Raw genomic sequence first — 57,671 nt, forward strand, 5'->3', positions numbered from 1 at the left:
AGTTCGGCCAGCGTGCGCTCCAGTCCGTCCCCGGGCGCGGCGAACGGCGCGGCCCCGGGCCGCTCCTGCGCCGGCTCGGGCAGCGCGGAGTGGTCCACCTTGCCGCTCGGGGTGAGCGGCAGGGCGTCCAGCACCGCGAACGCGGCGGGCACCATGTAGCCGGGCAGCCGCTCCCGCAGATGGGCGGCCAGCTCGGCGGGCCCGGGCGCCCCGGTGTCCGCGTCCACGGTCAGATGGGCGACCAGCCGTACGTCCCCGGACCGGTGCTCGCGGGCCGTCACCACCGCCTCGCGCACCGCGGGGTGCGCGGTCAGCACGGCCTCGATCTCGCCCAGCTCGATCCGCAGGCCGCGCAGCTTCACCTGGTGGTCCAGCCGGCCCAGGAACTCCAGCGCGCCGTCCTCGCGGAACCGCGCCAGGTCCCCGGTCCGGTACAGCCGCGCCGCCGGGTCCGGGTCGAACGGGTCCGGTACGAAACGCTCGGCGGTCAGCTCGGGCCGGTTGAGGTAGCCGCGGGCCAGGCCCCGGCCGCCGATGTGCAGCTCCCCGGGCACCCCGACCGGCAGCGGGCGCATCGCCCCGTCCAGCACGTGGATCCGGGTGTTGGCGATCGGCCGGCCGATCGGCACCGGGCGGTGCGGGTCCGGGTCCGGGCGGCAGGTCCAGTGGGTGACGTCGACGGCCGCCTCGGTCGGGCCGTACAGGTTGTACAGCCGGGCCCGGGAACGGGCCAGGAAGCGGTCCTGGAGGTCGCGCGGCAGCGCCTCGCCGCTGCACACCACCCGGCGCAGCGCGGTGCACTCCTCCACCGGCTCCCGCAGGAAGGCCTGCAGCATGGACGGCACGAAGTGCGCCGTCGTCACCCGCTCCGACCGGATCGTGCGGACCAGGTAGCCCGGGTCCCGGTGGCCCTCGGGGCGGGCCAGCACGAGCGTGGCGCCGGCGGCCAGCGGCCAGAAGAACTCCCACACCGACACGTCGAAGGAGAACGGCGTCTTCTGCAGCACCCGGTCGGTGGCGTCCAGCCGGTAGGCGTCCTGCATCCACAGCAGCCGGTTGCGGATCGCCGCGTGCACGTTCATGACGCCCTTGGGCAGGCCGGTGGAGCCGGAGGTGTAGATGACGTAGGCGAGGTCCTCGCCGCCGATCTCGACGTCCGGGGCTGTGTCGGGCTCACCGCCCGGCGCCGCCTCGAACTCCTCCACGCACAGCACCTCGGCCTCGACCGCCGGCAGCCGCCCCAGCACCCGGCGCTGGGTGAGCAGCACCGGCACCCGGGCGTCGCGCACCATGTGCTCCAGCCGGGCGGCCGGCAGCTCCGGGTCCAGCGGCAGGTAGGCGCCGCCCGCCTTGAGCACCGCCAGCAGCGCCACCACCAGCTCCGGCGAGCGCTCCATCCCGACGCCCACCACCACGTCCCGGCCCACGCCGAGCCCGCACAGCCGGTGCGCCAGCCGGTTGGCCCGGCGGTCCAGCTCCCGGTAGCCGACCGAGCGCCCCTCGAAGCGCAGCGCCTCGGCCTCCGGATCGAGCCGGGCCTGCTCCTCGAAGGCCCGGTGGATCCAGCCCGCGTCGGCCGGCCACTCCTGCTCGGTGGCGTTGAACTCCTCCACCACCCGGCGGCGTTCGCCCTCCGTCAGCAGCTCCAGCAGCTCCACCGGGCGCTCCGGGTCCGCGACCGCCTGCTCGGCCAGCCGGCGGAAGTGCGCGGCCAGCCGCTCGACGGTGGACTCGTCGAACAGGTCGCGGTCGTACTCGAACCAGCCGCTCAGCCCGCCGTCCCGGTCGAAGGCCTGCAGCTCCAGGTCGAAGCGCGCGCCGCCGCTGCGCACCAGCACCTGCTCCAGCCGCGCGCCGCCCAGGGTGAGGTCCGGCACCGCCTCGCGGCCGTAGGCGAAGCTCACCTGGTACACCGGCGGGCGGCTGAGGTCACGGGCCGTGCCCAGCTCCCCGACCACCAGCTCGAACGGCACCTCCTGGTGCTCGTAGGCGCCCAGGCAGGCCGCGCGCACCCGCTCCAGCACCTCGGTGAACGACGGGTCGCCGCCCAGCTCGGTGCGGATCGGCAGGGTGTTGACGAAGTAGCCGATCAGCGGCTCCAGTTCGGGCCGGTCGCGGACCGCCGTGGGCACGCCCACCACCACGTCCCGCTGCCGGCTGTACCGGGCGAGCAGCACGGTGAAGACAGCCAGCAGCGCCATGTAGGTGGTCGCGCCGCGCCGGTGGGCGAGCGCGGCCAGCTCCCGCACCAGCGGCTCGGGCAGCTCGAACGGCAGCGCGCCGCCGCGGAAGCCCTGCACGGCGGGCCGCGGCCGGTCCGTCGGCAGCTCCAGCGCGGCCGGCGCCTCGGCCAGCCGCTCCCGCCAGTACGCCAACTGCCCGGCCCACCGGCCCTTGTCCTGCTGCTCGCGCTGCCAGACCGCGAAGTCGGCGTACTGCACCGGCAGCTCCGGCAGCGGCGAGGGCCGGCCGTCGGCGAACGCCGCGTACAGCGCGGCGAGTTCGGACAGCAGCACCCAGAACGACCAGCGGTCCGAGACCAGGTGGTGCAGCGCCAGGACGAGCACCGACTCGTTCTCGCCGGTGCGCAGCAGCGTCAGCCGCACCGGCGGCCCGGTCTCCAGGTCGAACGGCTCGCCGATCGCCGCCGCCGTGATCCGCTCCTCCAGCCCGGCCGCCGTCAGCCCGGCGTCGCGCAGGTCGACCACCGGCAGCTCCGGCGCCGGCAGCGGCCGCACCACCTGGACCGGCCGGCCCTCGCGCAGTCCGAAGGCGGTGCGCAGCGCCTCGTGCCGGCGGACCACCTCGGTGAACGCCGTGCGCAGCACCCCGGCGTCCACCGGGCCGCGCACCCGTACCGCGCCCGGCACCACGTACGCCGGGTTGTCGGGGCGGACCTGCTCCAGGAACCACATGCCCTGCTGGAACACCGAGAGCGGGAAGACGTCCTCGGCCGGGCCGTCCGCGGCCCGCCGCTTCTCGGCGAGCAGCTGCTCCAGGCGCGCCCGCTGCTGCGGGGTCAGCGCGGCGAGGCGTTCGTCGAGCTCAGCCATCGGACCGCTCCGTCTCCCCGGTGACCTGGTCCAGCAGGGCGAGCAGCTCGGCGTCGTGGTCCGCGGAGCGGGCCACCCGGCGGATCGTCGCGTCCTCGTCGGCCTGCTCCGGCCCCGATCCGGCGGCCAGCCCGGCGACCACCTGCTCGGCCAGGCTCCGCACGGTGGCGCCCTTGAGGAAGTCGGCCACCGTCACCTTGACGCCGAGGCGGCCCTGGATCTCGTTGCGCAGTTCCACCGCCATCAGCGAGTCCAGCCCGAGGCCGGACAGCGGTGCGTCGGCGTCCACGGTGGCCGCGCGTGAGCCCAGGGCGGTGCGCACCCCGGCGGTCAGCCCGGCGACCAGGGTGTCGACGCGCTGCTCGGCGGGGGCCTTCAGCAGCTCCTCGGCGGTCGGCAGGGCGCTCGCCGCGGCCCGGCCGGGCGCGCCGGGCAGCGGCGCCGGACGCTCGGCGGTCCGCTCCGCCCGCTCGCGGCGCTCCGGACGCTCCGGACGGTCCGGGCGGCCGGCCCGGGCCGGGTCCCGGCGGGTGGTCCGCACGGCGGTGGCCTCGCCGCTGGGCTCGTGCCAGCAGCGGGTGGCGGCGAACGGGTAGTGCGGAAGCGGCGTGCGCGCCCGCGCGTAGTCGCGGTCGAAGCCTGCCCAGTCGACCTCCGCGCCCTCCACGTACAGCCGGCCCAGGCTCCCCAGCAGGACCTCCCAGTCGTCGTACTTGGGCCGCAGGCTGGGCAGCATCAGCACGTCGTCGCCGGTCAGCACCTCGCGGACCAGGCCCAGCAGGGTCGGTGCCGGGCCCACCTCCAGGAAGGTGCGGTAGCCCAGCTCGTGCAGCGAGCGCACCCCGTCGGCGAAGAGCACCGGCTGCCGGGCGTGGCCCAGCCAGTACTCGGTGTCCAGCGGCCGGTCCCAGGGCCAGAGCCCGCCGGTCAGGTTGGACACCAGCGGCAGCCGCGGCGCGCCGAAGACGACCTTCTCCAGGGCCGTGCGCAGCGGCTCCAGCACCGGCTCGACCAGCGGGGAGTGCGAGGAGGTGGAGATCCGCAGCCGGCGCACCTCGGCGCCGCGCGCGGTGAACGCCTCGCAGAGCGCGTCGACCACCTCCCGCACCCCGGAGACGGTGGTGTTGGCCGGGCCGTTCACGGCCGCCACCGCCACCAGCGCGGCGTCATGGCGGGCGACCTCCGCGGCGACCTCCTCCGCCGGGGCGGAGATCGCGGCCATCGCGCCGGACTCGGCGAGCCGCTGCAGCAGTCGGCCGCGCTCGGCGACCAGCCGCAGCCCGTCCTCCAGCGGCATCGCCCCCGCGAAGCAGGCGGCGGTGTACTCGCCGAGGCTGTGCCCGACCACGGCGGCCGGCTCCACGCCCCAGGAGCGCCACAGCTCGGCCAGCGCGTACTCCACGGCGAACAGGCCGGGCTGCGCGAACTCCATGGTGTCGATCAGCCCGGCGTCCGCCGCCGAGGCCGGGTACACGGCGGACAGCAGCGGGGCCGGCAGGACGTCGCGCAGGATCTCGTCGCAGCGCTCCAGGGTGCGCCGGAAGGAGGGCTGGGTCTCGAACAACTGCCTGGCCATGCCCGCGCGTTGCGGCCCCTGGCCGGTGAACAGGAAGACCGGTTCGGCGCCGCCCGGCCCGTCGCCCCGGGCGGTGCCCAGCAGCAGGCCCTCGCCCGGGTCGTCCCGGACGAAGTCCGCCAGCCGGTCGGCGAGGTCCCCGGCGGAGGCGCCCACCGCGGCGAGCCGGTGCGGGAAGTGCGAGCGGCCGGTGCCGGCCGAGAAGCACAGGTCGGGCGCGGCCTGCGGGCCGGCCGCCGCCAGCCGGTCCTGGTAGCGGCGGGCGAGCTTGAGCAGCGCACCGCCGCTCTTCGCCGACAGGGCCAGTACGGACAGCGGGCGGCTGCCGTCCGGCTCCGCCGACGGGCGGCGCGGCGCCTGCTCGACGATCAGATGGGCGTTGGTGCCGCTGAAGCCGAAGCTGCTCACCCCCGCCGTGCGCGGCCCCGCACCGTCGGGCCACGGGGTCGGGGCGGTCGGGACGGCGAAGGTGGTCCCGTCGAAGGAGATGTGCGGATTGAGCTCCCCGAAGTGCAGGTTCGGCGGGATCAGCCCGCGGTCCACGCACAGGACGGCCTTGATCAGCCCGGCGATCCCGGCCGCCGCCTCCAGGTGCCCGAGGTTGGTCTTCACCGCGCCCAGGTAGAGCGGCGCGCCCTCGGCGCGGCCGTAGACCTCGGCCAGCGCCGCCACCTCGATCGGGTCGCCCAGCTTGGTGCCGGCGCCGTGCGTCTCGATGTAGCCGAGCCGCTCCGGCCCGATGCCGGCGGCGGCCAGGGCGTGCCGGAACACCTCGCGCTGCGCGGCCCCGTTCGGGGCGGTCAGCCCGGAGCTGCGCCCGTCCTGGTTGACGGCCGAGCCGCGGATCACCGCGAGCACCCGGTCGCCGTCGCGCTGCGCGTCGGAGAGCCGCTTGAGCACCACGATGCCGCAGCCCTCGCTGCGCACGAAGCCGTTGGCCGCCGCGTCGAAGGTCTTGCAGCGGCCGTCGTCGGCGAGCATCTCCGGGAACTGCGAGAAGGAGATCGCCGCGTCGGGGGAGACCACCGCGTTGACGCCGCCGGCCATCGCCAGGTCGCACTCGCCGAGGCGCAGGTTCTGGCACGCCTGGTGCACGGCGACCAGCGAGGAGGAGCAGGCGGTGTCCACCGAGACGCTCGGCCCGCGCAGGTCCAGCAGGTAGGAGAGCCGGCCGCTGGCGATGCTGTGGGCGACGCCGGTGCTGGCGTGGGCGGTGATGTCGGCCGGCTCGCGGAACACCAGCCCGGCGTAGTCGTTGCTGCAGATGCCGAGGAACACCCCGGTGCGGCTGCCGGCCAGCGCGTGCGGGGCCTGCCCGGCGTCCTCCAGGGCCTCCCAGGCGACCTCCAGGACCAGGCGCTGCTGGGGGTCCATGGAGACCGCCTCGCGGCGGGAGATGCCGAAGAACTCGTGGTCGAAGCGGTCGATCCGGTCGAGGAAGCCGCCCCAGCGGGTGCTGTGCCGGCCGGGGGTGCGCGGCCGCTCGTCGTAGTACGCGTCGACGTCCCAGCGGTCGGCCGGGATCTCGCCGATCGCGTCGGTGCCGGCGGTCAGCAGCTCCCAGTACGCGTCCGGGTCGCCCACGCCGCCGGGGAAGCGGCAGCCGACGCCGACGACGGCGATCGGCTCGGTCCGGGCCCGCTCGTGGGCGTCGATCCGGTGCTGCATCCGCTCCATCGTCAGATAGGCGCGCTTCATCGCCGTCATGGACGCGGACCGGTCGTCGGGCGCGGGCGTGGCGGGCCGGGTGGTGTCGTCGTGTGTGGTCATCGTCCCTGTCCCCGGTCGGTCGGATCGGCATCGGAAGCGGCGTCGAACTGCTCGGTCTTGGCGAGGAGGAGGGCTTCGAGCTCGCTCTCCGAGAGGCCGTCGAGGTCGACGGGTTCGACGGTGGCGGGAGTGGTGGCGGGGGTGGCGACGGCGGCAGGTGCGGCCGGGGCGGCGGTCTCCCGCGTCGTGGCGGGCCCGGCCGGGGCGGGGCCGTTCGCCGCGGCCTCCAGCGGGATCCCCATCCGCTCGGCGAGGAAGGGCACCAGCGCGTCCAGCGTCGGGTACTGCCAGCCGAGGGTGGCGGGCAGCGGCACGCCGAGCGACAGCTCCAGCCGCGAGCGCAGCTCCAGGGTGCGCATGGAGTCGAAGCCGAGGCCGGCCAGCGGCGCCGAGGCGTCGACCGCGGCGGCGTCCGCGCCGGGCCCGTCCAGCACCCGGGCGGCCAGCTCCCGGCAGTGCCGGACCAGCAGGGCCCGGCGGCGCCGGCCCGGCTCGACCTCCAGCAGCCGTCGGCGGATCGCCGCCCCGCCGTCGGCCTGCGCCTCGGGCGCGCCGTCGCCGGTCGCCGAGGCCCGGACCACCGCGGCCGGGCTGCCCAGCAGCCGGGCGAGCGAACCGAGGCCCTCGCCGTCGACGCTCAGCGCGGGCAGCCCGAGCGCCCGGCGGTGCGCGGCGAGCGCGTCCAGGCAGGCGCCGAGCGCGCTCTCCCGGCCCGGGCCGGTGTCCGGGTCGCACAGGATGAAGAAGTCCAACTCCAGTGCGGCCGTGGCGAGGTGGAGCTGCCAGGCCTCGGCGGCCCGGGCCGCCGAGGCGCGCAGCGGGTCCTCCTGCGAGGCGGCCTCCTGCGAGGCTCCCGCCAGATGCACCACCCCGGCCAGGTCGAGCCCGGCCGGCAGCGCCGGCGGCTCCTCGCCGCGCGTCGGGTCCGCGACCGACAGCGCCACCTCCACGCCCCGGGCGCGCAGCCCGGCCACCGCCTCGGCGGCCGGGCCGGCGTCGGCGCTGGGGGAGCGCAGCAGGACGATCCGGCGCGCGCCCAGCTCCGCGAGGCGACCGGCCGCCGCCAGCGCGGCGGGCGTCGTCCCGCCGGTCACCAAGTAGCCGGCCCGCGCCGCCCGGACCACCGCCGGGCTCGGCGGCACCGCGATCTCCGGCGCCGGCTCCGGGCGCAGCACCAGCTTGCCCAGGTGCCGGGCCTGCGCCATGGCGGCGAACGCCTCCCGGGCCTCGCCGAACGGGCGGGCGGTGACCGGCAGCGGACCGAACTCGCCGGTCTCGAAGCTCCGCACCACCTCCGCGAACAGCTCCGCGAGCAGCTCCGGCCGGGCGTGGAAGGTGTGGTCGAGGTCGACCGCGAACAGCGCGCGGTTCCCCTTGAGGTGGCCGAGGCCGATCGGGCTGTCGTCGAAGATGTCGCGCTTGCCCAGCTCGACGAACCGCCCGCCCGGCGCCAGCAGCGCCAGTCCGCGCCGCAGCGCCTCCCCGGTCAGCGAGTTGAGCACCACGTCGACCCCGCGCCCGTCGGTGGCCTCGGCGAGCTCGTCGGCGAAGGCCGTCGAGCGCGAGTCCATCACCCGCTCGATGCCGCCCAGTTCGCGCAGGAAGCGGCGCTTGTCCGGCGTCCCGGCGGTGGCGAACACCCGCGCCCCGCGGCGCCGGGCCACCGCCAGCGCGGCCAGCCCCACCCCGCCGCTCGCCGAGTGGATCAGCACCGTCTCGCCCGCCCGCAGCCGGGCCAGGTGTTCGAGACCGTAGACGGCGGTCAGGAAGGCGATCGGCACGGCCGCCGCCTGCTCGTCGTCCAGCGCCCCCGGTTGCGGCGCCACCAGGTGCGCCTCGGTGGTGGCGTACGCCGCCAGCGCGGAGGGCACCACGGCCATCACCCGGTCACCGACCCGCAGGCGCTCGACGCCCGCGCCGACCGCGCTGATCCGGCCCGCGCACTCGACACCCAGCGGGACGCTGCCGGCGGCGCCGGGGTAGGCGCCCATCGCCTTGAGCACGTCGCTGAAGTTCAGCCCGGCCGCCGCGATCTCGATCTCCACCTGCCCGGGCCCGGGCGCCGTCCGCTCCCAGCGGGTCGGCGTCAGGCTCTCCAGCAGGCCCGGACGGACCGCCAGGATCCGGTGGTTGGTGTCCAGCTCGGGATCGAACGGCCGCCGCTGCCAGCCGGGCTCGGTGCCGTCCGCGGAGTCCTGGGGCACCCGGACCGGGACGTGACGGACCGGGCCGCGCAGCGCGGCCGACTCCTCCCCGGCGGGGCGCAGCAGCACGTCCAGCAGCCGGGCCGGGTCGTCCCCGGCCGGGTCCGGATCGAGGTCGACGAGCAGTGGGCGGGGCGCGCCGGGCCCCTCCGCGGCGGGGCCCCGGAGCAGCGCCTGGGCCGGGTCGGGAGCCGGGTCCCGCTCGTTCACCCGCTGCGCGCCCCGGGTGAGCAGGGCCAGCCGCGGCGTGCCGGGCAGGCCCTCCTCGGCCAGCTCCCGGAGCAGTTGGAGCGCCGGGCGCACGGCGTGCTCGCGCTCCTCGGTGAGCGGGAACGGCGCGGGCCCGTCCGGGCCGGACACGGTGTCCAGGCCCCAGGCGTAGACCAGCCCGGCCCACGGCTCGTCGCCGGCCGCCCGCAGCTCCTTGAGCAGGGCGGTGAGGTCCTCCGGGCGGCGCGGGTCGAGTTCGTGGCGCAGCGGGTCCAGCCGCCGCGACCGCTCACCGGGGGTGACGGTCACCCAGCTGCCGCGCCGGGCGACCAGCTCGGCGCCGAGCGCCGCGGCGACGCCGCTGCGGTCGGCGAACAGCAGCCACCGGCCGGGCGCGCCGCTCGCGGGCGGGGTGGCGCCGTCCTCGGCGGGGGCCCACTCCAGCGCGAACAGGGCGTGCCGTGCCTCGTCGGGCGTCCGACCGGCGGTGACGGTGGCCGTGGCGGCGCCGGGGGCGGCGGCAGCGGGCGCGGGCGGCGGCGGGAGGTCGGCCGGCTCGGGGGCGTGACGGCGGCGCTGCCACGGGTAGGTCGGCAGGTCCAGCACGGCCCGGGGCGGCGTCGGCGCCCCGTCGTGCTCCGCCTCGGTCTCGCCGGGCCCGGCCCCGGACGGCGATCCGCCCTCGGCGAGCGCCTGGAGCTCCCGCAGCGCGATGGCCCGGTCGCCGGCCGCGATCAGGGCCCGCAGCCGGTGGCGGGCCCGCCCGGCGCCCGCCGAGTACGCGAACGCCGGATAGGCGCCCTCCGGCAGCCCGGCCAGCCGGCCGTGCAGGGCGGTGGCCAGCGCCCGCAGCGCCTCCGGGGTCCGGGCGGACAGCTCGAACCCGTCGACCGGGCCCGCCGGCGCGGGGGCCGCGCCCTGGTCCTCGGCCGCGCCGACGACCACCTGCGCGTTGGTGCCGCCCATGCCGAAGGCGCTGACCACCGCGTGCCGACCGGCCCGCTCCGGCCACGGCCGCAGCGCCGTCGGCAGGGTGATGCCGGTGCCGTCCAGGTCGATCAGCGGGTTGAGGGTGGCGAAGTTCACCAGCGGCGGCACCTCGCGCCGCTGCAGGCAGAGCACCGCCTTGACCAGGCCGATCACCCCGGCCGCCGACTCCGGGTGCCCCAGGTTGGCCTTGACCGAGCCGACCGTCAGCTCCGCCCCGCCGTTGCGGCGGCCCAGCGCGGCGGCGATCGCCTCCATCTCGATGGTGTCCCCGAGCGAGGTGCCCGTGCCGTGCGCCTCCACCAGACCGATGTCGGCGGGGGTGAGTCCGGCGTCCGCCAGCACCGCCTCGGTCAGCGCCACCTCCGACAGCACATTGGGCGCCGTGAAACCGGTCGAGCGGCCGGTCTGGTTCACCGCCGAGCCGTGCACCACCGCGTGCACCCGGTCGCCGTCGCGCCGCGCGTCCTCCAGCCGCTTGAGGACCAGCACGCCGCAGCCCTCGCCCCGGGTGAAGCCGTTCGCCCGGGCGTCGAACGGGCTGCACCGCCCGTCCGGCGAGAGCGTGCCCGCCAGCTGGTGCAGCCGGGTCGCCCGCGGCGAGAGCACCAGGTTCACCCCGCCGGCCAGCGCCACGTCGCACTCCCGGCGGGCCAGCGCCTGGCGCGCCAGGTGCACCGTGACCAGCGAGGACGAGCAGGCGGTGTCCACCGTGATGGCCGGACCGGCCAGGCCCAGCGCGTACGCGACCCGGCCCACCGTGAAGCAGTGGCCGTTGCCGCCCGCCCAGTGGGTGTCCAGCTCCCCGCGGTGCCAGTCCCAGTACTCCTGCCCGGTGACCCCGACGAACAGCCCGGTGCGGGCCGCGTCCAGCCGGTCCGCCGGGAGCGCCGCGTTCTCCAGCGCCTCCCAGGCGACCTCCAGCAGCAGCCGCTGCTGCGGGTCGGTGCCGCGGGCCTCCTCGGCGCTCATGCCGAAGAACTCCGCGTCGAAGTCCATCACCTCGTCCAGGAAACCGCCGGTGTGCGGCAGCCGCTCCCACTCGGCGGCGAACGGCCCGCGCCGCCCGGCGGGCAGCGGGCCCACCAGGTCGCGGCCGGCGGCCAGCGCCGCCCAGTAGCCGTCCAGGTCGGCGATGCCGCCCGGCAGCCGAAGGCCGATGCCGACCACGGCCAGCGGGCCGGTGCCGCTCGCGGCGTCCAGCTGCGCCCGCAGTTTGCGGACGGTGTCCAGCGCCCTGGTCAGCGGGGTGGGCGCGGAGGTCTGCTGCTCCGTCATCGCGCTCAGCCCTCGCCGTCCGTGGCCGTGTCCTGCCCGGCGGGCCCGTCCGCCGGGCCGCCCGCGCTCTCGCCCAGCAGCCGCTCCGCCAGGACGGCCGACAGCGCCCGGGGCGTGCCGTACGTCCACAGCAGGGTCGGCGACAGCCGCAGCCCGAACGCCGCCTCCAGCCGGTTGCGCAGCTCCAGGCCCATCAGCGAGTCCAGCCCGAGCGACTTGAACGGCGTGTCCCGGTCGATCGCCCCGGCGTCCAGCCGCAGCACCCGCCCGGCCAGCTCCTGCACCTTGGTCTCCAGCAGCTCCGGCCACCGCTCCTGCGGCGCCGCGCGCAGCTCGGCGAGGAAGGCCGCGCCCGCGCTGCTGCCGCCGCCCCCGTGCCGGGCCAGCTCGCGCAGCGCGCTCCAGCTCTCCAGCGTCACCGCGTCCGGGTACGCCTCCAGGTACTGCCGCAGGTCGATCGGCACATAGGCGACCACCGGCTCGTCCCCGCCGAGGAAGCCCTCCAGGGCCCGCCACGCCTCCTCGGTGGAGAAGCCGGCCATGCCGCGCTCCGCCAGCCGCGCGCCGCGGTTGTCCTCGGCGGCGGCCAGGCCGACGTCGCTGAACGGCCCCCACTGCACGCTCAGCGCCGGCAGCCCGCGCCGGCGCCGGTCCACCGCCAGCGCGTCCATGAAGGCGTTGCCCGCCGCGTAGGCCGCCTGCCCGGCGTTGCCGAACAGCGCCGCCGCCGAGGAGAACAGCAGGAAGAAGTCCAGCGGATCGCCCTCGGTCACCGCGTCCAGGTTGACCGCGCCGTCCACCTTGGGCGCCAGCACCCGGTGCAGCTGCTCCGGCGTCAGATTGAGCACCGTCGCGTCGTCCAGCAGACCGGCCGCGTGCACCACGCCGCGCAGCGGCGGCAGCTGCTCGCGCACCCGGCGCACCGCCTCCGGGTCGGCGACGTCCGCCGCGAAGGTCTCCACCAGCACGCCGCGCGCCCGCAGCGCCTCGATCCGCGCCACCGCGTCCTCGCGCGGCGCCGACCGCCCGACCAGCGCCAGCCGGCCCGCGCCCCGCTCGGCCATGAACTCCGCCAGCGACAGGCCGAGCGCGCCGAGGCCGCCGGTGATCAGATAGCTGCCGTCGCCCCGGAACCGGCCGTCGCGCAGCGGCTCCGGCACCACCGAGGCGACCGTCGACGGGTCGGACAGCACGAACTTGCCGATGTGCCGGCCGCGCGCCATCTCCCGCATCGCCTCGGCGGCCCGCTCGAACGGGTACCGCAGCACCGGCAGCGGCAGCAGCCCGCCCGCCGCGACCTGCTCCCACACCTCGGCGAACAGCCGGGTGAACAGCGCCGGGCGGCGGGCGATCACCGCCGCGAGGTCCAGCGAGGCCAGGCTGATGCCCTTGCGGAACGCCTCCAGGCCCAGCGTGCGCCCGCCGTAGATGTCCGCCTTGCCGACCTCCACGAACCGGCCGCCCTCGGCCAGCACTTCCAGGCCCAGCGGGATCGCCGCGCCGGTCAGCGAGTTGAGGACGACGTCCACGCCGCGTCCCCCGGTCGCCGCGCGCACCTGCTCCGCCCAGGCGAGGTCCCGGGAGTCGAACACGTGCCGCACGCCCAGCGCGCGCAGATGGGCGCGCTTCTCCTCGGTGCCCGCGGTGGCCAGCACCTCGGCGCCGAGCAGCCGGGCCACCTCGATCGCCGCCAGGCCCAGGCCGCCGGCCGCCGAGTGGATCAGCACCGTCTCGCCGGGCGCCAGCGCGGCCAGGTGCCGCAGCCCGTACCAGGCGGTGATGGTCACCGCCGGGAACGCCGCCGCCTCCTCGTCGGCCATCCCCTGCGGGACGGGCTGCGCGTGGTCGGCGAGCACCGTCCAGTGGGTGGCCAGCGATCCGCCGCTGGTGCAGGCGACCACCCGGTCGCCGGGCGCGAAGCGCTCGACGCCCTCCCCGGTCCTGGTCACCACGCCCACGCCGTCCAGTCCCAGCAGCCGGGCGTCGGCCGAGGGGTCGGGGTAGGTGCCCATCACCTTCATCACGTCGATGAAGTTCAGCGCCGCCGCGCAGACCACGATCTCGATCTCCCCGGCGCCGGGCGCGCGCCGCTCCAGCGGGCGGAACGCCAGACCGTCCCAGGTGCCCTGACGGTCCGGGGCGAGCCGGAACGACTGCCGCGCGGAGGTGTGCGCAGAGGGCCGGTCCGACGGCGCCGCCGCGCCGCGCACCAGCCGGCCGACCAGCCGCTCGCCGCCGCGCAGCACCACCTGGTCCGCGCCGTCCTCGGCGGCCAGCTCGGCCGCGCACCGCGTCGCCCAGGCGGCGTCCGCGCCCGCCACGTCCACCAGCACCGGCCGCAGCTCGGGGTGCTCGCCGCGCAGCACCCGTACGAAGCCCCAGTACAGGGCCGCGCCCGGGTCGCCCGGGCCGTCCGCCGACGGCGGCAGCTGGGCGTCCGCGGTCACCACGGCCAGCCGCGGCACCAGCGGGCGGGTCGCACAGGCCCGCACCAGCGCGGCCAGCGCCAGCAGGCCCGCGCGCTGCGCGGCCGGACCGGCGTCCGCGTCCGGCGCCACGAAGACCACGCCGGTCAGCCCCTCCACCGAGGCCAGCCGCTCCGCCCAGACCTCGTCGCGCTCGGCCGCCGCGCCGTCGGCCACCTGGGCCAGCGCGGTGGCGCCGTGCGCGCCCAGTGCCTCGGCCAGCGCACCGGCCCGCGCCCAGGCGGCCGTGCCGCCCACCGCGTCCGCCGCGCACACCGCCCACCGGCCCTCGGCGGCCCCAGGGCTCCCCTCAGCCCCGGCCTCGGCCCCGGAGCGGGCCAGCGCCCGGAACTCCATCCGGTGGATCCGCTCGGCGTCCGCCGTGCCCGGGTCCGCCGAGGCCGCCAGGGCCTGCATCCGCAGCCCCAGCAGGCTCAGCAGCGGCCGCCGTCCGGCGTCGAACAGGAACAGGTCGACCAGCTCGCCGCCGCCGTCCCGGCGCACCGCGTGCGACCACAGCGCGGTGACCGGCTCCGCCAGGTCCTGGTGCAGATGGATCCGGTCCACCCCGACCGGCACCGCCGCCTCCTCGCCGGGGAACAGCGGGATCGACGCCTGCAGCGCCGCGTCCCACAGCGCCGGGTGCAGCCGGTGCGGGTAGCCGCCGACCAGCAGGCCCTCCGGCAGCCGCACCTCGGCCAGGCACTGCGCCGCCTCCCCGCGCAGGCCCAGCACGCCCCGGAACGCCGGACCGTAGTTCAGGCCGCGCGCCGCGTTGTCCGCGTAGAACCCCTCGGCCGGGGCCGCCTCCAGGTCGAGCAGCCGCTCGGGGAAGGACGGCGGCGCGGCCGCGGTGTCCTCCGTCAGCACCCGGGCCGAGGCGTGCCGCACCCAGCCCTGGGCGCCCGGCTCCAGCGAGGAGAGCGTGAAGCTGCCCCCGCCGGTCACGTCGTCCCGCCAGCCCAGCGCCACCGTCACCGGCTCCTCGGTGAGCGTCAGATGGCTGTGCAGGCCGACGTCGACGAGCGTGCGGTGCGCCCCGCCGGTCCGGGTCAGCGCCGTGCGCAGCGCCAGCTCCAGCATCGCGGTGCCGGGCAGCACCACCGCGTCGTACACCTTGTGGTCGCGCACCCAGGGCAGGTCGGCCGGGGCCAGCTCCAGCGTCCCCGTCCACGCGCCCTGCTCGGTCACCGACGGCATCAGCCGCAGCGCCTCACCGGCGCCGCCCGCGGTCCGCCGCCGGGCCGGCTCCACCCAGTGGGCGGTCCGCTGCCACGGGTACGGCGGCACCGGCGCCCAGGCGTCCCGGGGCAGGGAACCGAACGGCTCCAGGCCGCTCACGTACGCCCGGGCCATCGACTCGCGCACCGTGCCCGGCGAGCCCTGGTCGCGCCGCAGCGTCGACAGCACCTGCGGCGGGACCGGCCGTTGCGCCGCCAGCTGCTCCAGCGCCGGGGTCAGCACCGGGTGCGGGCTGATCTCCACCACATGGGTGACGCCGTTGTCGAACAGCCGCTCCATCGCGTCGGCGAACATCACCGGGCGGCGCAGGTTGTCCACCCAGTACCGGGCGTCCAGCTCGGGCCCCTCCAGCGGGGCCACCCGCACCGTCGACATCAGCTCGACGGCGCCCCGGCCCGGGCGCACCGACTGCAGGGCCGCCAGCAGGTCCTCCTCCAGCTCGTCCATCTGCGGGCTGTGCGAGGCGTAGTCGACGTTGACCAGGCGGCAGAAGGTGCCCTCGGCCTCCAGCAACTCCTTGAGCGCCAGGACCAGTTCGGTGTCCCCGGAGAGCACGCAGCTGTTCGGGCCGTTGTTCACCGCCAGCGACACGCCCTCCTCGAAGCCGGACAGCGCCGCCTTCGCGGCGTCCAGCGAGAGGTCCACCGCCAGCATCCGGCCCTTGCCCGAGGTACGCCGGGCGATGGCGCTGCGCCGGGCGACCACCATCGCGCCGTCCTCGTAGGAGAGGATGCCCGCCGCGGTGGCCGCGGTGACCTCGCCCTGGCTGTGGCCGACCACCACGTCCGGCTCCACGCCGGCCGCCCGCCACACCTCGCACAGGCCCAGCGAGACCGCCCACAGGGTCGGCTGCAGCATGTCGATCCGCGACAGCCACTCCTCGCCGGCCTCGCCGGAGACGACCTCCACCAGGTCCCAGTCGGTGTACGGCTCCAGGGCCCGTGCGCAGCGGCGGATCACGGCGGCGAACACCGGGTCCGCGGCCAGGAGTTCGCGGCCCATGGCGTGCCACTGGGAGCCCTGGCCGGGGAACACGAACGCGGTGCGGCCGCGCGGCGCGGCGCGTCCGGTGAACACCCCGGCGTCGGTGGCGCCGGGGTCGGCGGCCAGCCGCTCCAGCCGCTCGGCCGCCTCGGCGGCGCCGGTGGCGGTGACGGCCGCGCGGACCGGGAACTGGTCGCGCTGCCAGGCCAGGGAGCCGGCCAGCGCCGGGAGCGCGGCGGTGCCGGAGGCCAGCAGCCGGCCCAGCTCGCGGGCACGCTGGGCGAACGCCTGCTCGTTGTGCGCCGACACCGGCAGCAGCACCGCGCCGTCCTCCCCGTCGGGGGCCGGGGCGGCGGTGGTCCGCGGCGCCCCGGTCAGCACCACGTGCGCGTTGGTGCCGCCCCAGCCGAAGCTGCTCACCCCGACGAAGACCTGCTCGTCGGCGGGCAGCGGCAGCGGCTCGCGCACCACCGTCAGGTTCAGTTCGTCGAAGGCGATGTCCGGGTTGAGCTCGGCGGAGTGCAGGCTCGGCGGTACCACCCCGTGGCGCAGCGACAGCAGCGCCTTGAACAGCCCGGGGATGCCGGCGGCGGCCTCCAGGTGGCCGATGTTGGTCTTCACCGAGCCGATCGGCAGCGGGCCCGCGTCCGCGCTGCGGGCCTGCCCGAGGACCCGGCCGACCGCGCCGGCCTCGATCGGGTCGCCGACGGCGGTGCCGGTGCCGTGCGCCTCCAGGTAGGCGACCCGGTCGGCCGGGATGCCCCAGTGCCGGTAGGAGTCGCGCAGCAGGCGCTCCTGGCCGAGCGGACTGGGCGCGACGACGCTCTGCCCGCCGCCGTCGTTGTTCACCGCGGTGCCGGCGATGACGCCGTGGATCCGGTCGCCGTCCGCGAGCGCGCGTGCGACGGTCTTCACGTACAGCGCGCCGACGCCCTCGCCGCGCACGAAGCCGTTGGCCCCGGCGCCGAAGGCCTTGCAGCGGCCGTCGGGGGACAGGCCGCCGAAGTGGGTGAGGCCGATCGAGGCGGTCGGGTCGAGCATCAGGGCGACCCCGCCGATGATCGCCGCGTCGACCTCGCCGGCGCGCAGCGCCTGGGCGGCGAGGTGGGCGGCCACCAGCGCGGAGGAGCAGCCGGTCTCGACGACCAGGCTGGGGCCGGTGAGGCCGAGGAAGTAGGAGACCCGGGCGGCGATCATGTCCAGCGCGTAGCCGGGAGCGGTGTGCTGGGTGACGCCGCTGCCGCTCTTGCGGCCGACGTGCTCGTAGTCGTGCCAGCCGGCGCCGACGAAGACGCCGGTGCGGGTGCCGGCCAGCGCCCGGGCGGGCGTGCCGGCGTCCTCCAGGGCCCGCCAGGCGGCCTCCAGCATCAGCCGCTGCTGGGGGTCGAGCATCTCGGCCTCGCGCGGGGAGATGCCGAAGAAGGTGGCGTCGAACTGCTCGACGTCGTCGAGGAACCCGCCGACGGCCTGGACCTCGCGCTGCGGGTCGAGCTGGGCGGTGGCGTCCCACCGGGTGGCGGGCACGGGACGGATGGCGTCGTGCCGATCCGTCAGCAGCCGCCAGAAGCTCTCGACGTCGGGGGCGTCGGGGAACCGTCCCGCCATGCCGACGACGGCCAGGGCCTGAGTCGGGTCCTGGACCACAGGGTCTGTGTGCATGTCCTCTTCCTCTGGCATCCGGGGTGAGCGGGCTTCGGTCGTGGTCCGGCTCGGGGCCGGGGCGCGCGGGGGCGCACGGGCGGGCGGGGAACGTCCGGCGCGGGCCGGGGCCGGGGCCTTCCGGCGGCGCGCGGGCGGTGGAGGGTGTCGGGGTGGACGGCCGTCGGAGTGGCGGACGGGGAGGGCGGGACGGACGGGTGCGGGTGGGCCGCCCGGGGCGGACGGGCCCCGAGCGGCAGTCGATCACCAGTGCGCATCGTGGTCCTGGCCGGTGACCGGCGACAAGGCTTTGACCTGCTTTTACTGACACTTGTCACGTCCCTGTCCCGGGGCATCGGGTCGGCCCCCGGAGCGGGGATAGGTTGAGGGGTCACCGCATGACACGCGTAGACCCACTGACCACGCAGGTCCCGCCACTGCCGGCGGTCCCGGCGGTCCTGGCGCGGACATGTCCGCAACCGGACGCCCGGAGCCGTCGACGGGGCCGCTCGGGCGGCCGCAGACTGGGCCTGCGACCGAAACGATCACCATGAGTTCCGTTCACGGGATCCTCGGGGGAGACCTAGTGATGACCATTCGTGTGTTGGTAGCCGACGAGCAGCTGCTGCCCCTGGACGCGATCGCCGAGGTCCTCTCCGGCGTCAAGGACTTCGAGGTCGTGGGCGCGGTGAGCCGCAGTTCGATGATCGTCCCGGTCGCGGTGCGCCGACGGCCGGACGTGGCCGTGCTGGGCATGGGCACCGCACAGGGCGGCTTCCGCCTGGTGCGGGAACTGGGCCGACGGCTGCCCGACTGCCGGGTCGTCATCATGACGGCCAGGCCCACCCGGACGCTGGTGGACCGCGCGGTGTCGGCGGGCGTGCTCGGGGTCGTCCCCAAACAGACGAAGATCCCGCGCCTGGTCGACGCCATCCGGGACGCCGCCGCCGTCGGCAGACCGCCGGGCGCCGGCAGACCGGGCGGAGCGAGACCGGGCCTCGGGGGACCGGGCCTCGCAGGGGTGGCGGTCGGCGAGCCCGAGCCCGCCGTCCCCCCGAAAGCGCCGGCGCCGTTCGCCGAACAGGTGCTGAGCGAACGCGAACGCGAGATCCTGCGGCTGACCGCGACCGGCGCCTCGGTGAAGGAGGTGGCGCGCGAGCTCTACCTCGCCGCCGGCACCGTCCGCAACCTCACCTCGGGCGCCATGCGCAAGCTCGACGGCCGCAACCGCTTCGACGCCGCCCGGATCGCCTCCGAACGCGGCTTGTTGTAGCCCCCCGCGGCCGCCGGCGGCAGGGCGCGGACGGCGCGGTCAGGGCGCCGCCACCTCCGGCGCCCGCTGCGCCTCGTGCTCCAGCAGTCCGAGCCGGGTGGCCCGCACCATCGCGGTGAGCCGGTTGTCGGTCTCCAGCACCCGCAGGATCTCGGCGACGAACCGCCGCACCGTCCGGTCGGAGTACCCGAGGTGCCGGGCGATCGCCTTGTCGGTCGTCCCGGCGGCCATCATCCGCAGCACCAGCAGATGGGTGCCCGCGAGCACCGGCGCCGAAGCGCCGCCCCGGCGCCGCCGGGTGTACGGCTCGGCCGTCGACCAGCTGTGTTCGAAGACCCGGGTGAACAGCTGGACCAGCGGCCCGCCGTCGATCACCACATTGCGGCGCGCCCCCTCCGTCTGCGATTGGGTGACCACCTTCTCCTGGTCGACGATGACCAGCCGCAGCGGCAGCGACTCGGCGGTGCGGACCTCGGCGCCCGCCTCCTGGAGCGCGTTGACGTACTCGACGACGTCCGGACTGCCCAGGGCCGAGGCCGGAGCCACCAGCCGGTAGTGGATGCCCCGGTGCAGGAGCTCCACGTCCTCGCGGATGGACGGCTGCAGCGGCTCGCGCTCGGCCGCGCTGGGCAGCATCACCGCCACCTCCGATCGGCTGGACGCATGCAACTCCCAGAGCCTGGAGCGCAGTTGCTCCCGCGAATCGAGCACCTCGACGGCCGGGCCGGTGTCGACGACCGGGCCGCTCCCGACGGCCGGCGGGGCCAGCAGGCCGCCGGCCAGGTCGGAGATGAGGTCCTGGGCGCGGGTGAACTCGGCCAGCCGCTCCCGCTGGTCCGCCACCAGCCGGCTGAGCACCCGCTGCGGCGGGACGACGGGCGAGTCCGGATCCCGGTCGAGAAGCCCCTGCTCGGCCAGCCAGTCCACGGCCTCCCGGACGTCCTCGGGGCAGGCGCCGAGCCCCCGGGCGAGCTCCACCGGATCCGCTCGGCCGTCCTCGGCGCGGAGGAGCGCGTGGTAGACACGGTACGCAAAGCGAGGGTTGATACCGGTTGCCGCCGACATCGCCTTGAACTCCAGCCGTAGATCCGGATCGTGAGCGGGAACGCGTGATTGAACACCGGGGAAACCGATTCCCCGGCGTTCGGGTGGCGAGACTACTGCAAGGATTCGCCCGGTCAAGGGTGCCGCGGCTTAACTCCAGGCATACCCCCTAGGGGTGACGAACCATCCGAGGTCGCACGGTGCTGTTCGTCCACGTCGCGTTCACCCCGTCGTCGGCTGTCGCTACCGCAGGACGGACTCCAGGAAGTCGCTGCCGAGCCGGGCGACGGCCGGGAGGTCGAGCTGGTGCAGGACGTAGCGGCCCCGGCGCCGGGTGACGAGCAGGCCGGCCTTCCTGAGGACCGCGAGGTGGCGGGAGACCTCCGGGGCGGTGATGCCGTACGCGTCGGCGAGCTCGCTCGTCGAGTACACACCGCGCGCGAGGTTGCGGCACAGCCGCATCCGCATCGGATGGGTCAGCGCTTCGAGCCGCCGCGTGACCGTTTCCACGGACTCGGTGCCGCCGACCTCGTCGGTGGCCACCGGGTACTGGACGACGGGCTGCCAGCCCGGACCGTAGATGGCGAACAGGTGCGGCCACCCGAAGACGCTCGGCAGCAGGGTGACGGCCCGGCCGCGGGCCTCGGTGCGGCCGTGCACCAGCTTGTCGGCGACGATCCGGCTGCCCTGCGCGTCCTCCTGGAGGCTCAGCGCCGGCGACGCCGCCGCGAGCGCCTGGGCCAGGCCCTTGCGGCGCAGCAGTTCGGTCTTGTGCTGGGCGTCGGCGGCGAGCTGGACGCGGACCCGGCGCCAGGTCTCGGCGAAGAAGGCCCGGTCGCAGTCCTCCAGGAGCCGCCGGATCCAGGCGCGGGTGGCGGTGGGCTCGGCGAGCATCCGCTCGACGAACGCCGCCTGGCGCGGGCCGCGCGCCGCCGCCAGGTCCAGCGCGCGGCGCCGCGACCGGGCGTCGACCAGCGGTGACGGCAGGCCCTTGGCGTAGTGGCTGGTGCTGCAGGAGATCTCCAGGGCCGCGCCGACGAACCGCTCGTCGTCCATGCGGTCGAGGTCGTCCAGTTCCTCGGCGAGCGTCTCCCGGGGCCGGGTGGGCATCAGGAAGTCGGAGCGTGTCGAACGCCACATGAAGTCGGCTTCGAGCAGCCGGTCGGCCAGCTCCGGCCGGAGCGCGGCGGAGGTCGCCGTCGTCCACGCGCGCAGCCGGGTGTGGTGAGCGGGCTCGGCCAGCGCGTGCAGCGCGCTGCCGAGCTCGGCCAGCGGCGAGGGGCAGAAGGTGATCCGCTCGTGCGGCAGTCCGGTGATGTCTATGGTCACGCTCACCTCTCCATGGTGCCGGACCGGGCGGAGCCGCTGCCGCGCCATTTGACCAGGGCCGTCAATCGACGGGACCTCCGGGGCGGCCAGGGTGCACGGTGATCGCATGAACGCACTGCAGCAGCACCTCCTGGACAGCTACCGGGCCGACCGGCACGCCGAACCCGCCCCGCCGGCTCCGGGTGCCCGCGACATCGAGGTGCTGCGCGCGGTCCGCGACCACCGCCGCTTCCGGGCCGTCCTCGCCGGGCGCCCGGCCACCGGCCGCCTCCGCGCGGCCCTGCGGCGGGCCCTCGGCCGAGCTCCGCGCTCCTGGGCGCGGACCGGCTGGTCCGCCGAGTAGCGCCCACCGGTGCCGGGGGCGGGTGCCCGGCCACGGCGGTGCCGGACGGTTCCGCTACAGTCCCGGGCATGTCCGGGGAACCCGCGGGCGGCGTGCCGGCCGCCGAACACACCACCGGGCAAGCGCAGGTGACGGACCACCGGTTCCTGGTGGCCGCCGACCCGGGCGAGGTGGCGACGGGGCTCGCCACGGCGAGGGGCCCCACCGCTCGGCTCGCGGCGGCCGTGTACCGGGCGTCCGCGCAGGCGCACGGCACGGCCGACGCCGCCACCCGGCGGCAGATCCTGGCGCTGGACGCGGCCCGCTTCGGTGACCGGGCGCTCTCCGACGGCCTGGCCGCCGTGGCCCTCCCGCAGGCACCGGACGCGCGGTGGCGGGTGGACTGGGCCACCGGCTCCGGCGTCCACCCCCGCTTCCTCGGCCTGCTCGGCGCCACCGACGCGGCCGGGCCGCCGCTGGTGGACGTCGACGGTCGCCCCGCCGTCCTCGTCCGCGACCGGGACGGTGCGCTGCTGCTCCGTGACCCGGTCACCGGCGATCCGGTCCTGCGGCCGTCCGCCGCCGGCTCCGTGCCCGGGCAGGAGTGCAGCGCGCTGCTCGACGGCCGGCCGGTCACCGTCCGGTGCGACGGGAACGGCGTGCCGACGCTGCTCGACCCGGCCACCGGCGAACCGCTGGGCACGCTGGCCACCGACGAGAACGAACCCGGGCCCGCCCCGTCCACCGTCGCGGCGCTCACCTTCGACGGCCGCCCGCATGTACTGGGTGACGACGGGGCCGGGTTCGCCCTGTGGGACCTGACGACCTCCGGCCTCGCCGGCCGCATCGTGGTGCTGGAGGACGACGACCTCCGGACGTGGGCCGTGCTGGAGCTCGACGGGCGCCCGCACGTGGTGGTGGGAGGCTTCCGCGGCACGATCGGGATATGGGACCTCCAGGCCGGTGCACGCGTCGCCGAGGAGTGCTCCGAGGATGTGGACCTCCGGCAGCCGGTCGCCGCTGCGGTCGGCGGACGCCCCCATCTGCTCACCGTCGGCAGCGACCCCTGCGGGGGCGAGCCGCTGGAGGAGGCCGAGCTGTGGAGCCTCGACCCGCTGCGGCGGGTGGACCGGCTGCCCGTCGGCCGGGGCGGGCTGACGACCGCCGTGGCGAACGGCCGGTGCTGGGTGGTCGGCGAGGGGGGCCGGGCCTTCGAACTGTCCGACACCCCGCCGGTCGGGAGCCGGACGCTGGGCCACCGGGCCGTCGTCAGGGCGATCGCCTCCACGGTGCTCGACGGCCGGCCGGTGGTCGTGAGCGGCGACGACGAGGTGCTGCGGCTGTGGGACCTCGCCACCGGCGAGCCGCTCGGCCCGCCGCTGTCCACCGCGCCCCACGCCGACGCCCACGAGAGCGCGACGGAGCGGGTCCGGGACCTCGCCTCCGGCGCGGAGGCCGCAGCGGAGGCCGCAGCGGAGACCGCGCGACAGGCCGGTGAGGAGGCCGTGCTCGCCCCGGAGGTGGCGGCCCTGGCGCCCGAGGGGCTGACCGCGGCGGCCACCGGTACGGTCGACGGCCGGCCCGTCGCGCTGTTCGCCGTCCGACACCGCGTTCGGGTCTGGGACCTCTCGGGCGAACCGGTCGTGAGCGATGAACTCGCCTTCCCGGAGCCGGTCGCCGCCCTGGCCGTCACCGCGGACGGCCGGGTGCTGGCCGGGTTCGGCCACGATCTGGCCGTCCTCTCCCCGCATTGACGGTCGAACGGCGCACAGTCCATCGGAACGTCTGATCTGCTGTCAAAGTTCCTGGTTTTCCTGCGAACTTGAGTGATGCCCCTTTAAGCTCCCGTTAACATGGCGGCTTTTCAGCCACACGCGAATGTCCTCGCGGGGTCCGGGCGGAAGGCCCGACTGACAATGAGAGCAGGGATGACAACGACACGTGATCAGGAGTCCGGTGCCGTTCGCGGTCCGGAGCGGCGGTGGCCGGGCCTGCCCGGACGCCGTACCGTGGGGGGCGCCGCGGCGCTGCTCCTCGGCATCGGGGCGTGCTCGCTGCTGGCCGCCCCGGCCGCGTTCCCGCAGGCGGCGGACGGGACGGTGACGGTCCACGTGATCCGCGCCGTCGACACCGACGGAGTGTGGACGCCCGGGCTGGAGCCCGGGATGGCCGGCGTCAAGGTGACCCTCACCGACGACACCGGTGCCGGGGTCGAGGGCACCACGGCGGCGGACGGCACCGTCACGCTGACGCCGGGAACCAAGCTCACCGGCGGCAAGTACCGCGTCCAGGTGGTGAACCCGAAGCCGGGCACGCTCTACCCGGCCTTCGCCTCCCGCGAGGGCCTGGGCGGCACGCCCAACCAGCTCAGCAGCAACGAGGAGTTCGTCGACGTCTCCGGCGGCAAGAACGCGACGGTGCTCACCGGGCTCTGGAACCCCGGTGACTACTGCCAGAAGAACGCCCCGCTGGTGACGACCTGCCAGCCCACCACGCGCGAGGGCGGGGCGCAGCGCACGCTGGTCTCCTTCCCGTACAACGCGCGCGGCCAGGACGGCGAGGACTTCAAGGCCACCAACGTCGCCACCAACGCCGACACCGGCACGCTGTACGGCATCGCGTGGAACAAGGCCGACCGGCGGGTGTTCTCCTCGGCGGTCGCCAAGCGCACGACGGACTACGGTCCCGGCGGCGCGGGCGGGATCTACGTGACCGACTGGGCGTCGAAGCAGACGACCCTGTTCACCACGGTCCCGAACGCCGGTTCCACCGCCCACGGCGGCGGTACCGACGACGGGTTCATCGCGGTGCCGGGCAAGGAGAGCCTCGGCGGCATCAAGGTCACCGACGACGGCAAGGACCTCTTCGTCGTCAACCTCAACGACCGCAAGCTCTACCGCTACAACGCCACGGTGGCCACGGCGGCCACGCCGAAGGCCGTCTACTCCATCCCGGACCCGGGCTGCCCGGCGGCCGGGGACTGGCGTCCGTTCGGCCTCGGCCTCCAGGACGGCACCGGCTTCCTCGGTGGCGTCTGCTCGGGCGAGTCGACCGGCAAGGCGTCCGACCTGCGGGCCGTGGTCCTGCCGTTCGACCTGGACACCGGCGCCTTCTCGGCGGCGATCCTGAACGAGCGGCTGGACTACCCGCGCCAGTCGACCGTCGGGGCGGGCACCCCCTGCGAGGGTGCGGCCTGGTTCCCGTGGACCAACGGCTGGCCGACCTCGCAGAACGGCAACGCCTGCGGCACCGGCCTGCTCGCCCAGCCCGAACCCGAGCTGGGCGAGATCGCGTTCGAGACCGACGGCTCGATGCTGCTGGCCTTCCGCGACCGCTTCGCCGACCGCGCGCCGTCCGGCATCCCGTACGCCGCCGTCATGTCGGGCGGTGACCTGAACAAGGCCTGCCCGGCCAACGGCGGCTACGTGATGGACACCAACAACGGTTGCGGGCTGACCGTCCGGGGCACCCGGTTCTTCGACACCAGCTGGGGCGGTCACCGCAACACGGCGTTCGCGGGCATCGCGGACTCCAAGGTCGAGAACACCATCGCGACCTCCGCCTTCGACCCGAACCACACCGCGCTCGGTTACGGCACGTCGTTCCTCCAGCGGAACGGCCAGCAGGACCCGAAGTTCGGTTTCCGGCTCACCCCGAAGGAAGGTCCCGACCCGTTCGGCAAGGGCGCCTCGATGGGCGACCTGGAGGTGCTCTGCGACCAGGCGCCGCTGCAGATCGGCAACCGCGTCTGGTACGACCCCGAGCGCAGCGGTATCCAGCGCCCGGGTCAGAAGCCGGTGCCCGGGGCGACGGTCAACCTCTACGACGAGGCGGGGAAGCTCGTCGGCACCACCAGGACGACCGATCGCGGTGAGTACTACTTCGACGACAGCAATGTCACGGGCGGCCTCAAGCCGCGCACGAAGTACACCGTCCGGCTCGACAACCCCGCCGACTACGCCAAGGGCGGCCCCCTCTACCAGTGGGTGCCGACCGACTCGGACGTCGGCGACAACGCCTTCATCAACTCGAAGGGTGTCGTCCCGGCGGGCGGGCAGTACGCCGAGCGCGCGCTGACCACCGGTGGTCCGGGCGAGAACGACCACACCTACGACTTCGGGTTCCGCCAGCAGGAGGGCGCGCTGCGCCTGGTCAAGCACGACCAGGACGGCAAGCCGCTGGCGGGCGCGAAGTTCCAGCTCTGGAAGGAGTCCAACGGAACCGCCGGGCTGCAGAGCACCGGTGACAAGCCCGACGCGAAGGTCGGCGAGCCCTGCACCACCGGGGCCGACGGCATCTGCAAGGGCAGCGGCGTGGCCGGGTCGTACTACTGGGAGGAAGTGAGCCCGCCCGAGGGCTACTCCGCGCCGGAGACCACGGTGTTCGGCCCGCTGGTGCTGAACGCCGACAACCTGGCCGCCGGGGTCGAGGTGACGGCCGTCAACAAGCTGAAGCCGACGCCGACGCCGACGGCCACCCCGACGCCGACGCCGACGCCCACCGAGACGCCGACGCCGACTCCCACCCCGACGCCGGTGCCGACGCAGACCCAGGCGCCGACGCTGCCGTCCCCGGCCGCGACGCCGCCGGCGCCGGCCACCCCCGCCCCCGGATCGCACCTGGCCAACACCGGTACGAACGAGGGCATCCCGGTGATGGCGGCCGGGGCGGGCACGCTGACCGTCCTCGGCGCGGTGCTCGTGCTGATGGCACGCAGGCGCCGGGCCCAGCACCGCTAACCTGCCTCCGACGGCTCACTCCGCCGGGCCCGTGACACGGTCCGGCGCGGTGGCCGCCGAGGCACCAGGGCGGGTCCGTGGACCTCTTGGTCCGCGGGCCCGCCCGTGCGTTGCGCGGGCCCGCCCGTGCCGTTGTGACCGACCGACGAGAGAAGGCATCCGCATGGCCCGGAAGATGGCCCGGAAGACGAAGGCCGCCACCCCCAGGACCGACCCCGGGCCGGGTCGCCGGACGTACTGGCTCCGGAGCCTGATCGCGCTCGCGGTGTGCGCCACCGCCGTGGGCGGCCTGGTCGCGTACCGCACGCTGTCCGACGAGCCGGGCGAGCGGCCGGTGACCGTCGACGAGGCCGCCCGGCTGGCCCTGTCACGCCTCAACCTGTTCCAGGCCAGCCCGGTCAGGGTGACGCTCGACGCCTCCGAGGGCGGGGGAGTCGCCGTCCGGGTCGAGGGCGTCGTCGACTACCGCAACCGCCGCGGCACCGGCCGCTACCAGGTCACCGGGGCGAGCGGCGCGCTCGACCACGGCCTGGTCGTCTGGGACGCCGGCGGCCTCGGGCTCGCCCCCGAACCGGCCGGCACGGAGGGCCCGGCCTGGCAGCAGGCCGAACGCGTCCCGCGGCAGGGCTGGTCCCCGCGCGGCTACACCGCCGACCCGCTGGACGCCGGGCTCCAGCTGATCGTCCAGCTCGGCGCCGACCGGCCCGACAACCCGCTGCTGCTCGCCCAGTCCGGGGCGCGCTGGCTCGGCCGCGACCGCCTCGACGGCCGCGACCACGACCGGTTCGCCGGCCCGCGCGCCCAGGGCGCCGCACCCGACGGCGAGCGCTCGCCGCTGACGTACTGGGTCGACGGCGACGGCGGGCTGCGGAAGCTGACGATGCGGATGCCGGGCCTGGGCACCCCGACCACGGTCGAGTTCGCCGGGCGGGACGACACCGCCAAGCTCCCCGAGGCGCCCTGGCTCACCGGCTGACCGGCTGACCGTCCCCCGGCCGGCCCGTCAGCCCGTCAGCGCGTCACCCCCGTCGGCCCGTCACCGCGCCGGCTGCGGCGGCAGCGCGGCGGGGTCCGTCGGCAACGCGTACGCCGCCGGGTCCACCGCCCCCGGCAGACCGGTCGCCGGCCGGCCGGGCGCCGCCGGATCGGCCAGCGACGGCTGCGCGGGCGGGGCCGGCACCTGGCTGAACGGCACGCCGGGCGGCGCCTGGACCGGTGCCGCCCGCCCGGCGGCCAGCGGCCCGTGGGCCGGCCCGCCGCAGGCCGCCGCGGCCTCCAGCCCGTCCGGGTTCTGCGTACCGGGCCGGTTGCCGCTGAAGCAGTTGCCCGGGTCGACGGAGGCGAGCACCAGGTCGGCGCCGTTGCCGTCCACCTGGTTGCCCTCGACCCGGTTGCCGCTCGCCGGGTGGCCCGCCGGGTCGGTGACGATCACCCCGGCCGCGCGGTTGCCCCGGACCAGGTTGCGCTCCACCCGGTTCGCCGTGCCGCCGCCGATCCCGATGCCGATGCCGAAGGCGCCGTCCGCCTGCTGGGGCGAGTCGGCGGCGTTGTTGTCGACCACCACGTTGCCCGCGATCACCGCGGCGTGCTGCGGGGCCAGCGCCTCCAGGTCGTTGGAGTTCACCGTCACGCCCACCCGGTTGCCCGCCGCGCGGTTGCCCAGGATCGACAGTTCGTCGGAGGCGTTGGTCAGCTCGATGCCGACCGCGTTGCGCTCCACCGTGTTGCCGCGCACCAAGGTCTGGCACGGCTTGCACTGGCCGACGTAGATGCCGGAGTCGGCGTGCCCGGAGGCGTAGGACTCCTCGATCACCCCGGCGCGGGCGTCGAAGGCGTAGATGCCGTACAGCCCGTTGTTGTAGGCCGTCACCCGGGTCGCCCGGAAGCCCACCACGGGAGGGAAGCGCTGGGTGTCCAGCGGGTCGTACGCCGAGCCGCCCGCCCCGCGCTGCTGGAGCTTCTCGTCGGTGACGCCGGTGAACAGCACGCCGTTGGCCAGGTAGCCGTGCACGGTGAGGTTCTCCACCACCGTGCCGGCGCCGGTGGCGGTGATGCCGTTGACCAGCTTCATCCCGCCGTCCAACACCACGGTGGAGCGGTCCGTGCCGCGCACCACGATGTTCGGCTTGGCGACCCGCACGCTCTCGCGGTAGGTGCCCGGGCCGATCAGCACCGTGTCGCCCTCGCGCGCGACGTCCACCGCCTTCTGGACGGTCGGGAAGTCCTCCGGCACGCGGACCACGCTCCCGGCCGGGTGCTTGGCGTCCTGCGCGGCCGGACCGGCGGAGGAGCACCCGGCGGCGGCCAGGACGACCGCGGCGGCGGACACGGCGGCGACAGCGGTCCGGCGGGATGATTGACGATCAGGAAACGTGATTTGCATGGCACGTGTTCTATCGTCTCCAATAGGGCGCATGCCCACCGGATCGGAAAATGCCACGTCGTCGAACCCCTCCGCCGCCTCCGGCGTCGGGCGGCGACGGGCGCTGCTGGCGGCCGGGGCGGCGCTCGCCGCCGGCGTCGGCGCGACGGTCGCCGATCTCGCGGGCAAGGACCGGACGGATCGCGGCACCACCGGTGGGCCGCCGCCCGAGGCGCCGATCCCCTTCCACGGCGTCCGGCAGGCCGGGCTGACGGCCCCGCAGCTGCCCGCGACCAAGCTGCTGGCCTTCGACCTCCCCGCCGCCGCCACCCCCGCGGACCGCGAGGCCCTGCGTTCCCTGCTCGCCGCCTGGACCCGCACCCTGGCCGCGGCGGCCGGACCGTCCGCCGACCCGCGGCTGCGCGCCGACGGGCGCGCCCCCCGGCTCACCTCGCTGGTCGGCCTCGGCCCGGGCCTCGCCGCCCGGCTCGCCCTCGCCGTCCCCGCCGGATTCGCCGAGCTGCCGCCGTTCCCCGGCGACCGGCTCGACGAGGCCCTCAGCGGCGGCGACCTGCTGCTCCAGCTGTGCGCCGCCGACCCCTGGACGCTCGCGGTCGTCGCCGAACTCGCCACCACCGCCGCCCGGGGCGCCGGCGCCGTGCCCCGCTGGGCGCAGTCCGGCTTCCTGCCCCCGACCGCGCCGGGCACCACGCCCCGCAACCTGTTCGGTTTCAAGGACGGCACCGCCAACCCGGACGGGGACCAGGCCCGCCAGTGGGTCTGGGGCCCGCCCGGGCCGCACGAGAACGCCACCGTCCTGGTCTACCGGCGGATCCGGATGGACACCGCCGCGTTCGCCGCCCTCGCCGAGGAGCAGCAGAACCTCGCCATGGGCCGCCGGATCGGCGACGGCGCCCCGCTGACCGGCACCGCCGAGCGCGACGAGCCGGACCTCTACGCCAAGCACCCCGACGGCGCCTACGTCATCCCCAACACCGCCCACGTCCGCCTCACCGGCCCCCGTCTCGACGGCGGCGCCCGGATGCTGCGCCGCGGCTACAGCTACGACGACGCCCCCGGCGACCGCGGCCTGCTGTTCTGCGCCTTCATGCGCGATGCCGCCCAGTTCACCCGCGTGCAGAACCGCCTCGCCGAGCGCGACGCGCTCAACCCCTTCCTCGAACACAACGCCTCCGCCGTCGCCTACGTCCTCCCCGGCGCCCCGGAGGGCGGCACCCTCGGCGACCGGCTCTGGGCCTGACCCCGGTCGACGGGGTGCGCCCTCAGGTCGTGGCGGCCTCGCGCAGCCGCTTCTTGTCCGGCTTGCCGACCGGCGTCAGCGGGATCTCGTCGACGAGGTGGAGCACCTCGGGGGCGAAGATCCGGCCCTTGCGCGCGGTGACGAAGGCACGGAGCTCGTCCAGCCCCGGCCGCTGCCCCGGGGCGGGGACGACGGCGACGTGGACGTGCTCCGCCTCCTGGTCGTCGCGGACCCCGAAGACCGCGCAGCGGGCGACCGCCGGGTGGGTGAGCAGGAGGTCCTCCACCTCGGACGGGTAGACGTGCCCGCCGACCACGATGATCAGGTCCTTGGCCCGGTCGGAGAGGTAGAGGTAGCCGTCCTCGTCGAAGTAGCCGACGTCGCCGGTGTTCAGCCAGCCGTCGCGCAGCACGGCGGCGGTGAGGTCGGGCCGCTTCCAGTACCCGGCCATGACGGTGCCGGAACGCAGGTGGATCTCGCCCTGTTCGCCGGTGGGCAGGTCGGTGCCGTCGAGCGAGCGGATCGCCACCTCGACGCCCGGGACGGGCCGCCCGACGGAGACCTGCCCGCCCTGGCCGGTCCGGTCGTGCTCGCGCGGGGTGAGCACGGAGATCAGCTGCGTCTCCGACATCCCGTAGATGCCGACCAGCACCGGCCCGAACACCTTCCGCGCCTCGCGGATCCGGGTCGGCGAGGAGGCGCTGCCCCCGTAGAGAACCTGCCGCAGGCCGGAGAGGTCGGTGCGGCCGATCGCCGGGTGGTCCAGCAGCTGGTGGAGCAGCGGCGGCAGCACCCAGAGGTCGGTGATGCGTTCGCGCTCGACGGCCGCCAGGACCGCGCCCGGGTCGAAGGAGCGCTGGAGGACGACCGTGCCGCCGCGCCGGAGGGTCAGGTCGGCGAGGATCCCGGCGAGGTGGGCGAGCGGGGTGGCGACGAGCAGGCGCGGCGGTCCGTCGGCGGGGTCGCTGCCGATCGGGGCGTCGAAGACGTGGCGGTAGGGCCCGTGCAGGCTGAGGATGCCCTTCGGGATGCCGGTGGTGCCGCCGGTGTGGCGGATGTTGAGGTCGTCCTCGGGTCCGATCCGGACGTCCGGCGGCTCGGCGGGCCGCCGGACGGAGGCGGCGACGACGTCCTCGCCGACGGCCGTGCCGGAGCCGGCGTCCGGCCCCGGGCCCAGGGTCAGCACGGTGGGCACGTCGATCAGCGGGAGCAACTCGGCGGCGGAGGCGTACCGTTCGGCGTCCACGAGCAGGATCGTCGTATCGACGCTCGCGGTGATCTCGGCCAGGACCGGGGCGCTCATGCCGTCGTACAGGTTCACCACCCGGGCGCCCGCGAGGCCGGCCGCGTACCGGGCGGCCAGGGCCTCGGGGGTGTTGCCCGTCAGCAGGGTCACGGTGGTGCCGCGGGCGGCGCCCCGGGCGATCAGCTCGTGGGCGAGTCGGTAGGTGGCGGCGGCGAAGTCGCCGGAGGTGATCACGGTGCCGTCGGCGCCGATGACGGCCCGCCGGTCGGGGGCGGACGCGAGGGAGCGGAGGATCAGGGCGGGGCCGCTGACGAACTCCGCGTCGCCCATGGCTACTTCTTCCTTGTAGTTTGCAACCATGGGCTCAGGCTAACCCCGCCCCGCCGCCGCGCCGGCAACCTCGTGCGGGTATCCGGCGGGAAAAGGCCGCTGCCGGACGCATGGGTGAGGGGTCGTCAGCGCACCCCCGGGGCCGGCGCCGCGGGCGGGCCGATCCGGTGAAAGCCGCCGCTGAACAGGTGGATCCGGTGGCCGTGGCCGCTGCCCGGGCGGGCGGCCGTCAACACATGCGGGTGCGCGCTCGGGGCCACCACCCTTCCTCCGGGGCGCTGCGCTCCGAACGAGAGGAACCACCCGTATGAGATCCGGCAAGACGTGCACAACAGTGACGGTCCGACCGGAGCCCCGGCTCCGCCGCCCCCTGCGACGGCCGGCCACCGGGGCGGTGGCGGTGGTCGCGGCGGTGCTCGCCGTCGGCGTCCCGTCCGGCACGGCGGCGGGCACGTCCGCGGCCCCGTCGGACAGCCCGTCGACCGCCCCGTCGACCGCCCCGTCGGCCGCCCCGTCGGCCGCGTCGGCCCCGGCGACCGGTCGGGCGACCACCGCACCGTCCGCCGGCGCGTCCGCGTCCGCCACCACGTCCGCCACCGGGTCCGCGTCCGCGCGGAGGCCGGACCTGACGCTCACCAAGACGGCGACACCGGCCACCGTGACCGGCGCCGGGCAGACCGTGACCTTCACCCTGCGGGTCACCAACACCGGGAACGCCCCCCTCACCGGCGTCTCCGTCAAGGACACCGCCTTCACCGGCGAGGGCGCCGCGCCGGTGATCTCCTGCCCGTCGACCGCCCTGGTCCGGGAAGCGTCGATGACCTGCACCGCGACGTACGTGGTCACCGGCCCCGACCTGAAGCAGGGCCGGGTCGACAACACCTCGGTGGCCGCCGCCAAGGCGCCCGACGGCAGCAGGGTGACCTCCGCCCCCGCGTCGGCGGCGGTCACCGCCGCGCTCGTCGGCCGGCCGCCCGGCTCGCCCTCCCCGTCGCCCTCCCGGACGGCGACACCCTCCCACCACCTGACCCACACGCCCTCCCGCACCCCCGCCGCCGTGCCGCCGGCGACCGGCGAGCCGTCGGCGGAGCACGCCCTTCCCGACACCGGAGCCGGCACCCGCACCCTCCTCGCGGCCGTCGGCGCCGCCCTCCTGATCGCGGCGGGCACCCCGCTCCTGCTCGCCGCCCGCCGCCGGGACTGACGCCCGCGCCCGGAGCCCTCGACCCCACCGGCCGGCACACCCCGGGTGTGCCGGCCGGTGCCGCACCCGCCCGGAGCGGACGCGCCGCCGTACGCGAGGATGGGGCCCACGGAAGCACAGGGTGAGGGGCAGCGGGTGGGCGGGGAGTACGGGGACGCGGACGGGGCCGGTACCCGCGTGCACAACCGGCTGACGGACAGTACGGTGCACGGCACCGTCGTCCAGGCCGGACGGGCCGACATCGTCATGAGGGCGACGGACTCCGTCGTACCGGCCGTGCCGGTGACCGTGACACCACCACTGGGCCTGCGGGACGCGCGCCGCCCGCTCAGGGGACGCGCCGACGTGCTGGCCCGGCTGGAAGCCGCACCGGCCGGGGAGCGGCTGCAGGTGCTCTGCGGGTTGGGCGGCTGCGGCAAGACCTCCCTCGCGCTGGAACTCGCCGCCCGGCGGACCGCCACCGGGTGCCGGGTGTGGTGGGTCGAGGCCCGCAACGGCCCCGCCCTGGAGGCCGCGCTGCGCGCCGTCGCCCGCCAGGCGGGCGCCGCCCCGGAGGAGCTCGAACGCGGGGACACCGCCGACGTCCTGTGGTCCCGCCTGGCGCGGCTGGACGGCCCGTGGCTGCTGGTCGTCGACAACGCCGACGACCCGGCCCTGCTCGACGGACCGGGCGCGCTGAGCGCCGGCACCGGCTGGATCCGCCCCGCCGCCGGAACCGGCACCGTCCTGGTCACCACCCGCGAGGGCACCGCCGCCACCTGGGGGCCTGCCGCCCGTCTGCACCCCCTGCGCCCCCTGACCGGCGAGCGGGCCGAGGACGCCGCCCGGATCCTGCGCGACCACGCCCCGCACGGCGCCGGCACCGAGGCCGAGGCCCTCGCCCTCGCCGCCCGCCTCGGCGGCCTCCCGCTCGCCCTGCGCCTGGCCGGCACCTACCTCACCGAGGCCGCCCGGACACCGGCCCCGTTCCGGGCACCCGGCACCCCGACCGGCTACGCCGACTACCAGCGGGCCTGGGAGGCCGGCCCGCAGGGCCTGGACCCCGAGCACGCCCTCTCCCGGACCTGGGCGATGTCCCTCGACCTGCTCGAACAGCGCGGCCACAGCCACGCCCGGCGCCTGCTGGAGCTGATCGCCTCCTTCGCCGACGCGGACCTGCCGTACGCCCTCCTCCTCACCCCCGAACGCCTCGCCGCCACCGGCCCGCTCGCCGCCCTCGACGGCCCCGCCCTCTGGCAGCACCTCACCGCACTCGCCGCCTTCGGCCTGATCGACCTCCCCGACCCCGCCCCCGACTCACCCCCGGTGCTGCGCATGCACCCCCTCGTACGGGACGCCTCACGCACGGCCGAGGCCGGGGCGACCGCCCTGGGCCTCCTGGTGGCGGCGGCGCTCGCGGAGGAGACGGGGATTCCGGAGCGGGCCGAGTTCTGGAAGCTCTGGCGACTCCTCGCCCCGCACATCCTGGACGGCTTCCACCGGGTCGACACCGAAACCCTCACCGACGAGTACCTCCTGGACCTCACCGAGGCCGTGAACCTGGCCGCCCGCTACCTCCGGGTCGGCGGCCTCCTCACCCAGGCCCGGGCCGAGTTCGAGGCGATCCTTGCTCTCGAATGCGAACGGGTGGGCGATACTCACTCCGGGGCGCTTGTCACCCGTAGCCGTCTTGCCCGAGTCCTGAGTGACCTGGGTGAGTTCGACGCGGCCCGGGCGGAGCTCGAGTGGGTGCTTGCCGTTCAGCGTGGGCTGGGCGATGGGGCCCAGCTACTCACCCTGAACACGCGTCGTTCTCTGGCTCGGGTGCTGCTGGTCATGGGGGAGGCGGACGCCTCCCGGGCGGAGTTCGAGGCCCTCCTTACCCTGCTGCGGGACGAACTTGGCGACGACGCCACCGCTACGCTCGACACCCGGCGCGAAGTCGCTTTGATCCTCCATGACCAGGGGGAGTTGGAGGGGGCCCGGGCCGAGTTCGAGGCCGTTCTCGACATCCGGCGGAGCCACCTCGACGACGATTCTCCCACGGCGTTCAGCACCCGCGTAGCCATCGCTCAACTCCTCTACGACCTGGGGGAAATGGAAGAAGCCAGGGAAGAGTTTGCGACGGTTCTCGCTCTCCAACGGGCGCAGATGGGCGAGACCCACGCAGAGACCCTTGTCACCCGCCACAACCTCGCCGTGGTGTTCCTCACGATGGGAGAGCTTGAGGTGGCCCGGGCCCAGCTGGAGACGGTGGTCGCTCTCGAACGTGAGCAGTGGGGGGAAGCCCATCCGGTGTGCCTCACTGCTCGCCACACCCTCGCCCTGACGCTCCTCGGTCTGGGGGAGAGGGAAGCGGCAGTCGCCGAGTACGAGGCGATCCTCGCGATTCAGCGCGAGCGGTTGGGCGAGAACCACCCCGACACCCTCGCCGCCCGCCAGGACCTCGCCGACGCCCAGGACCCCCCGGCGGCGGCCGAGCCCGAGCCGGCCGAACCTTCCTGATCCCGGCCGGGAACGGCGGCGCCGGCACCACGCGTTGGGCCGGCATGGTGATGATGTCGGGTCTGCTCCTCATGGCCGTTCTGGTGATCGTGCCCTTCACCCTGGCGGCGGCCCGGCAGGTCGTCGTGCGGTCGGGCCGCCCCGGGTGGCTGTCCCGGCGGCTGGCGGCCCGGGCGCGCGGGGGCGGCGGGCTCGGCCTCGGCGCCACCGCGACCGAGGAGTTGCACGCGTTCTTCAACGCGAACAAGCGCGTGCAGATCGAGCAGCGGCGGACCCAGCTGGTCCTGCGGGACGACGACCACGCCGGTGCTCCGCCCCGCACCCGTCTCGACCTGGACCTCGGCACTGCCTTCATCGAGCAGCAGCGGTAGGGGAGGGCGGCTGCGTGGCGAGCCCCCCCGGGGCCGTGGTCAGACGGCCGCCACCTCCACCGTGTGGACGGCGTTGCGCGCGCCCGACGGCGGCTGGACGCGGCCCCGGGCGTCGGTGGCGCGGCAGCGGATGCGGTGCGGGCCGGGGGACAGCCGGCAGGGGAGGGCGAACCGCTGCCAGACGGGCTCCGGGCCGCGCGGTTGCAGGAGGGCCGGGCGCCAGCCGTCGTCGTCGACGGCGACCTCCACCGAGACGACCGGCTCGTAGCTCCACGCCCGGCCGGTCAGCTCGTGCGTCCCGGCCGCCACCCGCTGTCCGTCGCGCGGGTCGAGGAGCTTGCTGTTGACGTCCACCTCCCGCACCGGGCGCGGTGCGCCGCCGCCGGGCGGGACGCGGGTGTAGAGGCGGGTGGTGAACAGGTGCTCGGGCCGCTGCTCGGAAAGCACCACGCGGGTCAGCCACTTGACCGAGTTGGTGGCGAACAGCCGGGGCGCCACCGCGCGCAGCGGGAAACCGTGCCGTCGCGGCAGCGGTTCGCCGTTGACGGTGTCGGCCAGCAGCACCTCGTCCCGGGCCTGCTCCAGCGGCAGGTCCTTCAGGTACCCGAGCCCGCCCTCGCCGGCGAACGAGCCGCGGTCGGCGCCCTCGAACCAGACGTGCCGGGCCTGCGGACGCGGGGCCGCGAGGGCCAGGACGTCGGCGAGCGCCACACCGGACCACTCCAGGTTGGCGACGGCGCGGGTCGGGACGTCGGGACGCGACGGGTTGCCGAAGCACTCGTGGAAGGCGGTGAGGCGGGTGCGGGCCAGCCCGCGCAGTGCCGCGAGGTCCAGCCAGAGCGGCCGCTCCACCAGACCCTCGACGGTCAGCGTCCAGGCGGAGGCTTCGAGTTCGGGCGGCGGCCCGAGGTGGTTCCGGGCGAAGAGGTGCTCGACGGGGGTGAGGAAGGCGTCGGGAGTGCTCGGATCGGCGGGCGTGGCCTGCACACGGGCTCCGTACGTCGTCGGTCCGCCCCGCCGGGACCGGGAGGCCGTGGCGGGGCGGACCGGGGTGGACTCCGGCTGGACCCTAGGAAGGATTGCGGTCCGAACGATCCGTGTCCACCCGCCCGTTGCGGCCCGGAGTCGGGTCCGCCGACCCCGGCCGCGGTGCCTCAGGGGCTGCTGCCCGGGCGGTAGGTGGTGAGCTCGCCGTGTTCCGACAGCGCGCCGGCCAGGTCACCGGGCCGCTGCCGCAGGGTGGCGTCCAGGAAGGCGAGTGTGGTCTCCGCGACGACGCGCGGGCTCTCGGTGCGGCCCAGCGAGCCGACCAGTGCGGGCACGGGCGGCAGGTACAGCGGGGCGTCCATGAAGGTGAGGTGCGCGGCGCCGGGAATGCTGAGCCGGTAGCTCGTCGCAGTGCTGAGCTTGAGGACCTCGGTGAGGCGGGGCAGGTAGCGCGGGTCGGTCGCCGGGCCGATCTCCTGGGTGAGTGCGAGCACCGGCTGGCGGAACGGGCGCGGGTCGGGGTCGCGGGGGTAGCCGTCCAGGTCGATGACGGCGGCGAACCGGGCGTCCTGACGGGCTGCCTGCAGGGCGGCGCCGCCGCCGAGGGAGTGGCCGGTCACCGCGGCCCGGGCGGTGTCCAGACGGCCGGTCAGCGGGTCGCCGGTCTCGCCCCGGTCCAGCCGGCCCAGCTGGGTGAGGGCGAAGCCGAGGTCGGCGGCCCGGATTCCGGCGGTCGCGGCGGCCCGCCTGTTGTCCTCGGCGTCGTCGCCGGTGGCGGAGACTTCGGTGCGGATCGTCCGGCCGTCGGCGAGGACGACGGCGGCGGAGTCGTACGGGTGGTCGAGGGCGGCGACCAGGTAGCCGTTGCTCGCCAGCTCCTCCGCCCAGGCGGTGTTCTGGGTGCGCACGCCGCCCAGCCCGGGCGAGAACAGCACGACCGGGAACCGGGCGCCGTCACGCGCCACCGGGGCGTCGGGAACCGCACGGGTACGGGCCCGCGGGACACCGTCCATCAGGAAGCCGGGGAGGCCGACGTAGCTGGCGAGGGCGTCGGCGACGGTGCGCGCCTCCTGCTCCGTGCGGCCGAGGTACTGGGCCCGCTGGGTACCCGAGGGGCTCTCCTGCGCGGGGTACCAGAGCTGGACCACGACCGTGCGCCGGTCGTCGGGTTCGGGAGTGGCGGTCTCGGGGCGGTCCGGGTCGGTCCACTGCAGCACCCGGGTCCCGACCGCGAACCGGCCCGTCGGCTCGGGGAACACGGGCACCGGGAAGGCCAGGGCGGCCGCCGGGCCGGTCGCGGTCAGGGCGAAGCAGACCAGCGATCCCGGCAGCGCCAGCCACCACCGGGCCCGCCTCGCCGGCCGGCCGGTACGCCGTCGGACCAGCGGGGAGACGGCGAACGGCAACGCCAGGACGGCGCCCGCCACCACCGGGAGCAGCTGCCAGCGGAGCCCCAGCACGCTCAGCACCAGCGCGGACAGCAGGAAGGCCGCACCCGCCGCGATCGTGACGGGCGGGCGGGCGGCGGGGGGAAGCCAACGCGCCACCACCAGCGCGACGGCGCCGAGCAGGGCGAGGATCTCCAGGAGGGACATCTGCGGTCCCGTGAGTATGTCGGTCACCCGGTCATCGTCGGCGCGGGCCACGCCTCGCCACATCGATCCCCGGTCGCCGACCGGTGCCACCGCGGTCGGCATCCCGGACCGTCCTCCTGCGACCGGGATCGCAGGAGGACCGGCCCGGTCGGCGGCCGCGTTGCGACCGGGGGAGGTGGCGGGGCTCCTCCTGCGGTCGTAGCCCGGCACGGCGCGATCAGACGGTGGACGCATGCGTCCCGCCGGGCCGCGCCCTACCGTGACACCCGGTGCGGCTCCGACCGGGGCCGCCGTGACGCCGAACCGACAGGGACGTGGGATGACCGAGCCGGCCGTGGAAACCGGCGGTTCCCGCCCGGTGCGCCACCGGGGCAGGGCGCCGCGGGCGTGGGCCGCGTGGCTCGCGGGGTACGCCGACCTGACCTCCGCGCGAGCGGCGCGGCCGGTGAGCGCGGCGCGGCGCTGGGGCTCCCGGCTGCCGCCCGCGGTGGGGGACTCGCTGCTGTCGGCCCTGCTCCTCGTCAACGTCCTGACCACGCACACCCCGCGGGGGCTGCCGGTGGCGCTCGCCCTCACCGCCGCCCTCACCCTGCCGCTGCTGTGGCGGCGCCGGGCGCCGCGCAGCGTGTTCGGCGTGGTGGCGGCCGTGGCCCTGGTCCAGTGGCTGGTGGACGTGCAACTGCCGGCCGACATCGCCCTGCTGGTGGCGCTCTACACGGTGGCCGCGCGCTCGGGGCGGTGCGGCACGCTTCTCGCCTGGGCCGTCGTGGAGGCGGGGGTCCTCCTGGCCTGCCTGCGCTGGGCGGGGGAGGACGCCTTCCTGACCCCCTTCGTCGCGGTGACCGCGACGGCCGTGGCCGCCGCCGTGCTCGGGGTGAACGTGAGGACCACGCGGGCCTACCTCGCGGCCGTGGAGGAACGGGCCGCACGGCTGGAGCAGCAGCAGGAACAGCAGGCGCGGCTGGCCGTCGCCGAGGAACGGGCACGCATCACCCGCGAGATGCACGACATCGTCACCCACAACCTGTCCGTCATGGTCGCGCTCACCGACGCCGCCGTCTACGCTCAGCACCGGTCGCCCGACAAGGCGACCGCCGCCATGCTCCAGATCTCCGAGACGGGCCGGCAGGCCCTGACCGACATGCGGCGCTCGCTGGGCGTGCTGCGGACCGACGAGGCGGACGCGCAGCGCCACCCGCTGCCCGGCATCGCGCAACTGCGGGCCCTCGCCGACCAGATGAGCGCCGCCGGGCTGCCGACCGGCCTGGAGGTGCACGGCACCCACACCGGCGTTCCCGCCACCGCCCAACTGACCGTCTACCGCCTGGTGCAGGAAGCCTTGACCAACGCCCTCAAGCACACACCCCCCGGCACCCGCGCGGAGGTCCGCGTCCGGTGCTCGGCCGAGGCCGTCACCGTGGACGTCACCGACAGCGGCCCCGACCCGACGCTGCCCGGCGCCACACCGTCCGGCCACGGCATCCCCGGCATGCGCGAGCGCGCGGCCTCCTACGGGGGGACCCTGCGGGCCGGACCGCTGCCGGGCGGCGGCTGGGGCGTCCGCACCCGCCTCGACCTCGGCAGCGGCGGGGAGGCGTCCCGATGACGATCCGCATCCTGATCGCCGACGACGAGGCACTGCTCCGGATGGCCTTCGGCACGGTCCTGGAGGCCCAGCCCGACATGGCACCGGTCGGGGAGGCCACGGACGGCGCCGAGGCGGTCCGGCTCGCCCGGGAACTGCGGCCCGACGTCGTCCTCATGGACGTCCGGATGCCCGGGACGGACGGGATCGAGGCGACCCACCGGGTGATCCGGGCCTCCCCGCAGAGCAAGGTGCTGATCCTCACCACCTTCGACCTCGACGAGTACGCCTTCGCCGGACTCAACGCCGGGGCCTCGGGCTTCCTGCTGAAGAACACCAGGCCCGAGGAACTGCTCACCGCGATCCGCAGCGTGGCCGCGGGCGACGCGGTGGTCTCCCCGCGGATCACCCGCCTGCTGCTGGAGAACGTCCGTCCGCACCTGCCCGGCCGCGGCAACGCCGCGCACGACGAGCGGCTGCGACGGCTCAGCCCCCGCGAGCGGGAGGTGCTGGTCCAGGTGGGCCGCGGTCTGTCCAACGCCGAGATCGCGGCCACCCTGCACCTCGCCGAGGCGACCGTGAAGTCCCACCTGGGGCGGGTGCTGCAGAAGCTCGAACTCCGCGACCGGATCCAGGTGGTGATCTTCGCCTACGAGAGCCGCCTCGTCCGCCCGTCCTGACGCCTGCCGGCGTCCTTCGGCCAGGACGGAAGGACGCCGAGCCGGCGGAGCTGGGCGAGAAGGTCGACGACGCCCCAGGCCTCGGCGATCCGGCCGTCGGCGAATCGGGGTCGCCGGAGTTGACGGCGTCGTGCAGCCGCCGCAGCGTCGCCACATGGGCCAGGGCGGTGGCGGGGGACTCGGGCACGGGTTCCTCCTGGTGCTCGGATGCTCGGGGTGTTCGAGAGCCGTACAGAGGACGGTCGCGGGCCGCGATCTGTGACACCGGACCGTCGGCGAGTGCCGCGATCCGTCCCGGCGCGCCGCCGCCGACGAGCGGCCCGGGAGCGTCGATACTGCGGCCGTGACCGATCACCGGGCGAGGCCCGACCGCCGACGGTTCCTCACGGCCGCCACCGCCGCCGGCACGCTCGCCGTCCTCGGCGGCGGCCTCGGCCCGGGCGCACCGGCCGCCGCCGCGGCGCGGCGCTCGCTGCTGGGCCACGAGGTCCGACGCCTGCCCACCGAGGAGCACGTGCTGGCGGTGACCTTCAACGCGGCCTGGAACGACGACGGCCTGCCCGAGGTGCTGACCGCACTCGAACGGCGCGGCGTCGGCGCCGCCTTCTTCCTCACCGGCCGCTTCGCCGAGCAGTACCCGGCCGCCGCCCGCACGCTCGCCGACGCCGGCCACGGCCTGGCCAACCACTCCTACGACCACCCGCCGCTCGCCGGGCTCACGGCGGACGGCCTGCGCGAGCAGGTCCGGCGGACCGACCGGGCGATCCGGGCGGCGGCCGGCACCGGGCCGCTGCCGTTCTACCGCTTCCCCTACGGCGAGACCACGCCCGAGGCGATCGAGGTCGTCAACGCCCTCGGCCGCGCCGACATCGAGTTCACCCAGGACACCAACGGCTACCTCGGCACCGTCGGCGGCATGACCGTGCCGAAGGCGGTCGAGCGCGCCGTCGCCGCCCTCGTCCCCGGCGCGATCCTGCAGCTCCACCTCGGCAGCAGTCCCTCCAACGGCCCCGGCCTCGACCCCGCCGCCCTCCCGCTGATCCTGGACGCCGCCGAGGCCCGCGGCTACCGCGTCACCACCCTGGACGCCTTCCTGGACCCCGCCACCGGCCTGCCAGGCTGAGGGGTGTAGCGGCGACGGGCCGGGGTAGGCGGCTGGGTGTGACCTCGCTGTTCACCAACCGTCGCGACGCCGGTCGCAGGCTGGCCCTGCGGATCGGTGAGCACCTGCGCGCCCGTGGCGGGGCGGAGCCGGTGGTCGTCGGGCTGGCCCCGGGCGGGGTCGCGGTCGCGGCGGAGGTGGCGCGCGAGCTGGCGGCGCCGCTGGACGTGATGGTGGCCCGTCCCCTCAACGCGCCCGGCAACGGCACACCGCTCGGCGCGCTCGCCGACGAGGAGCCGCCGGTGCTGAACCGGCGGGTGATGCGCGGCCTGGGGCTCGGGGTGGCGGACCTGGAGTCCGAGGTGAGCCACCAGCGGGTGGAGCTGCACCGGCTGGAGAAGCTGTACCGGGACCGCCGGCCGGCGCTTCCGGTGGACGGCCGGACGGTGGTGCTGGTGTGCGACGGCGTGGTGTGCGGGCCGCTGATCCCGGCCGCGGTGTCCGCGCTGCGCGCCCGCGGGCCGGGTTGGCTGGTACTGGCCGCCCCGGTGTGCGACGCGCGGTCGGCGGCCGGGCTGCAGCGGATCGTCGACGTCCTGCTCTGCCTGCGCGAGGCCACCTATCTGCACGCGGTGGGCCCCTGGTACGACGACTTCCGGGACGTCACCGACCGTGAGGTGGCGGTTCTGCTGCGGCAGCAGCCGACCGCCCGCCGCCCGGGCTGAGCCGCCCCGGTCGGGTGTCCGCGCGGTCGGGTGCGCGTGCCTCAGGTGCCGGTGGCCGGGAGCAGCAGCAGCCGCTCGGGGTCGAACGGCATCCAGGCCGGGGCCTCGCCGCGTCCCATCGTGCGCACGCGGCACCAGGCCGGGGCGCCGGCCGGACGCCACCAGGCGTTGATCCGGCCCACCGACCAGCTGCCGTCCGCCCGGTTGACCTGGACCGGCTGGTAGGCCGGCTCGACCTCGTGCTCCGGCGGCTGCCAGCCGGGTGCGCCGCCCGGGTGGGGCGCCGCGGTCTGCTGCCGGGGACCGTCTGCCATGTCTTCCCCTCCTGTGCGGGCCGTCGCGCCAACTCTACAGGCGTGTAGTAGTTCGTGGGGGTCCGGTGGGTGAAATTCGGTCGAGCGGGCGGGGTCGGGCGCGTACGGTCGGGGCCGGGCGGGAGTCAGGGGCCGGGTGGGAGTCAGGGGGCGCGGTGGCGGCGGGCTGGGGTACGGCGTTGCTGTTGGGCCTGGTGGTGCTGGTGGGCTCGTCGGTGCAGCGGCTGGCGGGTGTCGGGTTCGCGCTCGTCGCGGGACCGGCGCTGGTCCTGCTGCTGGGGCCGGGGGAGGGCGTGACGCTCTCCAACTGCGCGGCCGGCGTGATCAGCGCCGTCGGACTGGCGGAGACCTGGCGGCAGGTGCGGCTCGCGCGGATGCTGCCGCTGGTCGGCGCCGCCGCGTGCACCGTCCCGCTGGGCGCGTGGGTGGCCGCGCGGGTGCCGACCCCGGCGCTGCTGATCGGCATCGGACTGCTGGTCAGCGCGGCGGCGCTGCTGGTGATCCGGGGTGTCCGGGCCTCCGCGCTGCGCGGTCTGCGGGGCGCGCTGGCGGCGGGCGCGGCCAGCGGGCTCATGAACTCCGCCGCCGGGGTCGGCGGTCCGGCGGTGTCCCTGTACGCCGTGAACACCGGCTGGAGCGCCCGGGAGTTCCTGCCCAACGCGCAGTTCTACGGAGTGGCCGTCAATGTGTTCTCGCTGGCGGCCAAGGGGGCTCCGCACCTGGCGGCGCCCGCCTGGTCGACCACCGCGGGCGGGATCGTGCTCGGCGCGGGCGTCGGCCGGGTGCTGGCGGACCGGGTGCCGGAGCGCGGCGCCCGGCTGGTGGTGCTGGGCCTGGCGCTGGCCGGCGGCCTCACCACCCTCGGCAAGGGCCTCTGGGGGCTCTGACGCACCGCCCGGCGCGGGGACGACGGCGCCGGGCCACCCCGGCGGTCGTGCCGTCCCCGTGCGGCTCCGCATCGAAGCCGCCGACCCGCCGGGCCGCTCCTGCCCGGCCGCTGTGCGCGGCGGTCCGGCCCCGGCCGTGGTCCGGTCGGCGCAGGACGTGAACGGGCCCGGGGCGTCCGGGGGCTGAAGGTCGCCCGCTTACCCCGTCCACATACCGGGGCGGGGTACAGTGGCCGCCATGTGTCCGGACGCCGCCCCGCCCTCCCGCGACCCGCGTCGCCGCGGGGCGGGGGCGGCTCTGGTGCTCCTCCTGCTGACCGCCCTCGGACTGATCGGCCACCACACCCTCCCGGCCGGTATCGGCCCGGCCCCGCACGCCGCGATGGTGATGGCCTCCGACGCCCACCGGCACATCGGCGCGGCCGAGCACCGGTCGGCGACCGTCGCCGACCGGTCGACGACGGCCTGCGCCGAACACCGGGTCTGCTCCTCGACGGTGCCCGCCCGCGGCATCCCGCTCGACGCCCCGCCGCCGGCCGGGCTCGCCGACGCGGCCGTCGCCGATCCCGCGCCGCGGCGACCGGCGGTCGCGCCCGGCGTCCCGTGGCCCGACCTCGACGTCCTCTCGATCTCGCGCAGATAGGCACCCCACGGCGGCCGGGAGCGGAACCTCCCGCCCCCCGCCGCCGGGCAGCCCCGTCCACCGGCACGGCCGTGGAGGCCGGTGCCGTACGCGCACTCACCCGAGAGACCCCGATGCCCGAATTCACCGTCAACCGCCGTTCCCTGCTGCTCGCGGGCCTGGGCGCCACCGGCGCCGGCCTGCTCGCCGCCTGTTCGGACGCGGCCGGCACGCCGCCGCTCACCGATCCGTCCGGCAGCCCCGTCGCCGAGGCCGAGGCCAAGCGGCTCTCCACCGGCCGGGAACGCCCGGTGACCGTCACCGCCACGGCCGACACCGTCGACCTGGGCGGCGGGACCACCGCCCGGACCTGGACCTTCGGCGGCGCCCTGCCGGGCACCGCGGTCCGCACCACGGCCGGCGACACCCTGGTCGCCACGCTGAACAACCACCTGCCCGCGCCGACCTCCCTGCACTGGCACGGCCTGGCGCTGCGCAACGACATGGACGGCGTGCCGCCGGTCACCATGCGGCCGGTCGCACCCGGTGGCAGCTTCACCTACCGCTTCGTCACCGACCGGCCGGGCACCTACTGGTTCCACCCGCACGTCGGCGTCCAGCTCGACCGGGGCCTGTACGCGCCGCTGATCGTCGAGGACCCGCGGGAACCGCTGGGGTACGACGAGGAGTGGGTGGTCGTCCTGGACGACTGGCTGGACGGCGTCACCGGCACCCCCGACCAGGCGCTCGCCGAGCTCCGCAAGGGCATGGGCGGCGGTTCCGGCATGTCCGGCCATGACATGAGCGGCATGTCCGGCCACGGCATGGGCGGCATGGGCGGGATGCCGGGCCAGGACACGGGCGGCACGGGCAGCGCGGGCGCGCCCGCCGGGCAGCAGCCGTCGTTCATGCTCATGGGTGCCACCAGCGACCTGCTCGGCGGCGACGCCGGTGACGTCCGGTACCCCCACCACCTGGTCAACGGCCGGACCGCCGCCGACCCCGAGGTGTACCGCTCCCAGCCGGGCCGGCGGGTCCGGCTGCGGATCGTCAACGCGGGCGGCGACACCGCCTACCGCCTCGCCCTGGGCGGCCACCGGCTGACCGTCACCCACACCGACGGCTACCCGGTGGGCCACGAGGAGGTGGACGCCCTGCTCATCGGCATGGGCGAGCGCTACGACGTCCTGGTCACCCTGCGCGACGGCGTCTTCCCGCTGACCGCGCTCGCCGAGGGCAAGGACGCGGCGGGCCGTGCCCTGGTCCGCACCGGTGCGGGCGAGGCCCCGGCGGCCGGGCTCCGCCCCGCCGAGCTCGACGGCCGGATCCTGGCCGCCGACGCGCTGCGGGCCGCCGACGAGGTCCGGCTGCCGGTGCGCACGCCCGACCGCACCCACCGGATCGAGCTGACCGGCGGCATGGCCAGGTACGACTGGGCGCTCAACGGGCGCCCCTTCGACATGGCGGACCCGAACGCCCGCGCGTTCCTGGTCGGCGCGGGGGAGCGGGTCCGCCTGGAGTTCGTCAACCGGACGGAGATGTGGCACCCCATGCACCTGCACGGGCACACCTTCCAGGTCGGTGAGCAGGGGCCGCGCAAGGACACCGTGATCGTATTGCCGGGCCGCACGGTGACCTGCGACTTCGACGCCGACAACCCCGGCCGGTGGATGACGCACTGCCACAACCCCTACCACGGCGAGGCGGGAATGATGGGCCTGGTCGGCTACCGGGCCTGAGCCCGCCCCCGGGCGGCGGGCTCAGGCCCGCCGCCCGGGCCGGTCCGCCCGCACCGCGACCGTGCACAGCCGCTTGGTGGCCCGGGTGAGCGCGACGTAGAGGTCGCGCTCACCACCCGGCCGGGCGGCGCGGATGCCGTCGGGGTCGACCACCACGGCGGAGTCGAACTCCAGGCCCCGGGCCTCGGAGGCCGGCACCGCCCGGACCTGCTCCGCGACGGCCCCGGCCGTCGTCAGGAGCGCGGTCAGCGCGCCGGCCGAGGCGTCCGGGCAGAGCACGCCGATCAGCTCGCCGGGATGGGCGGCCGCCTGCGCGCGCAGCTCGGCGAGCAGGACGTCGCCGAGCGCGGCGGGCGCCGCGCCGAGGGTGCGCGGCCGCTCGCCGTGCCGGATCGAGCCGACCGGCGGCTGCTCCGGGGCGATCTCGGCCAGCAGCTCGCGGGTGGCGGCCAGGATCTCCTCGGTGGTGCGGTAGCTGACGGTCAGCGTGCGCAGGTCGAAGCGGGCGCCGAGGTGCGGGGCCAGAGCCTCGTGCCAGCCGCGCGCGCTGGTCGCCGGACCGGCCTGGGCGAAGTCGCCGACCAGCGTCATCGACCGGCCCGGGCAGCGCCGCAGCACCATCCGCCACTGGAGCGCCGTGAACTCCTGCGCCTCGTCCACCACGACATGGCCGAACACCCGCCGCGGCGGGCCGTCCAGCAGGCCCGCCGCCTCGTCGAGCAGCGGCAGGTCGGCGTCGGTCCACGGCGCGCCCGGCTCGCGCAGCAGCAGCGCGCGCTCCTCGGCGGTGAACTCCGGCAGGTGCGCGGCCAGTGCCCCGGGGTCGCCCAGCAGCGCCTCCACCACCGCGCCGGGGGTCAGCCGCGGCCACAGCCGCTCGACGGCGCGCTCGACGTGGGCGTCGTCCAGCAGTTCGGCCCGCATCGCGTCGACGTCGAGGCCGGGGCCGTCGTCGGCCGGCCCGTCGTCGATGCCCAGCCGGCGCAGGTCCCTCGCCGCGGCCCGGTCGAGGTCGAGGCCGGTCAGCTCGGCGACCTCGGCGTCGATCCGCGCCAGCGTCTCGGCGGCGCCGCGGGCCAGCGCGGCCGTCACGGCGTCCACCAGCAGTTCCTTGAACAGCCGGCGGGCCCGGTGGTGGGCGAGGCCGCCGGCGCGGGCGGCGTCCCGGACCCGGGCGACCTCCGCCGCGTCCAGCCGGACGTCGTCGCGCCCGACGCGCACCGCCAGGCCCCCGTCGGGCGCCTGCCGGTCCCGCACCACGGCGGCCAGCGCCCCGGCGAGCGCGGCGTCGCCCTTGAGCCGGGCCGTCCGCGGCGGCTCGACGGCCTCCGCCGCAGGGCCGCCGGGGCCGTCGGCCGGACCGCCGCCGGGGCCGCCGGCAGGTTCGGCGCCGGCCAGCTCGGCGCAGGTCGCCAGCACCACGTCGTTCTCGCCGAGCGAGGGCAGCACCTGCGCGATGTACTCCAGGAACCGGGCGTTCGGCCCCAGCACCAGGACGCCCTGCTCGGCGGCCTTCGGGAAGGCGTAGAGCACGTACGCGGCGCGGTGCAGCGCGACCACTGTCTTGCCCGTGCCGGGGCCGCCCTGGACGACGGTGACCCCCCGGTGCGGCGAGCGGACGATCGCGTCCTGCTCCGCCTGCAGCGTGGCCACCGCGCTGCCCATCCGCCCGGTGCGCCGCTCCTGGAGCGCCGCGGCGAGCGGGCCGTCGCCGACCACGTCCTCGGCGGTGGGCTCGGAGCCGTCGAGCAGCTCGTCACTGACCCCGACGACGGCGCGCCGCGCCAGGCGCAGGTGCCGGCGCCGCCGCAGGCCCATCGGGTGCACCGGCGTCGCCTCGTAGAACGCCCGCGCCGCGTCCGCCCGCCAGTCGACCAGGGCCGGCAGCTCGTCCTCGCCGCGCTGCAGGCCGAGCCGGCCGATCCGCAGCGCCGTCCCGTCCGCCAGGTCGATCCGCCCGAAGACCAGGCCACCCTCGGCACCTTCCAGCCGCCGTACCTCGCGGGCGAGCCGCTCGGCCGCCGACTGCCGCTCGTAGGCCTCGCCGGCACCGTCCGCCCGGGTCGCGAGCGTCACGGCGAGCCGCGCCCGGGTGTCGGCGAGCCGGTCGTCGAACAGGGCCGTGACGGCGTCCACCTCCGCCCGCTCCAGTCGCACCTGGCGTACCACGTTCTCCTCGGCCTGCGGCACAGGAAGCGCTCCCCTCTCAGTGTCGGCCTGTCACTATGCGTGGTCGCGCGGCGAATGTAAACGTTGACCTCGGGCCCCGATTCGTGTCTTCGCCCGGGCCCCGGGCCCTCGTTCACCCGGCCCGGAACGCCGCCGACCGGGCACCCGGCCGCGCGGTGGCGGCCCGGTGCCCGGTCGGTACGGGGGTGCGGGAGCCCGGTGCTCAGGCCTCCTTGATCACCACGGTCTTGGCGGACTTGTCGTGCAGCGCCTGCTGGTACGGCTTGTCCCACAGCGGCCACAGCACGTTCAGCAGCGCGAAGAGCGAGCCTATGCAGTAGACGGCGTTGGGCAGCGTGTAGAGGGCCGCGCGGATCAGCAGCGAGTTCTCGGCGGGCTTGGCCCCGGTCGCGAGGTCGACGACCCGCAGCTTCATGACCTTCTTGCCGACCGTCTGGCCACCCTGGGTGAGCAGCATCGCGGCCTCGTAGCCGAAGGAGAGCAGCGACGCCACGACGTAGTACAGGATCGAGGCGCCGGTGATCGCGAAGACCAGCACGGTGGGCACGAGCAGGATGGCGACGTCGATCAGCCGGGCGACCAGGCGCTCGGCGACCGGGGCGAGCGGCTTGCCGCCGGGCACCGGGGAGCCGCCGTACGCGCCGGGCTGGGGCTGTCCGTGCGGCCAGGAGCCCTGCGGCTGGCCGTAGGGCTGCTGCGGGGGAGTGCCGTAGCCGGGCTGCCCGTACGGCTGCTGCTGCTCTCCGTAGGGCTGGCCGTACGGGGCCTCCTGCTTGTACGGCTGCTGCTGCTCCCCGCCGTAGGGGTTCTGGTTCTGCTGGCCGTAGGGGTTGTTGTTCCCCTCGTACGGGTTCTGGCCGTTCCCCGTGGGACCGTTGGTGCTCATCGTGGCTGGTTCCCTGCCTCGGCGATGGTGGTACGGCTGTTCTATCGATCATCGGTCGGCCGCGTGAAGACGGACCGGCAAGTCGTTACCGATCAGGCACCCCGTTGTCGCCGAGCCGGGCGGCCGGGAGTCCGTTATGTTCGAAAATGCCGGAATAAGCCCGCGCCGCCCGCCGCGGCGGCCCGACCAGGGAGACGGCCATGACCGGTGCACCCGAACCCATCAGCGACGCCGGCCGGACCGCGCTGGAGCGGGAGCTCGCCGAGCTGCGCACCGAGCGCGCCGCCGTCGCCGCCACCCTGAGCGGCGACGACCAGCCCGGCGATCCGGCCGACCAGGCCGACGAGTTGCAGCGGGCCGACCAGCTCGACCGGCTGGACGACCGGATCACCGGGATCGAGGGCCGGCTGCGCGAGGCCGCCGCCGCCGGGGCGCCGAGCACCGAGTGCGTCGGCGTCGGCAGCACCGTGACCCTGCGCTTCGCGGACGCCGACGAGATGACCGTCCGGATCGGCGAACTCGCCGAGGAGCTGGACCCGGAGCTGGTCACCGCCGACAGCCCGCTCGGCCTCGTGCTGCTCGGTCGCCACGCCGGTGAGACCGTCGAGTACGAGGCCCCCGGCGGCCGGACGACGGCGCTGGTCCTGTCGATCGGCGACGGCTCGGCGGCGTAACCGCTCTTCCGGGCGGGCCCGGTCCCGGCGTCGGCGCGTTCTCAGCACGGCCTCAGTGCGCAGGGATGGACCAGGTAGGAGCCCAGCCGGCCGTCCCGGTCGCCGTCCTTGAACGCGACGGCCCGGCCGGCCAGCCGGTCCCGCTCGGCCCGCAGTTCGAGCGCAGTGCTCGGGCTGTTGATCCGGGCGTCGGCGGTGGGCAGTTGCAGCGGGGCGCTCACGAGGAGGTCCCAGCGCTCCGACGCGGTGCCCGGCGCGGTGACGGCCGGGCCGTCGGCCAGCCGGAGTTCCACCCGGCCGTCGGCCAGGATCCCGATCCGCAGCGGGATGTCACCCTCCGCGGTGCCGATCTCCCCGGTCCAGACGCCCGGCGCCAGGGCCGTCGGGCGGGTCCGCTCGACGGCCGGGTTGACCTGGTCGTTGGAGAAACCGGGCGCCAGGATGCCCACGAGGTGCCCGACGACGGCGTCGCGGGCCGCCTTGGCGGTGGAGTTGGTCAGGACGGCCACCGAGGTCTCCCGCTCGGGGATGTCGATCATCATCGTCGCGATGCCGCCCATGCCGCCGCCGTGGCTGTGGACCACCGGTCCGGGGCCGCGCGAGACGATCCGGCCGAGCCCGTAGCCGAGCCGCTCGTCGATCGGCAGGGCGTCGTCCATGGCCGCGACCGTGGCGGGTTCGAGCAGCCGGGAGGCGGTGCGGGCGAACAGCGCGACGTCGCCGGCGGTCGCCCAGCCGGCCCCGGCGGCGGGGTGGCCGGTGAAGCAGGTGGGGTAGGCGCGGCCGTCGGCGGAGTAGCGCTCGGCGACGGGCGCCGGCCCGGGGTGGGCCGGCCCGAACCCGAAGCTCCCGAGGCCCAGCGGTTCGGCGATCCGCTCCCGCAGGTGGTCGCCCAGGTCCTGGCCGGTCACGGCCTCCAGCAGCCGGCCCAGCTCCTGGTAGCCCAGGTTGGAGTACTCGAAGCCGGTCCCCGGCTCGCGGACGAGCGTGCGGTAGCGGTCGAGGTCGACGGGCAGCGGGCCGGTGCCGTAGTGGAAGCTGTAGAACGCCGGGAACCCGCCGCGGTGCCGCAGCAGTTGGCGCGGCGTCGGCGCGGTCCACCGGAAGCCGCCGGGGATCGGGGCGTCGAGGTCCAGCAGGCCGTCCTCGGCGGCCAGGCAGACGGCGGTGGCGGTGAAGGCCTTGGTGACGGAGGCCAGCCCGTAGACCGTCTCCGCGGTGGCCGGCCGCCGGTCGGCGACGCTCGCGTGGCCGTAGGCCCGGGCGAGGACGACTTCGTCGCGTTGGGCCACCGCGACGGAGACGGACGCGCAGCCGTGTTCGGCCAGCGCCTCCGCGCAGAACTCGTCCAGCCCGTCCAGCCCGTCCACCCTGCCCGGCATGCGGCGACCTCCCGATCGGATTGCCCGTCGGTCGAACGATAGTGCTCCGTCTCCGAACGACCGCCGCCGGGGTCGCCCGGAGGTGACGTGCCGTCAGGACGCGGGCCCGGCGGGGCGGCCCGGGACCCAGAGCGGCACCGGGGCGGTGGGGGCCATGTACTGGGCCGCCTGGGCGTCCAGCTCGGCCAGGGCCCGGTCCCGGTCGTCGTCGGTGAGGTCCGCCAGCGCGGCGGCGGCGGAGCGCGCGCAGGCCAGGACGAGGGCAAGCAGGTCCTGACGGCGGCAGTGGTCCCGGACGTAGGCCCCGCACCGGGCGGCGACGGCCGCCGTGTGGGACGCGCGCTCGGCCGCCGCGATGGGGCCGGTCCCGGCGGTGGCCGAGCGGACCCCGTGCCAGAGCAGGACCAGCGCGGCCGGCTCGGCCGGGTGGCACACCTCCGCGAGCCGGGCCCACTCGCGCGCCTCGGCCGACTCCCGGCCCAGTTGCTCCAGGGCGGCCGGGCCGTCCCCGCCGTGGCGCCGCAGCACCAGCTCCGCCGCCCGGCGCACCACCGCCTGCAGGACGGCCTCGGCCGGCACCCGCAGTCCGGGCGCCGCCGGGTCGCCGAAGGTGAGCCAGGCGTCGGCGAACGAGGCGGCCCGCAGCGGCGCCAGCCAGGGGGCGGCCGCGGGCGTCAGCCGTTCCTCCACGGCGAGGCGGACCAGCCCCACGCCGATGAGGTCCGGCGCGCCCGTGTCCGGTCCCAGCCCGATCAGTTTGGTCCTCACTGCGTACCCCCCGGCCGGCGGCCATCACTCGTTCGGGGTATCTCATCACGGTACGGAGCCGGACGGACCCGGTCGCGGCACCGATGAGACGCACGCCACGCGCCGGGCGTCAGTCCTGGTCGACGGGCCCGTCGGCCGCGGCGGCCGGCCGCCCGGGCGCCGCTTCGCGGCGCTCGAAGGGCGAGGGCACCGGGAAGTAGGCCCGCAGGAAGTCCGTGACGGCCCGCTCCTGCTCCTCGGGCGCCAGCAGGTCGCGGGTGCCGTCGGCGAGGCAGAAGTAGTCCGCCCAGCGCTCCTCGTGGAGCTGCGCGAGCCGGCCGAGGTCCTCGGTGCTGTCGGTGACGAAGTAGCCGTCGTAGAGGTGGCCCTCGACGGTGCGGGCGGTCGCGTGGCCGTAGTGGATGGCCAGGGTGACCGGCGCGAGGTCCTCGGCCGAGCGGAACGGCGAGCGGACGGTGTCGTGCAGCTGCGCCGCGAACCGCTCCGCGCTCTCGGCCAGCACGCTGCGGCGCAGCGGGTGCGGCGAGTGCTTGAGGGTGCGCGGGTAGGTCTTCCCGACGGCGGCGGCCAGGGCGGCACGGGTGTTCTTCTGCGCGGCGACGTAGATCGAGTCACCGGGCTCGTTGGCGCCGGGCGGGATGATCCGGTCGTCGGGGAAGTAGCGCGGCATGCCGTTGCCGAGGAAGAAGTCCTCCGGGACGAGCGGGCGGCCGAGGAAGACGTCGTCGTTGAGGTACAGGAAGTGCTCGGTGAGCCCCGGGACGAGGTGCAGCCGGGTCTCGATGGCGTGGGAGTTGAACACCGGGCCCGCGTCGGTGCCGGCGAACAGCGCGCGGTGCGGGACGACGGTCAGGTCCGGGTGCTCGGTGTCCAGCCAGCTCGGTGTCTGGTCGTCGGTGACCAGGTGGATCCGGCGGATCCACGGCGCGTGCGCGGCGAGGGCGCGCAGGCAGTAGCGCAGTTCGTCGCGGTTGCGGAAGCGCTGGTCGGCGTCGCCCGCGATGCCGCTCTCGGCGACGCCGTCCTCCTCGGCGATCGGGCCCGCGGTGTGCGCCAGCCGGGCGCGGGCGGCGGCCCGGCGCTCCTGCCAGGCGGGGTCGGCGTCGTCGACCCAGGTGATCACGGCGTCGATCGGGAAGTCGACCTGGTCGGGCAGCGAGGTGGCGAACACGTCGAGCAGCGGGAACGGCCGGCCGCCGACGGTCGTGCTCGCGGTGGCCTCCAGCGAGGGCACCCACCAGCCGAACGGGGTCTCGTCGATCGAGGCGATGGCGCCGGGGCCGGGGGCGGCGGAGTCCCAGAACTCGACGTCGCAGCCGGTCTCGGGGCCGTACAGCAGGGTGCCGATCACCGCCGGGCGGTAGATCCGCACGCCCTTGACCCGGTCGGCCGGCCAGGACGGCCCGGCCTCTTCCGTGGCCGGCTCGCCGTCCCGGTCCTCCGGCGCGTCCCCGGGGGTGTGCCCGGGGGCCTCCCGGGTGTCCGGCGAGCTGTCCTCCGGCCCGGCCTCCAGGAGGGCGACCGCGCGGGGCAGCTGCTCGGCGAGCACCGTGGTGAGGGTGCGCCCGTGCTCCAGGAGGTCGGCGTAGACGGCCTCGCCGGCGAACGCGTCAGCGAGCGCCCGGAGCACCGCGGGCCGGTCGCCCGGGCTGATCGCCAACCGGTGCCGCGGGTGGCGGTCGGGCACGATGCCGTGCGGGAGGCCGGCCGTCCGCACCGCCCTGCCCACCTCGGCCAGGTTGCTGTCCCGGCGGTCGCCGGGCAGCAGCGTCCGGCGCTCCTCGGCCAGGTGGTCGCGGTGGCGGACGACACCCGGGAGCGTGCCGAGCAGCTCCGCCTCCCGGGCCGAGCGCTCCTCGCCGAGCAGCTCGTACGGCGACCGCGGCTCCTGCCGCCCGGTGTCCTGCGTGTCCTGCCGGGACTCCGCGTGCCCGGTCCCGTCCGGTCCGGCCTCGTCCGCTCCGGCCTCGTCCGCTCCGGCGTCGGGCAGGGCCTCCTCCGGGGCGGCGGTGGGTCCGGCGGGCGTGCCGTCGGCCGGCCGACGGCGGCGGGCCAGAGCGGCCAGCGGGCGCATCCTGGCCGTGAGGTCGGCAGGGCGAATGGGCAAAGGAAGCTCCAGGGGGCTGATGGTCCGGGTGCCGGGCCTTTTACGTGTCCCCGACGAAGAATTCGGCGGGGCCGTCGGCCCGGGCGGCCCGGAACGGTTCTCCTTGCTGTCCGGAGCGGTCGGGCGGCCGGTGGTCCGGCCTGGCCCCACTGCTGCGGAGGGTCCTCACAGGTGGTTCATGGCGCCCGGCGGGGCGCGGGTCGGGCGAATTGCGGTTCGCAGGGGATCGTATGCGACCAGGAGAATTTTGTGTTGATCGATGGTAACAATCGCGTGTCCATTCGGCGCTGTGGAGGAAATGGGGGACGGTCTCCTCGGCATTTGAAATGGCGCGCGACAAGTCTGACGGATCGTCACGTACTTCCCGATTTAGCGGCCTTGACCCCCTTATGACCTGAACATTGCCAAGCCTCCCCGCCGCCGGGTCCCGGCCGACCCGCATCCCGTCGGTCTGCATATGCAGATGGTCGACATATGACGAGAGCTGTCCTATGGTTCTCGCCAGGCGGGCGATCGGTTCCGGAGAACGGACGAGCCGTGGGGCGTGGGCGCCCGCCGTACACGTGTGGTCCGGCGTACGGCCGGGCCCTCCGTTTCCTGTGGGAGGACCGCAGTGCACCAGCGTTCCCGTTCGCCCAAACTGCTCGGCGCGGCGATCGCCGCCGTTCTGGGCCTCGGCCTGGGCGTGCCGCCCGCGGCGGCGGCCGGGGCCGCCCCGGCCGCCGACCCCGACCCCGTCCCGGGCCTGGTGGCCGGAACGGACACCGCCGCCCCGCAGCTGGTCACCGGCCTGGCCGAGCCGGCCGCCGGCGGCACCCCGGCCGATGCGGCGCGCGCCCACCTGGCGGCGTACCGGGACCGCTACCGGGTCGACCCGGCGCAGCTCGTGGAGACCGGGACCGAACGGGCCGCCGACGGCCGTCGCACCGTCAGGTTCACGCAGCAGCACGGGGGCGTCCCGGTCTTCGGGGCCGCCTACCTCGTCCACCTGGCCGGCGAGGGCGGCGGGCAGCGGGTCGAGTCGGTCGGCGGCAAGTACTTCACCGGGCTCACCGCCCCGACCGTGTCCAGCGTCCCGGACGAGGTACTGCGCCGGCTCGCGCTCGCCGCGATCGAGGACCCTGCCGGCCGGGAGGGCGCCACGGCGGAGGACCACGGCCCGGTGGTGCTGCCCGGCGGCGCCGGCCGGCTCGCCCGCCACTTCACCGTGCGCGGCACCGACCCGGCGGTGTGGGCGGCGACGGCGCGCGAGGTGTTCGTGGACGCGACCACCGGCCGGCTCGCCCTCGCCTACGACGTGCGCGCCCCGTACCGGGCCGCCGCAGCCGCCGCCCCCGGCGGAGCCGTCGCGGCCGCAGCCGCCACCGCGGCCGTGGAACCCGCCACCGGCACCGCCCCGGACGCCCTCGGCCGTTCCGTGCCGGTGAACGTCGGCCGCCTCCCCGACGGCAGCTACCAGCTCACCGACCTCACCCGCCCCGCCGTCATCACCACCTACGACGCGGCGGGCCGGGAGGTCCTGGACTTCAACGGCGGCCTGCCCGCCGACGCCCGTCCGGCCGCCTCGGCCGGCCCCGACTTCCCGGCCTCGACCGGCACCAGCGGTGCCACCGACGCGCACCTCAACGCCGCCGCCGTCGACGACTTCTACCGCACCCGCCTGGGCCGGGCCGGGATCGACGGCGACAACGGCCCGATCACCTCCGTCGTCAACGTCACCAGCTTCGGCGAGCCCCTGCAGAACGCCTACTGGGACGGCCAGAAGATGATCTACGGCGGCGGCACCGGGACGTACCACCCGTTCTCCGCCGCCCGTGACGTGGCCGGCCACGAGATGACCCACGGCGTGGTCAAGCACACGGCGCAGCTCGTCTACCTCGGCCAGTCCGGGGCCCTCGACGAGGCCGTCGCCGACTACTTCGGCAACGCCATCGAGGTGACCAGCCGCGGTATCCCGATGACCGATCCGCGGGCCGCGCTGCTCGGCGAGGACCTCTGCCGCGCCGGCACCCCGGAGGCCTGCGCCGTCCGCCGGCTGGACGACGGCCGCACCACCGTCGCCGACTACACCGGGGCGCCCGCGGGCGTCGACAACGGCGGCGTGCACCTCAACTCCACCATCTTCTCGGGCGCGTTGTGGGACATCCGGCGCGCCCTCGACCCGCTCACCGCCGACCGCCTGGTGTACCGCGCGCTCGCCGAGTACCTCACCCCGCTCGACGACTTCGTGGACGCCCGCGGCGCGGTGCTCGCCGCGGGCCGCGCGCTCGGCCTCGACCGCGCCCAGCTGCGGACCGTGGCCGGGGCCTTCGACGCCCACGGGATCAAGGCCGGCTGGCAGCGGCGGATCGGCGTGGACAGCCGGTCGCTGCTGCGCGAGCTGTCCACCGAGAGCATCGCGCCGGACGCCGCCGCCGGCCGCTGGGTGGCGGCCACCACGGAGAAGGGCGGCCGGGGCAGCCTCGGCGTCTACGCGGGCTCCGTCACCGGCTCCGCCGAGCCGGTCCGGCTCAGCCCGGACGACGGCCGCTCGCACGGCTGGCCCGCCACCGACGGCACCACCGCCGCCTGGGCGGCGATGGGCCAGGGCGCGAACGGCCAGTGGGGCATGGAGGTGTTCGCCCGGCCGCTCGACGGCGGGCCGACGCGCAGCGTCCACAGCGCCGCCAACCAGTACCTCGGCGACGTGCGGATCTCCGGCGCGGACGTGGCCTTCCTGTCGAACGACTTCGGCACCGGCCGGACCTGGCCGCAGCTGTCCCGGGACGGCGCCCCGGTGACCGCCGTCCCGCTGCCCGACGGCCACGCCGCCGCCGATCTCACCCTCAAGGACGGCCTGCTCGCCTGGACCGAGAGCTGGCAGGTCGGCGAGCGGACGGTGAGCGCGCCGACCGTCTACTCGATCGCCGAAGGCCGGACCCTCGCCCAGTACCCGGCGCCCGACACCACCCGGGTCTCCGGGACCCGGCTCGCCGGCGGCCGTCTGCTCTGGGTGGAGACGCCCACGGACCAGTCCCGGGGCAGCTCGATCCGCTCCGGCGCCCCGGACGGCTCCGCCGCGGTCGACGTGCTGCCCGGCAGCACCACCGCGCCGCGCCGGATCACCGCCCTCACCGCCACCGACCGGGCCGTCACCTTCGGCTACGCCGGCGGCCGGGTGAGCGACACCATGAAGAACACCGACCTGCCGAAGCTCTGGCAGCTCCCGCTCACCGGCGGCACCCCCGAGCGGGTCTCCTGCAACCGCGGCGGCCAGTACGCGCCGGTGGCCGACCGGGGCACCCGGGTGCTCTGGCTGGACGCCACGGCGGGCCGTACCGACCTGGTCGTGCGCGAGCGCGCGGCCGGCACCTGCTGACCGGAGGCGGCTGCCCCGGAGGCCGAACCAGGGCGCCCGACCCCGGCGCCCGGCCCCCGTCCGCCCCTCGGTCGCCCGTCCGGCCGCCGCACCCGCGGCGGCCGGGCGGGCCTTCCGGCGTGATCCGAAGGACGGGGCCCCCGCTCACCGCACGCGGCGCGGCGAGCCGGCGGCGTCGTGACCCCGCCGCCGGGGGAAGCCCCGTCCCAACCCGCGAACCCCCGGCACACCGGCGGGGAACGGTGCCGGAGCGGAGGCCGGGGGATGCGGCGGCAGCGTGATCCGCAGCAGCGAACCGTTCGGCGGCTCGGAGACGACGGTGAGGGTTCCGCCGTGCCCCGCGACGACGGCGCGCGCGATCGCCAGGCCGAGCCCGGTGCCGGGACGCCCCGACGCCGGGGGCGGGGCGCCGCCGCCGTCGTCGGCCCGTGACCGGGCGAAGCCGATCCCGCCGTCCTCCACCTCGACCACGGCGCCGGCACGGGCCGGGCGACAGCGCAGTGCGATGGTGTCCCCGTCCACGGTGAACTTCACGGCGTTCTCCACCAGGGCGTCGAGCGCCGCTTCGAGGCGGGACTCGTCGCCCTCGACCAGGACGCGGGGCGCGTCCAGGAGCCAGTTGCGCTCCGAGGCCGGCCGCCACCGCTGGACGGTCCGCCGCAGCAGGGAGCCGAGGTCGACGGGGGCCCACTCGAAGC

35 protein-coding genes (2 of these 35 cut by a window edge) are annotated in these 57,671 nt (G+C 76.0%); 18 read left to right on the top strand and 17 right to left on the bottom strand.

What is annotated here, in order from left to right; translation table 11 throughout:
- The 4 genes in view from ABZW10_RS21575 to ABZW10_RS21590 are tightly spaced (at most 5 nt apart) and all read right to left on the bottom strand, a layout consistent with a single transcriptional unit that may run on beyond the window.
- Positions 1-3,053, bottom strand: the 5' portion of a protein-coding gene (locus ABZW10_RS21575) for an amino acid adenylation domain-containing protein (protein ID WP_355368225.1). 298 nt of this gene lie to the left of the window's left edge; the window shows 3,053 of its 3,351 coding nt (coding positions 1-3,053); its start codon is at positions 3,051-3,053; its stop codon lies off the left edge, out of view.
- Positions 3,046-6,399 carry a beta-ketoacyl synthase N-terminal-like domain-containing protein gene (locus ABZW10_RS21580; protein WP_355368228.1) on the bottom strand — a complete coding sequence of 1,118 codons (3,354 nt, stop codon included), beginning with the start codon at positions 6,397-6,399 and terminating at the stop codon, positions 3,046-3,048. The genes ABZW10_RS21575 and ABZW10_RS21580 overlap by 8 nt, the downstream gene beginning before the upstream one ends.
- Positions 6,396-11,078, bottom strand: a complete 4,683-nt coding sequence (locus tag ABZW10_RS21585; protein WP_355368231.1) for a beta-ketoacyl synthase N-terminal-like domain-containing protein — start codon at positions 11,076-11,078, stop codon at positions 6,396-6,398. Before ABZW10_RS21585 ends, ABZW10_RS21580 begins: the two co-directional genes overlap by 4 nt.
- 5 nt (positions 11,079-11,083) lie before the next feature.
- Positions 11,084-17,428, bottom strand: coding sequence for a type I polyketide synthase (locus tag ABZW10_RS21590; RefSeq protein ID WP_355368234.1), 6,345 nt, complete (start codon positions 17,426-17,428; stop codon positions 11,084-11,086).
- 568 nt (positions 17,429-17,996) lie between these two features.
- Between ABZW10_RS21590 and ABZW10_RS21595 the strand changes: the two genes are divergently transcribed.
- A complete protein-coding gene (locus ABZW10_RS21595; protein WP_355368237.1) occupies positions 17,997-18,680 on the top strand; it encodes a response regulator transcription factor in 684 nt (227 codons plus the stop codon).
- A gap of 39 nt (positions 18,681-18,719) precedes the next feature.
- Here the strand turns inward: ABZW10_RS21595 and ABZW10_RS21600 are convergent, their stop codons facing one another.
- Positions 18,720-19,658, bottom strand: coding sequence for a LuxR C-terminal-related transcriptional regulator (locus ABZW10_RS21600; RefSeq protein WP_355368240.1), 939 nt, complete (start codon positions 19,656-19,658; stop codon positions 18,720-18,722).
- Between the two features lie 309 nt (positions 19,659-19,967).
- Entirely contained in the window at positions 19,968-21,059 is a 1,092-nt protein-coding gene (locus ABZW10_RS21605) for a DUF5937 family protein (RefSeq protein ID WP_355368243.1), read from the bottom strand.
- Between the two features lie 100 nt (positions 21,060-21,159).
- Here ABZW10_RS21605 and ABZW10_RS21610 point away from each other — a divergent pair, with 100 nt between their 5' ends.
- The 4 genes from ABZW10_RS21610 to ABZW10_RS21625 all read left to right on the top strand — a co-directional run bounded on the left by ABZW10_RS21610 (position 21,160) and on the right by ABZW10_RS21625 (position 27,090).
- Complete coding sequence (locus tag ABZW10_RS21610) at positions 21,160-21,396, top strand: hypothetical protein (RefSeq protein WP_355368246.1); 237 nt, start codon at positions 21,160-21,162, stop codon at positions 21,394-21,396.
- Positions 21,397-21,464: 68 nt separating this feature from the next.
- Entirely contained in the window at positions 21,465-23,129 is a 1,665-nt protein-coding gene (locus tag ABZW10_RS21615; protein WP_355368249.1) for a WD40 repeat domain-containing protein, read from the top strand.
- Between the two features lie 174 nt (positions 23,130-23,303).
- Positions 23,304-26,114, top strand: coding sequence for an SdrD B-like domain-containing protein (locus ABZW10_RS21620; protein ID WP_355368252.1), 2,811 nt, complete (start codon positions 23,304-23,306; stop codon positions 26,112-26,114).
- Between the two features lie 163 nt (positions 26,115-26,277).
- The gene (locus tag ABZW10_RS21625; protein WP_355368255.1) at positions 26,278-27,090 is read left to right on the top strand and encodes a hypothetical protein; all 813 of its coding nucleotides are present in this window, start codon (positions 26,278-26,280) and stop codon (positions 27,088-27,090) included.
- Between the two features lie 60 nt (positions 27,091-27,150).
- Here the strand turns inward: ABZW10_RS21625 and ABZW10_RS21630 are convergent, their stop codons facing one another.
- Positions 27,151-28,443 carry a right-handed parallel beta-helix repeat-containing protein gene (locus ABZW10_RS21630; RefSeq protein ID WP_355368258.1) on the bottom strand — a complete coding sequence of 431 codons (1,293 nt, stop codon included), beginning with the start codon at positions 28,441-28,443 and terminating at the stop codon, positions 27,151-27,153.
- Positions 28,444-28,528: 85 nt separating this feature from the next.
- On the opposite strand from ABZW10_RS21630, the gene ABZW10_RS21635 reads away from it, so the two are divergent.
- The gene (locus ABZW10_RS21635) at positions 28,529-29,737 is read left to right on the top strand and encodes a Dyp-type peroxidase (protein ID WP_355368261.1); all 1,209 of its coding nucleotides are present in this window, start codon (positions 28,529-28,531) and stop codon (positions 29,735-29,737) included.
- 22 nt (positions 29,738-29,759) lie between these two features.
- Here the strand turns inward: ABZW10_RS21635 and ABZW10_RS21640 are convergent, their stop codons facing one another.
- Positions 29,760-31,343, bottom strand: a complete 1,584-nt coding sequence (locus ABZW10_RS21640) for an AMP-binding protein (protein WP_355368264.1) — start codon at positions 31,341-31,343, stop codon at positions 29,760-29,762.
- A 304-nt stretch (positions 31,344-31,647) separates the two neighbouring features.
- Between ABZW10_RS21640 and ABZW10_RS21645 the strand changes: the two genes are divergently transcribed.
- The 3 genes from ABZW10_RS21645 (at position 31,648) to ABZW10_RS21655 (ending at position 35,372) form a co-directional block, all read left to right on the top strand.
- The gene (locus tag ABZW10_RS21645) at positions 31,648-32,517 is read left to right on the top strand and encodes a hypothetical protein (RefSeq protein ID WP_355368267.1); all 870 of its coding nucleotides are present in this window, start codon (positions 31,648-31,650) and stop codon (positions 32,515-32,517) included.
- A gap of 135 nt (positions 32,518-32,652) precedes the next feature.
- Complete coding sequence (locus tag ABZW10_RS21650) at positions 32,653-35,001, top strand: tetratricopeptide repeat protein (RefSeq protein WP_355368270.1); 2,349 nt, start codon at positions 32,653-32,655, stop codon at positions 34,999-35,001.
- A gap of 44 nt (positions 35,002-35,045) precedes the next feature.
- Positions 35,046-35,372 carry a DUF6191 domain-containing protein gene (locus ABZW10_RS21655; RefSeq protein ID WP_355368273.1) on the top strand — a complete coding sequence of 109 codons (327 nt, stop codon included), beginning with the start codon at positions 35,046-35,048 and terminating at the stop codon, positions 35,370-35,372.
- A gap of 39 nt (positions 35,373-35,411) precedes the next feature.
- On the opposite strand, the gene ABZW10_RS21660 is transcribed toward ABZW10_RS21655, so the two are convergent.
- Together ABZW10_RS21660 and ABZW10_RS21665 are read right to left on the bottom strand one after the other, a co-directional pair.
- Positions 35,412-36,359, bottom strand: coding sequence for a molybdopterin-dependent oxidoreductase (locus ABZW10_RS21660; protein WP_355368276.1), 948 nt, complete (start codon positions 36,357-36,359; stop codon positions 35,412-35,414).
- Positions 36,360-36,526: 167 nt separating this feature from the next.
- Positions 36,527-38,017 carry a hypothetical protein gene (locus tag ABZW10_RS21665; RefSeq protein ID WP_355368346.1) on the bottom strand — a complete coding sequence of 497 codons (1,491 nt, stop codon included), beginning with the start codon at positions 38,015-38,017 and terminating at the stop codon, positions 36,527-36,529.
- Between the two features lie 256 nt (positions 38,018-38,273).
- Between ABZW10_RS21665 and ABZW10_RS21670 the strand changes: the two genes are divergently transcribed.
- The 4 genes from ABZW10_RS21670 (at position 38,274) to ABZW10_RS21685 (ending at position 42,046) form a co-directional block, all read left to right on the top strand.
- On the top strand, positions 38,274-39,560 hold the full coding sequence (locus tag ABZW10_RS21670) for a histidine kinase (RefSeq protein WP_355368279.1): 1,287 nt from the start codon (positions 38,274-38,276) through the stop codon (positions 39,558-39,560).
- Entirely contained in the window at positions 39,557-40,219 is a 663-nt protein-coding gene (locus ABZW10_RS21675) for a response regulator transcription factor (RefSeq protein WP_355368282.1), read from the top strand. The genes ABZW10_RS21670 and ABZW10_RS21675 overlap by 4 nt, the downstream gene beginning before the upstream one ends.
- A 343-nt stretch (positions 40,220-40,562) precedes the next feature.
- Positions 40,563-41,342 carry a polysaccharide deacetylase family protein gene (locus ABZW10_RS21680; protein WP_355368285.1) on the top strand — a complete coding sequence of 260 codons (780 nt, stop codon included), beginning with the start codon at positions 40,563-40,565 and terminating at the stop codon, positions 41,340-41,342.
- A 38-nt stretch (positions 41,343-41,380) separates the two neighbouring features.
- Positions 41,381-42,046, top strand: coding sequence for a phosphoribosyltransferase family protein (locus ABZW10_RS21685; RefSeq protein ID WP_355368288.1), 666 nt, complete (start codon positions 41,381-41,383; stop codon positions 42,044-42,046).
- A 41-nt stretch (positions 42,047-42,087) separates the two neighbouring features.
- Here ABZW10_RS21685 and ABZW10_RS21690 read toward each other — a convergent pair whose 3' ends face one another.
- Positions 42,088-42,360, bottom strand: coding sequence for a hypothetical protein (locus ABZW10_RS21690; protein ID WP_355368291.1), 273 nt, complete (start codon positions 42,358-42,360; stop codon positions 42,088-42,090).
- Positions 42,361-42,515: 155 nt separating this feature from the next.
- Here ABZW10_RS21690 and ABZW10_RS21695 point away from each other — a divergent pair, with 155 nt between their 5' ends.
- The 3 genes from ABZW10_RS21695 to ABZW10_RS21705 all read left to right on the top strand — a co-directional run bounded on the left by ABZW10_RS21695 (position 42,516) and on the right by ABZW10_RS21705 (position 45,608).
- Positions 42,516-43,247: a sulfite exporter TauE/SafE family protein gene (locus ABZW10_RS21695; protein WP_355368294.1), complete on the top strand. Its 732-nt coding sequence runs from the start codon at positions 42,516-42,518 to the stop codon at positions 43,245-43,247.
- Positions 43,248-43,485: 238 nt separating this feature from the next.
- Positions 43,486-43,890, top strand: a complete 405-nt coding sequence (locus ABZW10_RS21700; RefSeq protein ID WP_355368297.1) for a hypothetical protein — start codon at positions 43,486-43,488, stop codon at positions 43,888-43,890.
- Positions 43,891-44,003: 113 nt separating this feature from the next.
- Entirely contained in the window at positions 44,004-45,608 is a 1,605-nt protein-coding gene (locus ABZW10_RS21705; protein ID WP_355368300.1) for a multicopper oxidase family protein, read from the top strand.
- Positions 45,609-45,629: 21 nt separating this feature from the next.
- Here the strand turns inward: ABZW10_RS21705 and ABZW10_RS21710 are convergent, their stop codons facing one another.
- Complete coding sequence (locus tag ABZW10_RS21710; protein WP_355368349.1) at positions 45,630-47,726, bottom strand: AAA family ATPase; 2,097 nt, start codon at positions 47,724-47,726, stop codon at positions 45,630-45,632.
- Between the two features lie 274 nt (positions 47,727-48,000).
- Positions 48,001-48,684 (bottom strand): RDD family protein, encoded by a 684-nt coding sequence (locus ABZW10_RS21715; RefSeq protein ID WP_355368303.1) that lies wholly within the window; start codon positions 48,682-48,684, stop codon positions 48,001-48,003.
- Positions 48,685-48,884: 200 nt separating this feature from the next.
- On the opposite strand from ABZW10_RS21715, the gene ABZW10_RS21720 reads away from it, so the two are divergent.
- Positions 48,885-49,358, top strand: coding sequence for a GreA/GreB family elongation factor (locus ABZW10_RS21720; RefSeq protein WP_355368306.1), 474 nt, complete (start codon positions 48,885-48,887; stop codon positions 49,356-49,358).
- A 41-nt stretch (positions 49,359-49,399) separates the two neighbouring features.
- Here ABZW10_RS21720 and ABZW10_RS21725 read toward each other — a convergent pair whose 3' ends face one another.
- The 3 genes from ABZW10_RS21725 to ABZW10_RS21735 form a co-directional block, all read right to left on the bottom strand.
- The gene (locus ABZW10_RS21725; RefSeq protein ID WP_355368309.1) at positions 49,400-50,740 is read right to left on the bottom strand and encodes a serine hydrolase domain-containing protein; all 1,341 of its coding nucleotides are present in this window, start codon (positions 50,738-50,740) and stop codon (positions 49,400-49,402) included.
- Positions 50,741-50,833: 93 nt separating this feature from the next.
- Positions 50,834-51,508 (bottom strand): hypothetical protein, encoded by a 675-nt coding sequence (locus tag ABZW10_RS21730; RefSeq protein WP_355368312.1) that lies wholly within the window; start codon positions 51,506-51,508, stop codon positions 50,834-50,836.
- Positions 51,509-51,617: 109 nt separating this feature from the next.
- Positions 51,618-53,615 carry a stealth family protein gene (locus ABZW10_RS21735; protein ID WP_355368314.1) on the bottom strand — a complete coding sequence of 666 codons (1,998 nt, stop codon included), beginning with the start codon at positions 53,613-53,615 and terminating at the stop codon, positions 51,618-51,620.
- Positions 53,616-54,228: 613 nt separating this feature from the next.
- Here ABZW10_RS21735 and ABZW10_RS21740 point away from each other — a divergent pair.
- Positions 54,229-56,973, top strand: coding sequence for a M4 family metallopeptidase (locus ABZW10_RS21740; protein WP_355368317.1), 2,745 nt, complete (start codon positions 54,229-54,231; stop codon positions 56,971-56,973).
- Positions 56,974-57,117: 144 nt separating this feature from the next.
- Here the strand turns inward: ABZW10_RS21740 and ABZW10_RS21745 are convergent, their stop codons facing one another.
- Positions 57,118-57,671: the 3' end of a HAMP domain-containing sensor histidine kinase gene (locus ABZW10_RS21745; RefSeq protein ID WP_355368320.1), read on the bottom strand. The gene runs 592 nt beyond the window's last position; the window shows 554 of its 1,146 coding nt (coding positions 593-1,146); its start codon lies beyond the right edge, outside the window — the gene reads right to left on this strand; the stop codon is at positions 57,118-57,120.

This window comes from Kitasatospora sp. NPDC004723 (genome assembly GCF_040609255.1).
In the GTDB taxonomy this organism is placed as follows: domain Bacteria; phylum Actinomycetota; class Actinomycetes; order Streptomycetales; family Streptomycetaceae; genus Kitasatospora.

Coding starts and splice junctions, on each gene's coding strand:
- ABZW10_RS21580 (WP_355368228.1), bottom strand. CDS start 6,399: ATGACCACACACGACGACACCACCCGGCCCGCCACGCCCGCGCCCGAC.
- ABZW10_RS21585 (WP_355368231.1), bottom strand. CDS start 11,078: ATGACGGAGCAGCAGACCTCCGCGCCCACCCCGCTGACCAGGGCGCTG.
- ABZW10_RS21590 (WP_355368234.1), bottom strand. CDS start 17,428: ATGCACACAGACCCTGTGGTCCAGGACCCGACTCAGGCCCTGGCCGTC.
- ABZW10_RS21595 (WP_355368237.1), top strand. CDS start 17,997: ATGACCATTCGTGTGTTGGTAGCCGACGAGCAGCTGCTGCCCCTGGAC.
- ABZW10_RS21610 (WP_355368246.1), top strand. CDS start 21,160: ATGAACGCACTGCAGCAGCACCTCCTGGACAGCTACCGGGCCGACCGG.
- ABZW10_RS21615 (WP_355368249.1), top strand. CDS start 21,465: ATGTCCGGGGAACCCGCGGGCGGCGTGCCGGCCGCCGAACACACCACC.
- ABZW10_RS21620 (WP_355368252.1), top strand. CDS start 23,304: ATGACAACGACACGTGATCAGGAGTCCGGTGCCGTTCGCGGTCCGGAG.
- ABZW10_RS21625 (WP_355368255.1), top strand. CDS start 26,278: ATGGCCCGGAAGATGGCCCGGAAGACGAAGGCCGCCACCCCCAGGACC.
- ABZW10_RS21635 (WP_355368261.1), top strand. CDS start 28,529: ATGCCCACCGGATCGGAAAATGCCACGTCGTCGAACCCCTCCGCCGCC.
- ABZW10_RS21640 (WP_355368264.1), bottom strand. CDS start 31,343: ATGGTTGCAAACTACAAGGAAGAAGTAGCCATGGGCGACGCGGAGTTC.
- ABZW10_RS21655 (WP_355368273.1), top strand. CDS start 35,046: ATGGTGATGATGTCGGGTCTGCTCCTCATGGCCGTTCTGGTGATCGTG.
- ABZW10_RS21665 (WP_355368346.1), bottom strand. CDS start 38,017: ATGTGGCGAGGCGTGGCCCGCGCCGACGATGACCGGGTGACCGACATA.
- ABZW10_RS21670 (WP_355368279.1), top strand. CDS start 38,274: ATGACCGAGCCGGCCGTGGAAACCGGCGGTTCCCGCCCGGTGCGCCAC.
- ABZW10_RS21675 (WP_355368282.1), top strand. CDS start 39,557: ATGACGATCCGCATCCTGATCGCCGACGACGAGGCACTGCTCCGGATG.
- ABZW10_RS21690 (WP_355368291.1), bottom strand. CDS start 42,360: ATGGCAGACGGTCCCCGGCAGCAGACCGCGGCGCCCCACCCGGGCGGC.
- ABZW10_RS21700 (WP_355368297.1), top strand. CDS start 43,486: ATGTGTCCGGACGCCGCCCCGCCCTCCCGCGACCCGCGTCGCCGCGGG.
- ABZW10_RS21705 (WP_355368300.1), top strand. CDS start 44,004: ATGCCCGAATTCACCGTCAACCGCCGTTCCCTGCTGCTCGCGGGCCTG.
- ABZW10_RS21715 (WP_355368303.1), bottom strand. CDS start 48,684: ATGAGCACCAACGGTCCCACGGGGAACGGCCAGAACCCGTACGAGGGG.
- ABZW10_RS21720 (WP_355368306.1), top strand. CDS start 48,885: ATGACCGGTGCACCCGAACCCATCAGCGACGCCGGCCGGACCGCGCTG.
- ABZW10_RS21725 (WP_355368309.1), bottom strand. CDS start 50,740: ATGCCGGGCAGGGTGGACGGGCTGGACGGGCTGGACGAGTTCTGCGCG.